Raw genomic sequence first — 57,671 nt, forward strand, 5'->3', positions numbered from 1 at the left:
CCGAGCTCACCGAGTACCTGACCGAGCTGAGCGGCGACGCCGCCGCCTACATGCGGCCCAACTTCTTCGCCAACACCCCGGACATCCTGCCCGGGCACCTGGCCGGGGCCGGTCCCGCCGCCTTCGCCGTCCGGGCCGTGCTGGCCGCCACGCTGGCCCCGAGCTGGGGCGTCTACGCGGGCTTCGAGCTGGCCGAGAACGAGCCGACCCGGCCGGGCTCCGAGGAGTACGCCCACTCGGAGAAGTACGAGCTGCGGCCCCGCGACTGGACCAGCCCCGACACCCTCGCGCCGCTGATCACGGTGCTCAACCGGCTGCGCCGCCGGCACCCCGCGCTGCAGCAGCTGCGCGACCTCACCTTCCACCCCACCGACAACGACCAAATCCTGGCCTACTCGAAGACCGCCACCACCGAGGACGGTCTCACCGACCACGTCATCACCGTGGTCAACCTCGACCCCCAGCACCCGCAGGAGACCACCGTCACCCTGCCCTGGGACGGTCCGCTACAGGTCCACGACGAGCTCACCGGAGCCTCCTGGACCTGGCACCGCCACAACTATGTCCGGCTCGATCCCACCACCGGGCCGGCCCACCTCCTCACCGTTCGGAGGAACCCTCAGTGACAGTCAACGAGCCCGTGCCCGACACCTTCGCCGAGACCTCGCCGGGAAAGCTCGACCCGGAGTGGTTCAAGCGGGCGGTGTTCTACGAGGTGCTGGTGCGATCGTTCCAGGACAGCAACGGGGACGGGGTGGGAGACCTCAAGGGCCTCACCTCGAAGTTGGACTACCTGCAGTGGCTCGGGGTGGACTGCCTCTGGCTGCCGCCGTTCTTCGCCTCGCCGCTGCGGGACGGCGGGTACGACGTGGCGGACTACAAGTCGGTGCTGCCGGAGTTCGGCGACCTGGCGGACTTCATGGAGTTCACCGACGCCGCGCACAAGCGCGGCATGCGGGTGGTGATCGACTTCGTGATGAACCACACCAGCGACCAGCACCCGTGGTTCCAGGAGTCCCGCCGCGACCCGGACGGGCCGTACGGCGACTTCTACATGTGGGCCGACGACGACAAGCAGTACCCGGACGCCCGGATCATCTTCGTCGACACCGAGACCAGCAACTGGACCTACGACCCGGTCCGCAAGCAGTACTACTGGCACCGGTTCTTCTCCCACCAGCCCGACCTGAACTACGACAACCCCCGGGTCCAGGAAGAGATGATCGCGGGGCTGCGGTTCTGGCTGGACCTGGGCATCGACGGGTTCCGGCTGGACGCGGTGCCGTACCTGTTCGCCCGGGAGGGGACGAACTGCGAGAACCTGCCGGAGACCCACGAGTTCCTCCGCCGGGTCCGCAAGGAGATCGACGCGGACTACCCGGACACCGTGCTGCTGGCCGAGGCCAACCAGTGGCCGGAGGACGTGGTCGACTACTTCGGCGACTTCGCCTCCGGCGGCGACGAATGCCACATGGCGTTCCACTTCCCGGTGATGCCGCGGATCTTCATGGCGGTCCGCCGGGAATCCCGCTACCCGGTCTCCGAGATCCTGGCCAAGACGCCGACCATTCCCGGCAATTGCCAGTGGGGTATTTTCCTCCGCAACCACGACGAGCTGACCCTGGAAATGGTCACCGACGAGGAACGCGACTACATGTACGCGGAGTACGCCAAAGATCCGCGGATGCGGGCCAACGTCGGTATCCGCCGCCGGCTGGCACCGCTGCTGGAGAACGACCGGAACCAGATCGAGCTGTTCACCGCCCTGCTGCTCTCGCTGCCGGGCTCGCCGGTCCTCTACTACGGGGACGAGATCGGCATGGGCGACAACATCTGGCTCGGCGACCGGGACGGCGTCCGGACCCCGATGCAGTGGACGCCCGACCGCAACGCGGGTTTCTCCTCCGCCGACCCGGGCAGGCTCAGTCTGCCGCCCATCATGGACCCGGTGTACGGCTATCAGGTGACCAACGTCGAGGCGCAGCAAAGCAGTTCGAGTTCGCTGCTGCACTGGACGCGTCGCATGATCGAGATTCGCAAGCTCAATCCGGCCTTCGGCCTCGGCAGCTACACCGAACTGCCCTCCAGTAACCCCGCGGTGCTGGCCTTCGTGCGCGAACACGAAGGCGACCTGGTCATGTGCGTGAACAACTTCTCCCGCTTCGCACAGCCGACCGAGTTGGATCTGCGACGGTACGGGGGACGCTATCCGGTGGAGCTGATCGGAGGCGTCCGCTTCCCGTCGATCGGCGAGTGGCCCTACCTGCTGACCCTGGCCGGGCACGGTTTCTACTGGTTCCAGCTGCGCAACCCTCACAAGCAGTGAAGTAACGATCAGTCAGTTCACTTCCCTCGGGGGCGCGAAGAGAATTCACGCGCCCCCGAGCGATCTCTGCACCACCGCGTACGGAGAACAGCCCAACGGCCACCCACACTAAGGCGTGACACCCGAGCCCTGCTCGCGTGCCGTCGCCGTCGCGCCGCCGAAATCCGGAAGACTGACGGGCCCGGCCAGACCCGTCGGGCACTCGGCCCGCTTCCGGGGAAAGGGAGTCATGTCCGAAACCTCCCGTTCTCAAGCCCATCTGCGCCAGGATGCCCCGAGACCTCTCGGGGCACGTGACGCGGGGGCTCGGAGGACCACCGCCGGGGTCAGTGAGCTGGTCCAGGCCGCGCTGCCGTTGATCATCGGCTGGCTGCCGAGCCAGCGCTGGTACGCGGGCAAGGGCCGCGCGATCACCAGGATCACCCCGGTGGTCGGCACCCCGCTCCAGGTCGGCGACCCCGCCCTGCTGCACCTGCTGCTCCAGGTCGAGTACGCGGGCGACGGCGGCTCGTCCCAGCGCGACATCTACCAGCTGCTGCTCGGCATCCGCTCCCAGGAGCCGCCCGGGATCGGCCCCGGAGCCGTGCTCGGGCGGCTCAGCGGCGGCCCGTACGACGGCGCGGCGCTCTACGACGCGGTGCACGACCCGGAGCTGACCGGCCGTCTGCTGGAGCACCTGGCCACCGGCGACCGGTTCGGCGCGCTGTCGTTCCGCCGTACGCCGGGCCCCGGGCTGCCGGGCAACCTGCCGGGCCGGGCCTCCACCGCCGAGCAGTCCAACAGCTCGGTGATCTACGGGACGGCCTTCATCCTCAAGCTGTTCCGCCGGATCAGCCCGGGCACCAACCCCGACCTGGAGCTCACGCTGGCGCTCTCCCGGGCCGGTTCGACCCGGATCCCCCGGGTGGCCGCCTGGTTCGAGAGCCGGATGGAGGGTGCCGAACCGGCCACCCTCGGGCTGCTCCAGCGCTACCTGCCGGACGCGGAGGACGGCTGGGAACTGGCGCTCGACCAGGTCGGACGACTGAAGGGCGACCCGTCCCCGGGCAACTTCGCGATCGAGGCGCACCGGCTCGGCCGGGCCACCGCCGAGGTGCACCGGGTGCTCGCCCGGACCATGCCGGTGGCCCGGCTGGACCGGACCCAGACCCACCAGCTGGCCGCCGCGATGACCGAGCGGCTGGACCAGGCGGTCGCCGCCGTCCCCGGGCTGACCAGGTATCGGTCCGCGCTGCGGGCCGCGTTCCAGGCTCTGACGGCCGATCACCTGGACGGTCTGCCGGTCCAGCGGATCCACGGCGACCTGCACCTCGGGCAGGCCATGCGCACCCCGCACGGCTGGGTGCTGCTGGACTTCGAGGGCGAGCCGGCCAAGCCGCTGGCCGAGCGCAGGCTCCCGCAGCCCGCCCTGCGGGACGTCGCGGCGATGCTGCGCTCCTTCGACTACGCCGCCGCCCACCTGCTGGCCGGTACCCCCTCGGACCCGGAGCTGGCCCATCTGGCGGCCTCCTGGGCGGGGCGGAACCGGACGGCGTACTGCGCGGGTTACGCCGCGGGCGGCGGCATGGAGCCGTCCTCGGCGCCCGAACTGATGCGGGCGCTGGAGATCGACAAGGCGGTCTACGAGGTGGTCTACGAAGCCCGGCACCGGCCGAGCTGGCTCCCCATCCCGCTGGCCGCGATCAACCGCCTGGCCCTGACCGTCTGACCACCCACTCCGCAGGAGGACTCCGCCGTGACCCCGCTCGGCCCGAAGCGCGACCGCAGCACGCCCGTGCCCGCCACCTTCCTGCCCGAGCGGCCGGGCAAGCCCGGCCGGCGGCGCGCCGAAGCGGCCCCGGCGGCCCCCCGGCCCGCCCAACCGGAGCGGGCCGCGGCGAAGCGCCGGGTCCGGGAACCCGAGCCGGTGCCGCACGCCGCGCTCCGGCTGCCGGAGGCGACCCTGCCGCCCAGCGAGATCGACCGGCTGCTGTCCGGCGAGCACCACGACCCGCACGGCCTGCTCGGCGCGCACCTGACCTCCGAGGGGGTCTCGATCCGGGTGCTGCGCCCGTTCGCCGAGCGGGTGGTGGTGCACACCGAGCAGGGTCCGGTGGAGCTGACCCACCTTCGGTCCGGCCTGTTCACCGGCCTGCTGCCCGGTGCCGACGAGATCCCGGCGTACCACCTGCGGGTGAGCTACGCCGGGGTGGAGCACGTCCAGCAGGACGGCTACCGGCTGCCGCCCACCCTCGGCGAGCTGGACCTGCACCTGATCGCCGAGGGCCGGCACGAGCAGCTCTGGCAGGCGCTCGGCTCGCACCTGCGCACCGTCGAGGGCATCCCCGGCACCGCCTTCGCGGTCTGGGCGCCGAACGCCGCCGGGGTCCGGCTGATCGGCGACTTCAACCACTGGGACGGCACCGGCCACCCGATGCGCTCGCTCGGCTCCTCCGGCGTCTGGGAGCTCTTCGTCCCCGGCCTCGGGGCGGGCACCCAGTACAAGTACGAGATCCACACCCGGCAGGGCTGGGTGCTCAAGAAGGCCGACCCGCTGGCCCGGGCCACCCAGTGCCCGCCGGAGACCGCCTCGGTGGTCACCGAGTCGGCGTACGAGTGGGGCGACGCCGACTGGCTGGCCCGCCGGGCCCGTACCGTGCACCACCGGGCGCCGATGTCGGTGTACGAGCTGCACCTCGCCTCCTGGCGCCCCGACCTCACCTCGTACCGCCAGATCGCCGCCGAACTCCCGGCCTATCTCCAGGAGTTGAACTTCACCCACGTGGAGTTCATGCCGGTGATGGAGCACCCGTTCGGTGGCTCCTGGGGCTACCAGGTGTCCGGCTTCTACGCCCCGACCGCCCGGCTCGGCACCCCGGACGACTTCCGCTTCCTGGTCGACACCCTGCACCAACACGGCATCGGGGTGATCGTCGACTGGGTGCCCGCGCACTTCCCCAAGGACGACTTCGCGCTGGCCAGGTTCGACGGCGAGCCGCTGTACGAGCCCGCCGACCCGCTGCGCGCCGAGCACCCGGACTGGGGGACGCTGGAGTTCGACTACGGCCGCACCGAGGTCCGCAACTTCCTGGTGGCCAACGCGGTCTACTGGTGCGAGGAGTTCCACATCGACGGCCTGCGGGTGGACGCGGTCGCCTCGATGCTCTACCTCGACTACTCCCGCGAGGGCGGCGACTGGACCCCGAACCAGTTCGGCGGCCGGGAGAACCTGGACGCCGCCGCCTTCCTGCAGGAGATGAACGCCACCGTCTACCGACGCTGCCCCGGCGTGGTCACCATCGCCGAGGAGTCCACCGCCTGGGCGGGCGTCACCCGGCCGACCGACACCGGCGGTCTCGGCTTCGGCCTGAAGTGGAACATGGGCTGGATGCACGACTCGCTGGTCTACATGTCCAAGGAGCCGGTGCACCGCAAGCACCACCACAACGAGATCACCTTCTCGATGGTCTACGCGTACTCCGAGAACTACGTGCTGCCGATCTCGCACGACGAGGTGGTGCACGGCAAGCAGGCGCTGGTCTCCAAGATGCCCGGCGACTGGTGGCAGCAGCGGGCCAACCACCGGGCCTACCTGGGCTTCATGTGGGCCCACCCGGGCAAGCAACTCCTGTTCATGGGGCAGGAGTTCGCCCAGGGCGCGGAGTGGGACCACGAGCAGGGCCCGCAGTGGTGGGTGCTGGCCGAGGACTGGCCGGCCGCCGCCGACCACCGGGGCGTGCAGCGTCTGGTCGGCGACCTGAACGGCCGATACCTGGCCACCCCGGCGCTCTGGGAGCAGGACACCACCCCGGACGGCTTCCGCTGGCTGGACGGCGGCGCGGCCGAGGACAACGTGCTCTCCTTCGTCCGGTTCGCCGCCGACGGCAGCCCGCTGGTCGCGGTCTCGAACTTCTCCCCCGTGGTCCGGCACTGCTTCCGGGTCGGCCTGCCCGCCCTGGGCACCCCCGACCAGCTCTGGGAGGAGGCGCTGAACACCGACGCCACCGAGTACGGCGGCAGCGGCGTCGCCAACTCCCACCCGGTCAAGGCCGAGGCCACCCCCTGGAACGACCAGCCCCGCAGCGCCCAGCTGGTCCTGCCGCCGCTGGCCACGGTCTGGCTCCGCCCGGCGAACTGAGGCACCGTCCGTTCCCGGCGACCGGCCGTAGGGCCCGGCCGCCGGGGACGTTCGTCCCTTGCCCCCTTCGGCCGGTCGCGCATGCGGACAGCCGTTCCCGGTGCGAATGTATGGTCAATATGACCGCTGACTGAGGGACGACCGAAACGGAGCTTCCACGTGGCGCGCAGCGTGTACGTGACCGGGATCGACCGGGGGGACGGCCGGCAGGCCGTCGAACTCGGGGTCATGGAACTGCTCACCCGTCAGGTGGACCGGGTCGGTGTGTTCCGCCCGCTGGTCCACGCCCACGCCCCCGGCGAGCCGGGCTCGGACCACGTGGTGGAGCTGCTCCGCAACCGCTACCGGCTGGACCTGCCGACCACCGAGCTGTACGGCCTCACCTACGAGGAGGCGGCCGCCCTGCAGGCGGCGCAGGGGCAGGACGAGCTGGTCTCCACCCTGGTCGACCGGTTCCGCGCGCTGGAGCGCCGGTGCCAGGCGGTGCTGGTGCTCGGCACCGACTTCGCCGACACCAACATCCCGGACGAGCTGGCCTTCAACGCCCGGCTGGCGAACGAGTTCGGCGCCTGGGTGCTGCCGGTGGTCGGCGGCCACGACGAGGACCCGCTGGCGGTGATCGCCGAGGTCCGCAACGCCCACCGGGCCTACCGCGACCTGGGCTGCTCGATGCTGGCGATGATCGCCAACCGGGTCGCCCCCGGCGCCAAGCAGCAGATCCAGCGCACCCTGGCCGAGAAGCTGGCCATCCCCGCGTACGTCCTGCCGGAGGAGCCCGCGCTGGCCGCGCCGACGGTGGCCCAGCTGGTCGAGGCGACCGGCGCCGAGCTGCTGCTCGGCGACGCGGCGGGCCTGGCCAGGGACGTCCGGGGGTTCGTGTTCGGCGGCGCGATGCTGCCGACCTTCCTGACCGCGCTGACCGAGGGCGCCCTGGTGGTCACCCCCGGGGACCGGGCCGACCTGGTGATCGGCTCGCTGGCCGCGCACGCCGCCGGGGCCCCGCCGATCGCCGGCGTCCTGCTGACGCTCGGTCAGCACCCGGGCCCGAACGTGATGGCGCTGGCCGCCCGGCTGGCCCCCGGCACCCCGGTGGCCGTCGTCCCGGAGGGCAGCTGGCTGACCGCCGCCGCGCTCACCCATCTGGAGGGCAAGCTCACCCAGGCCAGCCCCCGGAAGGCCGAGATCGCCCTCGGCCTGTTCGAACTGCACGTCGACACCGTCGAGTTGACCAGCCGGATCGAGCTGAGCCGGTCCGACCGGGTCACCCCGATGATGTTCGAGCACGAGCTGCTGGAGCGGGCCAGGGGCGACCGTCGGCACGTGGTGCTGCCGGAGGGGGCCGAGGAGCGGGTGCTGCGCGCGGCCGAGATCCTGCTGCGCCGCAACATCTGCGACCTGACCCTGCTGGGCGAGCCGGACGCGATCCGCCGCAAGGCCGCCGCGCTCGGCATCACCCTGCCCGGCGAGGGTGACGGCGGGACCGACGACCGGGCCAGGGCCCGGCTGGTCGACCCGGCCACCAGCCCGCTGCGCCAGCAGTTCGCCGAGCTGTACGCCAAGCTGCGCGCGCACAAGGGCATGACGGTCGAGCTCGCGCTCGACGTGGTCACCGACGTCTCCTACTTCGGCACCCTGATGGTCCAGGAGGGCATCGCCGACGGCATGGTCTCCGGCGCGGTGCACTCCACCGCCGCGACCATCCGCCCCGCCTTCGAGGTGATCAAGACCGCGCCGGGCGCGGCGATCGTCTCCTCGGTCTTCTTCATGTGCCTGGCCGACAAGGTGCTGGTCTACGGCGACTGCGCGGTCAACCCCGACCCGGACGCCCAGCAGCTGGCCGACATCGCCATCCAGTCGGCCGAGACCGCCGCCCAGTTCGGCGTCGAGCCCCGGGTCGCGATGCTCTCCTATTCCACCGGCACCTCCGGCTCCGGCGCGGACGTGGACAAGGTCCGCAAGGCCACCGAGCTGGTCCGCGAGCTGCGCCCGGACCTGCTGGTGGAGGGGCCGATCCAGTACGACGCGGCGGTCGACGCGCACGTCGCGGCCACCAAGCTGCCCGGCTCCGAGGTGGCGGGCCGGGCCACCGTGCTGATCTTCCCGGACCTCAACACCGGCAACAACACCTACAAGGCGGTGCAGCGCTCGGCCGGTGCGGTGGCCGTCGGCCCGGTGCTGCAGGGCCTGCGCAAGCCCGTCAACGACCTGTCCAGGGGCGCGCTGGTCCAGGACATCGTCAACACCGTCGCGATCACCGCCATCCAGGCCCAGAACGAAGGAGCGGCCTCGTGAGCGACGCCACCCGGGTCCTCGTCCTCAACGCCGGCTCCTCCTCGGTCAAGTACCAGCTGATCGACATGGTGGACGGCGCCCGGCTGGCCGCCGGCCTGGTCGAGCGGATCGGCGAGAGCAATGGCCGGCTCGCGCACACCCCGCCCGGCGGCGACCGCCGGGAGACCGTCCAGGTCTTCCCCGACCACGGCGCCGCGCTCAAGGCGGTGGCCGAGGAGCTGGCCGCCGACGGCCTCGGCCTGGACTCCCCCGAGCTGGCCGCGATCGGCCACCGGGTGGTGCACGGCGGCCTGCGGTTCACCGCGCCGACCCTGGTCACCGACGAGGTGCTGACCGAGATCCGCCGCCTCATCCCGGTCGCCCCGCTGCACAACCCGGCCAACATCACCGGCATCGAGGTGGCCCGCGCACTGCGCCCCGACCTGCCGCAGGTGGCCGTCTTCGACACCGCCTTCCACGCCACCATGCCGGAGTACGCGGCCAGGTACGCGATCGACAAGGCGGTGGCGGACGAGCACCGGGTGCGCCGCTACGGCTTCCACGGCACCTCGCACCAGTACGTCTCGCGGGCCACCGCCCGGTTGCTCGGCAAGGACCCGGCCGAGGTGAACGTGATCGTGCTGCACCTGGGCAACGGCGGCTCGGCCTCGGCGGTCGCGGGCGGGGTCTGCGTGGACACCTCGATGGGCCTCACCCCCCTGGAGGGCCTGGTGATGGGCACTCGTTCGGGTGATGTCGACCCGGGCGTGGTCTTCCATCTGCACCGGGTGGGCGGCCTGACGATCGATGAGATCGACGAGCTGCTGAACCGCCGTAGCGGCCTGCTCGGCCTGTGCGGCGACAACGACATGCGCGAGATCATGCGACGCGCGGACCAGGGCGACGCCGATGCGAAGCTGGCCTTCGACACCTACGTCCACCGGCTGCGCAAGTACCTCGGCGGCTACTACGCGGTGCTCGGCCGGGTGGACGCGATCGCGTTCACCGCGGGTGTCGGCGAGAACGCCGCGCCGGTCCGCGCGGCCGCCTGCGCCGGTCTGGAGGAGCTGGGCATCACGGTGGACCCGGAGCTGAACGCGGTCCGCTCCGGCGAGGCCCGGGTGATCTCCCCCGAGTACGGACGGGTGACCGTCGCGGTGGTACCCACGGACGAGGAGCTGGAGATCGCGCAGCAGTCCTTCGCCCTGGTGCACGGCGCCTGACGACCCGTCAGCATCCCACGCTTCGGGACGGTTCGTCGGCGATCTCTCATCATTCGAGCGGAATGCACCCATAACACGAACGGATAGACTGACCGATATGCGCCGAGCGAAAATTGTCTGCACCCTGGGTCCTGCCACGGACTCCTACGAACAGCTGAAGGCCATCGTCGAGGCGGGCATGAACGTCGCCCGACTGAACATGAGCCACGGCTCCCACGCGGAGCACGAGGAGCGGTACCGCAAGGTCCGCCAGGTGTCCCAGGACACCGGCCGCACCATCGGCATCCTGGCCGACCTCCAGGGCCCGAAGATCCGTCTGGCGACCTTCGCCAACGGCCCGGTGACGGTCGACAACGGTGACGAGTTCACCATCACCACCGAGGACGTGCCCGGGGACCAGCACGTCTGCGGTACCACCTACAAGGGCCTGCCCGGCGACGTGAAGCCCGGCGACCCGATCCTGATCAACGATGGGGTCATCGCCCTGGAGGTCGTCAGCGTCGACGGCCCGCGGGTGAAGACCGTGGTGATCGAGGGCGGCGTGCTCTCGAACAACAAGGGCATCAACCTGCCCGGCGCGGCCGTGAACGTGCCCGCGCTGTCCGAGAAGGACAAGGACGACCTGCGGTTCGCGCTGGAGCTGGGCGTCGACATGGTCGCGCTCTCCTTCGTCCGGAACGCGGGCGACATCCACGACGTGCACAAGGTGATGGACGAGGTCGGCATCCGCGTCCCGGTCATCGCCAAGATCGAGAAGCCGCAGGCCGTCGAGGCGATGGAGGAGATCGTCCTCGCCTTCGACGCGATCATGGTGGCCCGTGGTGACCTCGCGGTGGAGTACCCGCTGGAGAAGGTGCCGCTGGTCCAGAAGCAGCTGATCACGCTGGCCCGCCGGAACGCCAAGCCGGTCATCGTCGCCACCCAGATGATGGAGTCGATGATCCACGCCTCGCGGCCGACCCGCGCCGAGGTCTCGGACGTCGCCAACGCGATCCTGGACGGGGCGGACGCGATCATGCTCTCCGCCGAGTCCAGCGTCGGCAAGTACCCGGTCGAGACGGTCAAGACCATGAGCCGGATCGCCGAGACGGCCGAGGAGGAGCTGCTCTCGCAGGGCCTCCAGCCGCTCAACCCGGGCCGCAAGCCGCGCACCCAGAGCGGCTCGATCGCCCGCGCCGCCTGCGAGCTGGGCGACTTCCTGAACGCCGAGGCGCTGGTGGCCTTCACCAAGTCCGGCGACACCGCTCGCCGGCTGTCCCGCTACCGCTCGCCGATCCCGGTGATCGCGTTCACCCCGGACGCCTCCACCCGCGCCCAGCTCTCGCTGAGCTGGGGCGTCGAGGCGTACGTGACCGAGCAGGTCGAGACCACCGACGCGATGGTGGCCCAGGTCGACCAGGAGCTGCTGGCCCTGCGCCGCCTGAACGAGGGCGACACCGTCATCGTGACGGCCGGCTCCCCGCCCGGCATCCCCGGCAACACCAACATGGTCCAGGTCCACCACCTGGGCACCCGCGCGGCTCTCTGAGCCCCGCCCGCCACAACGCCCGTGGGGCGCCCCGGAGTTCGGGGCGCCCCACGGGCGTTTTTCAGCTGCTTCTAGTACGGCGTGGTGTCGTTGAAGAGGTGCATGCCGGGGATCTTCAGGGTGCCGCCGAACTGGCCGGCCTGGACGGCCTTGGCCTGGGTCAGCGTCAGGTCGAGCGGGATCGGGACGGTGCTGAGCATGTCCCAGAGCCACTTCGGCAGGGTGTTCGGGGTGAGCGTGATCTCGCCCAGGTCGATCGGGATCGGCAGGCCGATCACCTCGGCCAGGTGGCCGGAGAGGCTCTCCACGTACATCGTGACCGGGCCCTGACGCATGGTCGAGGTCGACCCGGGGCGGCTCTTCACGTGAAAGGTCTTGCCGGTGATCTGGATCGTCGACATGTCGAGGTTCTCGATGTCCACGCTCGCTGTGGTGAACTTCAGCACCCGCTTGGTGCCGCTCGGCGTCTTCACGTCGTAGACGCCGTTGAAGACCGAGCCGTGCAGGGCCAGCCGGGTGGAACGGAGCGTCCAGTTCTGCTCCGGCACCACGTGCCCGGGGGCGGCCTGACGGGCCTTCACCGAGCGGGTGTCCACCGCGCAGTTCGGGTCGGCCGAGGGCGAGGCGGCGGCGGCGGCCGAACTGCCCAGCTTGGGCTTGGCCGGGACGCCCGACTTGGTGCCGCCGACCGGCCGCGAGGTCGGGGACGGGACGGCGGTCGGCGTCGCGGCCCGGGGGGCCACCGTGGCGGTCGGGACCGGCGCCGGGGTCGCCGGCGTCGCCGGGGCCGAACTGGGGCTCGGGCTCGGGCTCGGCTTCGACGTCGGGGACGGGCTCGGCTTCGGCGGCAGGAAGACGCCCACGATGTCGTCGATGATGCCGTTCGGGGCGACCTCGCCCTGGGCGGTGCGCGGCTGGGCCGCACCGGACGGGCTCGGCGTGCCCAGCGGCGCGGCGGCGCTCGCGGAGCCGCTCGGCGCGGTGCTCGGCGTGCTCGGCACGCTCGGCGCACTCGGCGCGTCCGTCGGTACCAGCGTCGGCACCGAGGTGGGCAGCCCGGGGCTACCCGGCAGCGGGGTCAGCTCGCTCTTCGGGACCGGGATCTCCTCCAGCACCGTGTCCGGGGCGCTGGCGCAGTTCTTCGGGGTCTCGGCGGAGGCCAGCGTCGGGATCGCGCCCATCAGCAGCGCGGTCGGCACCGCGGCCAGCGCGAACGCCCGGCCGCGCAGCCGGGAGCCGCGCCTCGGTGCGGCGTGCCGCGGGCCCGGCAGCGGGGTCCCGGTCGGCTCGTCTCGGTCGGTCACCGTTGCCCCTCCGGATCGGCGGCCTGCGGCTGGGCGGGCAGCAGCTGGGTGTCGGCGGCCTGCTCCGGCTGCTCACCGGTGAACTCGGCGCCCTCGACGGCCGGTTCCTCCTTCAGCGGGGCCCACGAGACCAGCAGACCGCCGGCCACCAGGCCGAGCAGGAAGCCGAGCAGGAAGCCGCCGAAGTTGGAGACCGGGATGGAAATCAGGCTGAGGATGGTGGTGGCCACCCCGCAGAACACCCGGACCACCGGCTGGAACCACGCGGTCAGCCCGAGCGCGATCAGCAGCACGCCGATCACCAGCGAGCCCGCGCCGGCCGTGGTCGACATGGCCATCGTGAGCTGACCGAGCTTCAGGTGGAAGTACGGGAAGTACAGGATCGGCCCGCCCGCCAGGATGGCCAGCAGCCCGCCCCAGAACGGTCGGGTGTGCCGCCAGGTACGGAACCTCTCCCAGGGGGTCGCCTGGCTCTCCTGCTGGGGCCACGGGGGGACGGTAGCGCTGGACACGAGGCAGCTCCTCGGTGGTACTCGCAGGCGGGAAAGTCGGAGAGGGTACGGCCGGGACGGGGCGGTGGCCCCGCCCCGGCCGTGACGAGCGGTCAGTCAGGTCGTCCGGAGACGGACTGTCAGCTCTCGGGCATGTAGCACTCGATGCCCTCGCCCGAGCCCTTCTTGATGTTGAGCTTCAGACCGTTGAGCGAGAAGGTGCCCGCCGTGGTGGCCCACGCGGTCTGCTTGACGTCGGTCAGCACGGCCTTGTCGGCGGCCTGGGCGAAGCCCTGGGCGCCGGTGGGCAGCTTGCCCTGCTTGCGGACGACGTCGATCGCGTCGCCCTCCTTGTGACCGAGGGTGGAGGCGTCCTGGCCGATGTTGATGTTGGTGAACTCGGCGTCCGCCTTGAGCTCGGCCACGTCCAGGATCAGGTTCTTGGCGGTGACCGGCTTCTTCGGGTCGCCACCGGCGTTCAGCACCAGGGTCCAGTTGCCGAGCGGACCGAGGTTGGTCTTCACCGACTGGCACATGTTGCTGATGGTCGCCGTGTCGAAGGTCGAGATGGCGATCGGGTGCGGCGTGCCGTTCACCTCGAAGTCGACCCCGCCGAACTGGGCGAAGTTGGTGCCCTCCAGGCGCGAGGTGGTGACCTTGAAGTCCTGGCCGGAGACGCTGAACGAGGCGGCCAGCGCGTTGCTCGCGAGGCTCACACCGATGGCCGCGGTGGCGGCGAGGCTGGGGACCATCACGAGCGCGAAGCGCTTCCAGCGGGTCTTGCCGAAAGTCTGGGACATGCGAGTCCTCCTTCTGGGACGTACATCTCCGGCCGTCCCCGGCGCGTCCCGCGCCGGCCCCGGCTGGGATGGGAGAGAGCCACGTCCTCAATAGCGGCGACAACCTACGGCCGCGCAGGGGTGCGCGGCCGGAAAGGACAGGAACCGCTTTCTGGGATCTGCGGATACCCCCCTGCCCTCAGCCGCCGACCGGAGTCGGCGGCCACCCGGTGGGGACCTCTGGGGAGAGGACCGGGCGTCGCCGATCGTGCTTGAATCCCAGGCGAAGTACAAGAGGTTCGTTACTGACGGGTAATCCAACATCAGTAACCGTCGATCATGAAATCCGGCCAATTCTCACGGAGCGTGACGATCTGGCGGGGCGTCAGCTCGGAAACGGCTTGGAAACACCAGTGAAACACCCTCCCCCCGTCACCGATGGTGATGAGGAGAGGGTGTGGTCAAGATTTGATAAAGGCCCACGAATCCGTGCGCATTGTCGCCAAATCACCCACGGCACCGCAGGTCACCGGCCGTGCCAGCATTGGCCGTTCAGAACAGCACGCGGGCCAGTGCGGCGCGCGCGGCGCCGACCCTCGGGTCCTCCGCGCCGATCACCTCGAACAGCTCCAGCAGCCGCAGCCGGGCGGTGTCCCGGTCCTCGCCGAACGTCCGGCCGACGGTGTCGACCAGCCGCCCGAAAGCGTCCTCGACATGACCGCCCACCAGATCGAGATCGGCCGCGTCCAGCTGGGCCGCCACGTCCTTCGGATCGCCGGCCGCCGCCGCCCGGACCGCCTGCGGGTCGAACTTCTCCACCCGCTGCAGCAGTTGGGCCTGCGCCAGGCCGAGCTTGGCCTCGGTGTTGCCGGGCTGGTCGGCCAGCACGTTGCGGTACGCCTGGACGGCGCCGCCCAGGTCGCCCCGGTCCAGCGCGTCGTGCGCGGCCGCCAGCGCCGGGTCCTCCGGCGGCAGCGTGGCGGCCGGGGCCTGGCCCTCGGGCGCGCCGGTGCCGCCGACGATGCCGAAGCGCTGCTCGGCCACCGCGATCAACTGGTCAATGATCTTGCGGACGTTGGCCTCGTTTTCGGCCCCCTGGAACAGCGGGACGAGCTGGCCGGCCACCACGGCCATCACGGCCGGGATGCCCTGGATGCCGAACTGCTGGGCGATCAGCTGGTTGGCGTCGACGTCGATCTTGGCGAGCACGATCCGGCCCGCGTACTCCTCGGCGAGACGCTCCAGGATCGGGCTGAGCTGCTTGCACGGCCCGCACCACTCGGCCCAGAAATCGACCACGACCGGGACCTCGGCCGAGCGTTGGACGACCTCGGTCTCGAAGGTGTCCTCGCTGACGTCGATCACCAGCGGGTAGGCGGCGGCGGGCGGGGCGATGCCGTCCGCCTCTGCGGCGGCGGCCTGGCGGGCCCGCTCGGCCCTGGCCTGCTCGGCCTTCTGGGCGGCCTCTCCGGCCGCCTTCACTGCGGCGAGATCGACCGCACCGCGCAGGGCGGAGCTGTTGAGACCTGAATTCCGTGGCTGCATGGCACTATCCTCCCCCGTCCGCGCCAGTGACGTGTGCCAACCGCCGGGAATGTCCTGAAGGCTCTCCGGCCCGGCGTCGGCGGGAGTCGCCTCCCCGGTAGTCGAAGGAGTCCGGCGCGGATCCCCATCCGCGCCCCGCGCCCACCCGATCCCTGGGGCCGGCGCGTGGTTGTCGCTCTATTCGCTACGAGTCGTAGCGTATCTGCATCCGGGGCCGGTGCCGCAAGCCCTTCCGGGCAACCGGGGACGTGAGCTGCCCCACTTTCCGGCACCTCCCGGGTCCCGCTACCGCCGGTATGTCGCTACCGTGTGGAGCTCAAGTTACTCGCAGGTAAACCGCAAGGAGGCTCGGTGGCCCCCACCACCCGGCAGCCCACCGCCCCGGCCGAGGCCCCCACCCCGGCCGCGACCCCGGCCGCGCCCGCGCGCGGCAAGGGACGGCCCCGCAGTGCTGCCGCCGACCTCGCGATCCTGGACGCCACCCGCGCCGCACTGGCCGAACTCGGCTGGGGCGGACTGACCATGGGTCACGTCGCGGCCCGGGCCGGCGTCGCCAAGACCACCCTCTACCGCCGCTGGCCGTCCAAGAACGAGCTGGTGGTGGACGCGGTGGCCAGCCTGTTCGACGACCTCGAGGTCGCCGACCTCGGCAGCCTGCGCGCCGACATCGAGGCCGTGGTGTTCCGCTTCGCCGAACTGCTGGCCCGCCCCGAGACCCAGGCCGCCCTGCTCGCCCTGTTCGCCGAGGGCACCCGGGACCCGCTGCTCCGGCAACGGATCAGGGAACGGATCGTCGACCCGCAGAAGCACCTGGTCCAGCAGGGCCGGGCGAACGCCCAGCGCCGCGGCGAACTCGGCCCCGACCGGGACGAGGCGACCGCCTGCGAGGAGATCTCGATCATCTTCGACACCATCGCCGGCACCGTCGAACACCGCATGCTGGTCAGCGGCGAACCGGTCACCCCGGAGTGGATCCACCGCTTCACCACCCTCCTCCTCAGCCCCCTCCCGGGCCTCTTCCTGTAGCCCAAACCACCAGGGGCTCGGGGAACTGCGACGGTTCGTGGCTGGCGGGTATCACTGCGAAAGTGCCTGACCACCTACGCACGGATCACCTTGCACGAGGTCGGCGTCGCAGTTCCCCGAGCCCCTGGCGTGTGCCACCTGGCGAAACGTCAGACCTGGTAGCGGTCCGGCGCGAACGCGTCCAGGTTCGCCGCGACCCACGCGGAGGTGTGCCGCAGTCCCTCCGCCAGCGTCACCCGGGGCTGCCAGCCGGCCAGTTCGCGGACCCGGCTGTTGTCGGCCAGCAGCCGCTCCACCTCGCTGCCGCTGGGCCGCAGCCGCGACGGGTCGACCACCACCTCGGCGTCCCGCCCGGATGCGGCGATCAACTGCCCGGCCAGCTCGCCGATCGAGATCTCGCTGCCCGTCCCCAGGTTGAGCACCTGGCCGACCGCCCGGTCGGCCACCGCGACGGCCAGGAAGCCCTCGGCGGTGTCGGTGACGTACGTGAAGTCCCGGGTCGGGGTGACCGAGCCGAGCTTGATCTGCCGGGCGCCGGAGTGCAGTTGGGCCAGGATGGCGGGGATCACCGCGCGGGCCGACTGCCGGGGACCGTAGGTGTTGAACGGGCGGACCACCGAGACCGGCAGCTCGAAGGCGTGCCAGTAGGAGAGCGCCGTCATGTCGGCGCCGATCTTCGAGGCCGAGTACGGCGACTGCGGCTGGAGCGGGTGCTCCTCGGTGATCGGTGCGGTGATCGCGGTGCCGTAGACCTCGCTGGTGGAGGTGTGCACCAGCCGGGCGCCGTGCCGCAGGCAGGCTGCGGCGACGTTCTGGGTGCCGACCACGTTGGTCTGCACGTACGCCTCGGGCGACTGGTAGCTGTACGGGATGCCGATCAGCGCGGCCAGGTGGAAGACCGTGTCGCAGCCCGCCACCGCGTCCTGCACCCGGCCCGCGTCCCGGACGTCGCCCGCGAGCATCTCGACCTGACCGCTCCTCAGATGACCGGCGAGATATCCCCGCTCGGCGTACGGCTTGTAGTGCACCAGGGCGCGCACCTCGGCGCCGCGCTCCACCAGCAGGTCGACCAGGGTCGAGCCGATGAAGCCCTCCCCGCCGGTCACCAGTACGCGCTTGCCGGTCCAGTCGTTCATGCGGTCCTCCTCGTTGAGTACTCGTGCTGACGGACCGTCCGCAGCACCTTGGCCGCCAGCAGGTCCGCCGCCTCGGCGTGCGTCCCCGGGTCGGCGGCCTTGCCCATCACGGCGAGCCGTACCGGGTCCGCCAGCAGCGGTCCGACCAGCGCGGCCAGCCGGTCGGCGGTGCACTCGGCGTCGGGCAGCAGCAGCCCGGCCCCGGCGTCGGTGAGCACCCGGGCGTTGTGGGTCTGGTGGTCGTGCGGCGCGTGCGGGTACGGGACCAGCACGGCCGGTACGCCGACGCTGGCCAGCTCCGCCACGGTGGCCGAACCGGCCCGGCAGACCACCAGGTCGGCGGCGGCGTACGCGAGGTCCATCCGGTCCAGGTAGGGGACGGCCTCGGCCACCGGGTTGCCGCCGAGCCGCTCCCGGGCGGCCTCCAGAGCGGCCGGGCCGGTCTTGACGAGCAGTCGGACGTCGGCCCTGCCCCGCCACCGCTCGGCCAGCCCGAGGGCCGCCTCGGTGAGCCGGGCCGCGCCCAGGCTGCCGCCGTTGAAGAGCAGCAGCCTGGCGCCCGGCGGCACCCCGAGCCTGACCCGGGCCTCGGCCCGCAGTGCCGCCCGGTCGAGCCCGGCCACCGCGCCGACCAGCGGCATGCCGACCGTCTCGGTGTCCGCGCCGGACGGCAGGTGGTCCCTGGTCCGGTCGAAGGCCAGCGCCAGGTGCGGGGTGAGCCGGGCGGCGAACCGGTTGGCCCGGCCCGGCACCGCGTTGGACTCGTGTACCACGCTGGGCAGCCCGGCCAGCCGGGCCCCGACGATCACCGGCGCGCTCGGGTAGCCGCCCATCCCGACCGCGACCTGGGCCCGCTGCGCCCGGAGGATCTCCCGGCACTGGGCCCCGGACTTCAGCAGCGCGGCCGGCAGCAGGTAGCGGCGCAGGCCGAGCGAGGCGTCGAACGGGATCATGTCCACGGTGTGCAGCCGGTACCCGGCGGCCGGGATCAGCTCGGTCTCCAGGCCCCGTTCGGTACCGACGAAGGAGATCTCCGCCCCCGGGTCGGCCCGGCGGAGCGCCTCGGCCAGCGCGAGGCCGGGATAGATGTGGCCGCCCGTGCCGCCGGCACCTATCACCACCGACAAGCTGTGTTCTGTCATGACACCGGAGCCTGCCGAGGCGGAGTAAGAGAGTTCTAATAGCCCGGTTTGCGATGCTTGTCCGCATGAGCAGCCCGCAGAAGGTCCTGGTGGTGGACGACGATCCGGAGGTCCGCGCCGCCGTCGAGGACGGCCTCGCGGTGGCCGGGTACGCGGTCCGCGGCGCCGCCGACGGACTGGCGGGGCTGGCCGAACTGACGGCCTGGCAGCCGGACGCCCTGGTGCTGGACGTGATGATGCCCGTCCTGGACGGACTGGCGGTCTGCCGCCGGCTGCGGGCGCTCGGCGACCGCACCCCGATCCTGGTGCTGACCGCCCGGGACTCGGTCAGCGACCGGGTGGACGGCCTGGACGCGGGCGCCGACGACTACCTGGTCAAGCCGTTCGCGCTGGACGAGCTGACCGCCCGACTACGCGCCCTGCTCCGCCGGGCCGCCCCGGCCGAGCCCGAACGGGCCTACACCTTCGCCGACCTGACGGTCGATCCGGTCAGCCGGACCGGCCACCGGGCGGGCCGGGCGGTGGAGTTCAGCCGGACCGAGTTCGCCCTGCTGGAGCTGCTGCTGCTACACCCGGGCCAGGTGCTGCCGCGCGAGCTGATCATGGACCGGGTCTGGGGAGCCGACTTCGGCCCCGACTCCAACTCGCTTGCGGTGTACGTCGGTTACCTGCGCCGGAAGCTGGAGGCCGGCGGCGGATCCCGGCTGGTGCACACCGTACACGGCATCGGCTACCGGCTGGACACCGCATGAGCACCCACGCCCGCTGGCGCCGCCGCCGACCGCTGCGGACCCGGCTGGCGCTGGCCACCTCGGCGGCCGTCGCCCTGGTCACCCTCGGGGTCTGCGCCGCCGCCTTCACCATCATCCGGTACGAGCTGGTGCACCAGCTCGACCTGACCCTCACCCAGCACGCCACCCTGGTCCAGCAGCAGTACCGGGGCCAGGGCCCGCAGACCGTCTACGGCGAGTGCGGCTACCTGGCCGCGCCGCCCTGCACCCAGATCGTCCCGGCCCGGCCCGCCGCCGACCCGGCCACGCCGTACCTGCTGCCGGTCACCCCCGCCACCCGGCAGGTCGCGGCCGGGCAGCGGGCCGCGTACTACGCCGACATCACGGTCAGCGGCCACCCGGCCCGGATGCTCACCACCCGGTTCGGCTCCGCGCAGGCCGTACAGGTCGCGCTGCGCTCCGACACCGTGCAGCAAGGGGTCCGGCAGGTCGGGGAGTTGATGGCGGTGGTGGCCGGCGCGGGCATCCTGCTGGCGGGCGGGCTCGGCTACGCGGTGGCCCGTACCGGCCTGGCCCCGGTGGCCCGGCTGACCGCGACCGCCGAACGGATCGCCACCACCCGGGACGCCACCGTCCGGATCGACCTTCCGGCAGGCCGGGGCGAGGACGAAGTGACCCGGCTGGCCGGGGCGTTCAACACCATGCTCGGCGAACTGGAGCAGTCCGTCACCGCCCGGCGGCGACTGGTCGCCGACGCCTCCCACGAACTGCGGACCCCGCTGACCGCCCTCCGTACCAACGCGGAACTCCTGGGCCGGGTGGACCAGTTGACGCCGGAGCAGCGGGCCCGCGCGACCGCGGGACTGCAACGGCAGCTGCGCGCGGTGACCGGCCTGGTGAACGACCTGATCGAACTGGCCCGGGACGAGGAGCCCCAGGCCCTGGTCGAGACGGTCCGGCTCGGGCCGCTGGTGACCCACTGCGTCGACACCGCACGCGGGCACTGGCCCGGCATCCGCTTCGACCTGACCACCACCGACGTCACCCTGGACGGCGTCCCGGCCCGGCTGGCCCGCCTGGTGGCCAACCTGCTCGACAACGCCGCCAAGTTCAGCCCACCCGGCGGCCCCGTCGAAGTCACCCTCACCGCCCACGAGTTGACCGTCCGCGACCACGGCCCGGGCATCGCCCCCGAAGACCTCCCACACGTCTTCGACCGCTTCTACCGCGCCCCGTCCGCCCGCCCCCTCCCGGGCTCCGGCCTCGGCCTCGCCATGGCCCACCAGATCGCCCAAGCCCACGGCGCAATTCTCACGGCCGAAGCAGCACCCGGCGGCGGAGCACTTTTCCGCCTCACCTTTACTTGCAGGACCTAGGGGCTCGGGGAACTGCGACGCCGACCCCAGAAGCGTTCAACACGCTTATGCGGTCAGGCACTTTCGCAGTGACCCGAGCCCCTGGTGATACCTCTAGAACATCGCAGTTTCCCGGTAGATCCCCCACTCGTCGCGGAGCGCGTTACAGATCTCCCCGAGCGTGGCCTCCGCCCGGACCGCGGTGAGCATCGGCGGGATCATGTTGTCCCCCGACCGCGCAGCGGCCAGCAGCTCCGCGAGAGCGCCCTGCACCGCCGCTTCGTCCCGCGCCGCCTTCCGCGCCGCGAGCACCCGCACCTGCTCCCGCTCGACCTCGTGGCTGACCCGGAGGATCTCCAACTCGGGGGTGACGCTGCGCGGGTGGCAGTTGACGCCGACCACGCGCTTCTCGCCCTTCTCCACACCCTGTTGGTACGCGAAGGCGGCCTCCGCGATCTCCCCGGTGAACCAGCCCTCCTCGATGCCGCGCAGGATGCCCGAGGTCATCGGCCCGATGGGGTGGTCCGCCGAAGCCTTGTCCAAAATCCGCTGGAAGATCGCCTCGGCCTGCTCCTCGATCCGGTCGGTCAGCGCCTCGACATACCAGGAACCGCCCAGCGGGTCGGCCACGTTGGCGACGCCGGTCTCCTCCATCAGCACCTGCTGGGTGCGCAGCGCGATCTCCGCCGCCTGCTCACTCGGCAGCGCGAGCGTCTCGTCCAGCGCGTTGGTGTGCAGCGACTGCGTGCCGCCGAGCACCGCCGACAGCGCCTCGACGGCCGTCCGCACCACGTTGTTGTACGGCTGCTGCGCCGTCAGCGAGACACCCGCGGTCTGGGTGTGGAACCGCAGCCACTGCGCCTTGTCGGTCTTCGCGCCGTACCGCTCCTTCATCCAGCGGGCCCAGATCCGGCGCGCGGCACGGAACTTGGCGATCTCCTCGAAGAAGTCCAGGTGCGCGTCGAAGAAGAACGACAGACCGGGCGCGAAGACGTCCACGTCGAGACCGCGCGACAGCCCCAGCTCGACGTACCCGAAGCCGTCCGCCAGGGTGTAGGCGAGCTCCTGGGCGGCCGTGGCCCCGGCCTCCCGGATGTGGTAGCCGGAGACCGAGAGCGGCTTGTACGCGGGGATGCCCGCCGCGCAGTACTCCATCAGGTCGCCGATCAGGCGCAGGTGCGGCTCGGGAGCGAACAGCCACTCCTTCTGCGCGATGTACTCCTTGAAGATGTCGGTCTGCAGGGTGCCGTTGAGCGCCGCCGGGTCGACGCCCTGGCGCTCGGCGGCCACCAGGTACATGCAGAAGACCGGCACGGCCGGGCCGCTGATGGTCATCGAGGTGGTCACCTCGCCGAGCGGGATGCCCTGGAACAGCACCTCCATGTCGGCGGCGGAGTCGATCGCCACCCCGCAGTGGCCGACCTCGCCGAGCGACTTGGCGTCGTCGGAGTCGTAGCCCATCAGGGTCGGCATGTCGAAGGCGACCGAGAGGCCGCCGCCGCCGGAGTCCAGGATCATCTTGTAGCGCTCGTTGGTCTGCTCGGCGTTGCCGAAGCCGGCGAACTGGCGGATGGTCCACGTCCGCCCCCGGTAGCCGGTGGCGTGCAGGCCGCGGGTGAAGGGGTACTCCCCCGGCCAGCCGATCCGCTCGAAGCCCTCGACGGGCTGACCGGCGGCCGGGCCGTACACCGGCTCCACCTCGTCGCCGCTCAGGGTGGTGAAGTCGGCCTCACGCTTCCGGGCCTTGTCGTACCGCTGCTGCCAGCGGTTACGACCGGCCTCGATCTCCTCGGCGTCCATCAGACTCCGACTCCACTCCGTTGCGGCCGCTGCCTTGTGGGTGCGGGACCAGTTACTTGGATGTCCTAGTAATTTACTCGGACGTCCTAGTATCTGTCGATGGGCCCCCGACGACAGAGAGGCGCCACTCCCGTTTTCGGAAGTGGCGCCTCTCTCGGTGTAACGCGTGACGACGGGTCAGGCCCGGACGGGCTCCGCCTCGACGATCAGCGGGGCCACCTCGCGGGAGACCCGGCGCTCGACGAAGAACGCGGCGGTCGGCACGGTGCCGGCCAGCAGCACCCAGGCCAGCTTGCGCATCGGCCACTTCGCCTTGGTGCCGAGGTCGAAGGCGAACACCAGGTAGAGCACGTAGAGCCAGCCGTGCGCGATACCGACCGCGGTGGTGAACGCGGGCGCGCCCGACAGGTCCAGCACGTACTTGGCGATCATGCCCAGGACCAGCAGGACCAGCAGGACACCCGTCACATACGCCAGGACCCGGTAGCGGGTCAGCACACTCTGCTTCATGCCATCGAGGGTAACCGCCCTTATCGGACGCCCCGACCACAGGGCGGTCACTGCCGGAAGTCGCCCGCCGCCACCCGGAGCGGCCGCAGCACGTCGAAGATCTGCCGGCACTGCTCCGCGTCGTAACCCTCCAGCCCGAAGTCCATCGCCATCAGGTCCTGGGTGGCCTGCTCGACCGCCTCGCGACCCCGGTCGGTGATGGCCGCGAGCACGCCCCGGCCGTCCAGCGGATTGGGACGGCGGGCCACCAGGCCGGAGCGCTCCAGCCGGTCGACGGTGTTGGTGACGCTGGTCGGGTGCACCATCAGCCGCTCGCCGATCTTGGAGAGCGAGAGCTCGCCGGTCCGGCTGAAGGTGAGCAGCACCAGGGCCTCGTACCGGGCGAAGGTCAGCCCGTACGGCTTGACCACGGCGTCCACCCGGCCGAGCAGGATCTGATGGGCGCGCATCACCGAGGTGATGGCCGACATCGAGGGAACGCCGCCCCAGCGGCTGGTCCAGAGTTCATCGGCGCGGGCGATCGGGTCGAATTCGAGAGCGAGGGGCTTGGCCACCCCTCCACCGTACCGGCGGCCCCCTCGGCGGGTAGCAGGTGTCCACGATGACGGACAAGGGGGTGCCCTGGCGAAGTCCCGCCAGGCCACCCCCGGAGTCGCCGAAACTACCCGCGAGTCACCAACATCCCTACCGCGCAAGGCAGTTACCGAATCTCGACCCTGGCCCGTCGAATCCCGTCGAAGCCTGTCGCATCTGCCCGTTTCGCCCGTGATGCCACCCGGCCGATCCAGCCACCGCCGCACCCGGTCCGATTGGCGGGAGCTGGCCAACTCCGGGCCGAGACCTGTCATTTCATCATGTGCATTGTCATGCTTCTGGCCAGTCCCGTCACGGCACCGGCCGCCCCACCCACATCCGGCCGGATGTCGTCAGCCGCACGGGCAGCACGGCAGCACGTCAGCATCCGCTCCGCCCCGCTGGCACTAACCCCTGGTGCCCCGGAGTGAGGTGCGACCGCGCACACGCGGTTGATTCCCGGAAGGAACCCGTACGTGAAGCGAAAGCTGACAGTCGGAGCCGCACTCTCCGCCACGGTGATCCTCGCCAGCGCCGTCCAGTTCGGCGCCGGGACCGCCCAGGCCGCACCGGCCCCGGTGAGCGGCAAGGGCTCCACCTTCCAGCGCGCCGAACTCAAGGCGCTGGCCCAGTCGTACGCCCCCGTGGTGGCCAAGGCCCTCGGCCTCGGCTCCGCAGAGGCGCTGGTCGCCAAGGACGCCGTGATCGACGCGTCCGGCGCCAAGCACCTGCGCTTCGAGCGCACCTACTCCGGCCTCTCCGTGATCGGTGGCGACCTGGTCGCGCACCTGACCCTGAACGGCAAGGTCAGTTCGGTCGACCGGGCCGTCGAGACCACCGTCGCGCTGGCCGACCTGACCCCGGCCGTGCCGGCCGAGAAGGCCGCCAAGCAGGCCACCGGCGCCGTGCAGGCCACCGTCGGCCAGACCATCGACAAGGACGAGTCGCCGCTGAAGGCGATCACCGGCACCGGCAGCCCGACCCTGGTGGTCTGGGCCCAGTCCGGCGCACCGCGCCTGGCCTACCAGACCGTCGTCGAGGGTGTCCGGGAGGACGGCGCCCCCAGTGCCCAGAACCTGGTCACCGACGCGGCCACCGGCGAGGTGCTCGCCAGTCACGAGCAGTACCTCGCGAGCGCGGCCACCGGCAGTGGCAAGGGCGTGCACGTCGGTTCGGTCACCCTGACCACCAACTACACGGGCTCCACCTACGAGTTGAAGGACCCGACCCGGGGCAACACCCGCACCGCCGGCCTGGGCGGCGGCACCTCGGGCAACGGCACGCTGTTCACCGACGCCGACAACGTCTGGGGCAACGGCCTGGCCTCCAACAGCCAGTCGGCCGCCGTGGACGCCCAGTACGGCGCGGTGGCGACCTGGGACTACTACAAGAACAGCTTCAACCGCCTGGGCATCCGCAACGACGGTGTCGGCGCGCTCAGCCGGGTGCACTACGGCAGCAACTACGTCAACGCGTTCTGGAGCGACTCCTGCTTCTGCATGACGTACGGCGACGGCTCGGGCAACAGCAAGCCGCTCACCGCGATCGACGTGTCCGGTCACGAGATGACCCACGGCGTCACCGCCAACACCGCCGGCCTGGTCTACTCCGGCGAGTCCGGCGGTCTCAACGAGGCCACCTCGGACATCTTCGGCACCATGGTCGAGTGGTCCGCCAACCTGGCCGCCGACCCGGGTGACTACCTGATCGGCGAGAAGATCAACATCAACGGGAACGGCACGCCGCTCCGTTACATGGACAAGCCCTCCAAGGACGGCGCGTCCAAGGACTCCTGGTACTCCGGGGTCGGCAACGTGGACGTGCACTACTCCTCGGGCGTGGCGAACCACTTCTTCTACCTGCTCTCCGAGGGCAGTGGTGCCAAGGTCATCAACGGGGTCAGCTACAACAGCCCGACCTCCAACGGCTCGACCGTGGTGGGCATCGGCCGCACCAAGGCCGCGGCGATCTGGTACCGCGCGCTGACCGTGTACTTCACCTCCACCACCAACTACAAGGCCGCGCGCACCGCCACCCTGAAGGCGGCGTCCGACCTGTACGGCGCCACCAGCACCGAGTACAAGACGGTCGCGGCCGCCTGGTCCGCGGTCAACGTCTGATCCACCCGCAGCAGCGCGCCGCAGCCGGGTCTCCCGTTCGGGAGGCCCGGCTGCGGCGTTTTTGCTAGCAGTTGCCCGGACGGGTGATCAAGAGGCCAGGTCTGGCGAGGTCCCGCCACTGTCGTTTCTGGTACATACCAGGACAGCAATCCGCCGAAACATTGCCGCAATCTTCGTATTGGTCTGGACAGTTACCGATTTTCGACGGTTGTTCAGGTTCCGTTCGCGTCGAAACTCCGTTCCAGCGCCGGTATTTGACCCATTTGTCGGGTATGCCGCGCAGTCGATCAGGCCATCACGCAGCGTGCCGAGCTGGCGGGACATGGCCAACTCTGAGCCGAGACCTGTCATTTCACCAGGTGCATTGTCATGCTTCTGGCCAGCCCCGTTACGGCGTCCGTCCGCCCCACCACTCCGGCCGGATGCCGCTTGACCGCACGGAGCAGCACGTCAGCATCCGCTCCGCCCCGACGGCACTAACCCCTGGTGCCCCGGAGCGAGGTGCGACCGCGCACAAGCGGTTGATCTTCGGAAGGAACCCGTCCGTGAAGCGAAAGCTGACTGTCGGAGCCGCACTCTCGGCCACGCTGATCCTCGCCAGCGCCATCCAGGTCAGTGCCGGTACGGCGCAGGCCGCCCCCGTCACCGCGAGCAGCAAGGGCTCCACCTTGCGGAGCGCCGAGCTGAAGTCGCTGGCCCAGTCGTACGCCCCCGCCGTGGCCCAGGCCGCCGGCCTCGGCGCCTCGGAGGCGCTGGTCGCCAAGGACGCCGTACTCGACGCCAACGGCGCCAAGCACCTGCGCTTCGAGCGCACCTTCGCCGGTCTGCCGGTGGTCGGTGGCGACCTGGTCGCGCACCTGAACCCGGCCGGCAAGGTCAAGTCGGTGGACAAGGCCGCCGAGGCCACCATCGCACTGCCCACCCTCACCCCCGCCGTGCCCGCCGAGAAGGCCGCCAAGCAGGCCACCGGCGCCGTGCAGGCCACCGTCGGTGTGACCATCGACGAGGACGAGAGCCCGATGAAGGAGGTCACCGGCTCCTCCGAGCCGAAGCTGGTGATCTGGGCCACCACCGGCACCCCCCGCCTGGCCTACGAGACCGTGGTCGAGGGCGTCCGCGAGAGCGGCATACCCAGCGCCCAGAAGCTGGTCACCGACGCCGCCACCGGCGAGGTGCTCTCCACCCACGAGCAGTACCTCGCGGCCGCCGCCTCCGGCACCGGCAAGGGCGTGTTCGTCGGTTCGGTCCCGCTGACCACCAACTCCGCCAGCGGCACGTTCCAGCTGAAGGACCCCAGCCGGGGCAACATGTACACCACCACGCTCGCCAACAAGACCTCGGGCAACGGCACCCTGCTGACCGACACCGACAACGTCTGGGGCACCGGCCTGGTCTCCAGCAGCCAGTCGGCCGCCGTGGACGCCCAGTTCGGCGCCGCGGCCACCTGGGACTTCTACAAGAACTCGTTCGGCCGCCTCGGCATCCGCAACGACGGTGTCGGCGCCTACAGCCGGGTGCACTACGGCCGCAACTACGTCAACGCGTTCTGGAGCGACACCTGCTTCTGCATGACGTACGGCGACGGTGCCTCCAACACCCACCCGCTCACCGAGCTGGACGTCGCGGGCCACGAGATGACCCACGGCGTCACCGCCAACACGGCCGGCCTGAACTACTCGGGCGAGTCCGGCGGCCTCAACGAGGCCACCTCGGACATCTTCGGCACCATGGTCGAGTTCTCGGCGAACCTGGCGGCCGACAAGGGCGACTACCTGATCGGCGAGCTGATCAACATCAACGGTGACGGCACGCCGCTCCGTTACATGGACAAGCCCTCCAAGGACGGTGGCTCGGCGGACGCCTGGTCCTCCGGCGTCGGCTCGCTCGACGTGCACTACTCCTCGGGCCCGGCGAACCACTTCTTCTACCTGCTCTCCGAGGGCAGCGGCGCCAAGACCGTCAACGGCGTCAGCTACAACAGCCCGACCAGCAACGGCTCGACCCTGACCGGCATCGGCCGGGACAAGGCCGCGGCGATCTGGTACCGCGCGCTGACCGTGTACTGGACCTCCACCACCAACTACGCGGGCGCCCGTACCGGCACCCTCAAGGCGGCGGCGGACCTGTACGGCACCGGCAGCGCCGAGTACAACGCGGTCGCGGCCACCTGGTCCGGGGTCAACGTCAACTGACGCCCCGTCACTGAACGCGCGACAGCCCGGGCCCCTCGGAGGGGAGGCCCGGGCTGTCGTGTCGGTGCGTCAGGCGGTGGCGGGCTCCCCGGCGGCCGGGTACTCGCCGCGCTCCTCCTTGGCGAGCATCCGCTCGGCCACGAAGCCGCCGAACGGCAGCACCGAGAGCACGAACAGGATCGCGCCGCGCTTGGCGTCCCAGCGCTGCTTCTGCCAGGCCAGCGCGAGGAAGACCACGTACAGCACGAAGAGCGCACCGTGCACCGAGCCCATCACCGGCACGGCGTTGAAGTCCGTCGTGCGCTTGAGCACCGAGCAGACCAGCAGCAGCAGGAAGGACAGGCCCTCGGGGGCGGAGACAAGGCGCAGACGGTGGACGGCGCTGCTCTTCACGGCGGGTACCTCGCTACAGGGGATCGACCGGTTTGTGAACCAGTGCACAAACCGCCACCCATTATGACCGGTCCTTTACCTGTCACCGGCGGCCGGGGCCGTGTACCGGATCTGTACCAGTGAGCGCCGCCCTCTCCCGGTGGCCCGGCGGGGGCCGCTATGGTCACCGCGTGGCACAGTTTCGACTCCAGGGATCAAAGGTGCTCGCCGTCGACATGACGGGCGACGCGGTCAAGGCCCGCAACGGATGCATGGTTGCGTACACGGGCCAGATGAACTTCAAGAAGCTCAGCGGCGGTGGCAACGGCCTTCGAGGCATGGTCACCCGCCGGCTGACGGGTGAGCAGATGGAGGTCATGGAGGTCCAGGGGCAGGGCACCTGCTTCTTCGCCGACCGGGCCACCGAGGTCAACCTCGTGCGGCTGAACGGCGAGACGCTGTTCGTCGAGGCGGACAACCTGCTCTGCACCGAGGGCAGCCTGCACACCGGCACCAGCTTCACCGGCCTGAACGGGATGGCCTCCGGCACCGGCCTGTTCACCACCAAGGTGGACGGGCACGGCTGGGCCGCGCTCACCTCCAAGGGTCCGGCGATCATCCTCCGGGTCTCCCAGGGGCAGCCGCTGCGGGTGGACCCGGGCGCGTACGTCGCGCACACCGGCAACCTCAACCGCGCGCTGAAGTCCGGCGGCGGCTGGACCACGCTGATCGGCGAGGGCGGTGGCGAGGCGATGCAGGTGGAGTTCACCGGCGAGGGCCTGGTCTACGTCCAGCCGTCCGAGCGGCTCACCTTCGGGGGCGACGTCTGATGCCGTTCACCAAGATCAACAGCAAGCTGATCGAGGCCAAGGTCTTCCCCGGCCAGCGGATCTTCAGCCAGCGCGGTTCGATGATCGCGTACACCGGCGAGGTCGGCTTCACCCCCAACCTGACCGGTGGTCAGGGCGGCGTGATGGGCATGATCGGCCGCCGGGTGGCCAACGAGGACGTCCCGCTGATGACCGTCGAGGGCCAGGGCAGCGTGCTGTTCGGCCACGGCGGCCACCACATCCAGATCATCGAGCTCAACGGCGACACCCTGAACGTCGAGGCGGACCGACTGCTCGCCTTCGACGGCACGCTCCGGCAGACCACCGTCTTCCTCGGCTCGCAGGGCGGCGTGATGGGCATGGTGCGCGGCCAGGTCAGCGGGCAGGGCCTGTTCACCACCCAGCTGAGCGGCCAGGGTTCGGTCGCGGTGATGGCGCACGGCGGCTTCGTCGAGCTGCCGATCACCCCGAACCAGCCGGTGCACGTCGACCCGCAGGCGTACGTCGCCCACCGCGGCCAGGTCCAGAACAAGCTGTCCACCTCGGTGGGCTGGCGTGACATGGTCGGCCGCGGCTCCGGCGAGGCCTTCCAGCTGGAGCTGTCCGGCAACGGTGTGGTGTACGTCCAGGCGAGCGAGGAGAAGCTCTGATGTCCTACCCGCCCCAGTACCCGCCGCAGCAGCCCGGCTATCCGCAGCAGCAGCCGGGGTACCCGCAGCAGCAGCAGCCCGGCTACCCCCCGCCGCCGCAGCCCGGGTACGGCGCCCCCGAGGCCCCGCCGGTGCACGACGCGAACAGCCTGCCGGTCAACGACAACGTCAACCCGTACGCCTTCTCGGTGGACCTGAACGGCCCGTACTACCTGCAGAAGGGGAAGATGATCGCCTACTACGGCGACGTCCGCTTCTCCGGGATCGGCCGCGGCTCGATCGACCGCGCGCTCGGCCGCAACTTCAACTCCCCGCTGCACGCGACCGACTGGGTGGTGGCCGAGGGCCGGGGCAAGCTGCTGCTCGCCGACCGGGCCTTCGACCTCAACTCGTACGACCTGGAGAACGGCAACCTGACGGTCCGTTCGGGCAACCTGCTGGCCTTCGAACCGACCCTGGCGCTCAAGCAGTCGATCATCCCGGGCTTCCTCACCCTGATCGGCACCGGCAAGTTCGTGGCCGCCTCGAACGGCCCGGTGCACTTCGTCGAGCCGCCGATCCGGGTCGACCCGCAGGCCCTGGTCGGCTGGGCCGACTGCCCCGCACCCTGCCACCACTACGACCACGGCTACATGCACGGCGTGCTCGGCGGGCTCCGCCAGCTGACCGGTCTCGGCGGGGCCTCCGGCGAGGAGCACCAGTTCGAGTTCATCGGGGCCGGTACGGTGCTGATCCAGTCCAGCGAGACCCTGATGGCCGAGCGCTCGGTCGGCGTCGTGCACCAGGAGGCCGGCGTCCCCGGCGGCGGCTACGGCGTACCGCCGCAGCAGGGCCACGGCCAGAGCCAGTTGCCGAACGTGAACGTCCCCGGTCTGGGGAATCTCGGCGACCTCGGACGGCGCTTCGGTCTGTAGGTTCTGCAGTTGGTCTAATTGTATAACTTTTAACAACCTCGGCTATAGTGTTTGCCATGGACACCCCCGCCGACACCCCCGCAGCGGTCTCCTCCCCGTCGTCCTCGGCGGAGGAGGAGACCCCCTGGCTCTCCGCCAAGGAGCAGCAGTTCTGGCGTGCCCACCTGGAGGTCAGCCACCTGCTGGACTACCAGCTCGGCCGGGAGCTCCAGCCGCACGGTCTCGCCAACAACGACTACGAGATCCTGGTCGTGCTCTCCGAATCCCCCGACCGCCGGATGCGGATGACCGACCTGGCCACCGCCACCCTGCAGTCCAAGAGCCGGCTCTCGCACCAGATCACCCGGATGGAGAACGCCGGCCTGGTACTCCGTCAGGAGTGTCCGGGCGACCGCCGCGGCCTCTACGCCCACCTCACCGAACACGGCTGGGACATCCTGCAGAAGGTCGCCCCCGACCACGTCCGCTCGGTGCGCCACCACTTCATCGACCGCTTCACCCCCGAGCAGATCGACAAGCTCTACGCCGCCCTCGCCCCGGTCGCCGACCACCTGCGCAGCCTGCGGGGAAGAAGCTAGCGAAGCATCTACGGTCAGGGGCTCGGGGAACTGCGAGGAGATCTGGCGTTCGGGTCACTGCGAAAGTACCTGACCACACACGCACGTTGAACGCTCCTGAGGTCGGCGCCGCCGTTCCCCGGGCCCCTGGTGGCTCAGGCGCGTGTCAGGCCCGCGACCAGCGTGTCCGCCGCCCCGTACGGATCCAACGTCCCGTCAGCGACGCGTTCCGCCAGGGCGGACAGCCGCCGGTCGCCGTGCAGGTCGCCGATCCGGGCCCGGAGCGTGGAGAGGGCGATCGCCTCGATCTCGTCCGCCGCCCGCCGCCGCCTGCGGACCGCGAGTTCGCCGGTCTCGGCCAGCCAGGCCCGGTGCTTCTCCAGGGCCTCGACCACCTCGTCGATGCCCTCGCCCCGGGCGGCCACGGTCTTCACGATCGGCGGCCGCCAGTCCCCCGCACCGCGCGACTCCCCCAGCCCGAGCATGTGGTTGAGCTCGCGCGCGGTGGCGTCGGCACCGTCCCGGTCGGCCTTGTTGACCACGAAGACGTCGCCGATCTCCAGGATGCCGGCCTTGGCCGCCTGGATCCCGTCGCCCATGCCGGGGGCGAGCAGCACCACGGTGGTGTCGGCCTGGGCGGCCACCTCCACCTCGGACTGGCCGACCCCGACGGTCTCCACCAGGATCACCTCACAGCCCGCCCCGTCCAGCACCCGCAGGGCCTGCGGCGCCGTCCAGGACAGCCCGCCGAGGTGCCCACGGGTGGCCATCGAGCGGATGAACACCTCCGGATCGGTGGCGTGCTCCTGCATCCGGACCCGGTCACCGAGCAGCGCCCCGCCGGAGAACGGCGAGGAGGGGTCGACCGCCAGCACGCCGACCCGCTTGCCGAGCCGCCGGTACGCGGAGACCAGCGCGGAGGTCGAGGTCGACTTGCCGACCCCGGGCGAACCGGTCAGCCCGACCGTGTAGGCCTGCCCGGTGTACGGCGCCAGCGCGGCCATCGCCTCCCGCAGTTGCGGGGCGGCGTTCTCCACCAGCGAGATCAGCCGTGCCACGGCGCGCGGGCGCCCCTCCCGGGCCTGCTCGACCAGCGTGGGGACGTCGATCATGCGCGAGCTCCTCGGTCATTGACAAAGCTAAGGAAGGGGCCGCCGGACGGCATCGTCCGGCGGCCCCGACAGTACGTCAGCCGGTCAGGCCTTGGGCACCCGGACGATCAGTGCGTCGCCCTGGCCGCCACCGCCGCAGAGCGCGGCCGCGCCGACCCCGCCGCCGCGGCGCTGGAGCTCCAGCGCCAGGTGCAGCACCACGCGGGCGCCGGACATCCCGATCGGGTGGCCGAGCGCGATCGCGCCGCCGTTCACGTTGACCTTGTCCTCGGTGACGCCGAGGTCCTTCATCGACTGGTGCGAGACGGCCGCGAAGGCCTCGTTGATCTCGATCAGGTCGAGGTCCTCGACGCCGATGCCCTCCTTGGAGAGCGCGTGCTTGATGGCGTTGGACGGCTGCGACTGGAGCGAGTTGTCCGGGCCCGCGACGTTGCCGTGCGCGCCGATCTCGGCGATCCAGGTCAGGCCCAGCTCCTCGGCCTTGGCCTTGCTCATCACGATCACCGCGGCGGCGCCGTCGGAGATCTGCGAGGCGGTGCCGGCCGTGATGGTGCCGTCCTTGGTGAACGCGGGGCGCAGCTTGGCCAGCGTCTCCACGGTGGTCTCGGCGCGGATGCCCTCGTCCTGGCTGAAGACGACCGGGTCGCCCTTCCGCTGCGGGATCTCGACCGGCACGATCTCGGCGTCGAAGACGCCGTTCTTCTGCGCGGCGGCGGCGCGCTGGTGCGAGAGCGCGGCCAGCTGGTCCTGGATCTCGCGGCCGATGCCGAGCCGGGCGTTGTGCTTCTCGGTCGACTCGCCCATCGGGATGGACTCGTAGGCGTCGGTCAGACCGTCGTGGGCCATCGAGTCGAGCATCTCGATCGCGCCGTACTTGAAGCCCTCGCGGGACTTCGGCAGCAGGTGCGGGGCGTTGGTCATCGACTCCTGGCCGCCCGCGACCACGATGTCGAACTCGCCCGCGCGGATCAGCTGGTCGGCCAGCGCGATCGCGTCCAGACCGGAGAGGCAGACCTTGTTGATGGTCAGCGCCGGGACGTTCAGCGGGATGCCGGCCTTGACCGCGGCCTGGCGGGCGGGGATCTGGCCGGCGCCGGCCTGCAGCACCTGACCCATGATCACGTACTGGATCTGATCGGGGGTCAGACCGGCCCGCTCGACCGCGGCCTTGATCGCGAAGCCGCCGAGCTCGGCGCCGGAGAAGCCCTTGAGCGAGCCGAGCAGCCGGCCCATCGGGGTTCGGGCACCTGCGACGATCACTGAAGTAGTCATGAGACGAGCCCCTTCGCGCGTCAAGGCCATGAGGGTGTGGGGACGCGGCTCAATGTACTGACCCGTAACCCGTGCGTCACCGGAGCCGAGGTGTGATCAGCGGCACGTGTCACTGCCCGGTCAACACCGTGTCAGCACAGCTTGGGTGAATTGTGAGCAGGCTCGCACGCGGCATGCTGGCGCTGCCTCAACTCCGTGCGCTGCACTGGTACCCACCCTTCAAACCCCTCACTCCTCCCGGAGGCCAGCCGTGCTGACCCGCATCGACCACATCGGGATCGCCTGCTTCGACCTGGACAAGACCGTCGAGTTCTACCGCGCCACGTACGGCTTCGAGGTCTTCCACAGCGAGGTGAACGAGGAGCAGGGCGTCCGCGAGGCGATGCTGAAGATCAACGACACCGGCGACGGCGGCGCCTCCTACCTCCAGCTGCTGGAGCCGACCCGGGAGGACTCCACGGTCGCCAAGTGGCTGGCGAAGAACGGCGAGGGCGTGCACCACATCGCCTTCGGCACCGCCGACGTGGACGGCGACGCGGCCGACATCAAGGCCAAGGGCGTCCGGGTGCTGTACGACGAGCCCCGGATCGGCTCGATGGGCTCCCGGATCACCTTCCTGCACCCGAAGGACTGCGGCGGCGTGCTGACCGAGCTGGTCACCTCGGCGGGCACCGGGCACTGACGGTTCGGAAGGCGCAGAGCGGGGTCGTACACCTGCGACCCCGCTCACGACCCGTCGGTAACCTTGGAAAACCCCCACTCGCCCATTCCCCTGCGGGCCGCGCACACTACAATGCCGAAGTGCGCAAAGCTCCGGGGAGGACCGGTCCGGCGGGCACGGCCGGTGGCGGGGGCAGCGAGGCTGATCCCGGCACAAGGGGAGTCCACCAACCGGGCGCGGCGACGAGGCCGCCGTTCGGATCTGTCACCATTCTCCAGAGGCAAGAGTTCGCTCAGGAGTCCACCCGGACGGCGGAGCGCGACATCGTCGCGCGCCGGTGACCGACGGCTCCGACCGTGGCACCCGTCACGGCTGCAAGGACCAGCTGATCCGGCCCCACGGTGGGGATACCGGCCGGCCGGGTCGAGGACGCGACCAGGAGATGGATGGGACCGCGGAGTGCGGGGCTACGACCGCTACGAGGCTGACGATCACCTCTCCAAGTTCGAGGCCGAGATGGATCGGACTCGCAAGGAGCGGGACAAGACCGTCCAGCATGCCGAGGACCTCGCCTACCAGGTGGAGGTGCTCCGGGCCAAGCTGCACGAATCCCGTCGGCAGCTCTCCCAGCCGCGCGCCTTCGACTCCGTCTCCGGGCAGGCCGAGCAGCTCCTGCACAACGCCGAGATGCAGGCCCAGCAGCTGCGTGCCGAGGCCGAACGGCAGCTCCGCGACTCCCAGGCGGCCACCCAGCGGCTGATGGCCGAGGCCGCCGAGCGCACCGCCCGGCTCGAGGCCGAGCTGGCCGCCCGCCGCCGCCAGCTGGACGAGGAGCTCAGCGAGCTGCGCCGCAGCGCCGAGCGCCACGTCAACGAGAACGTCTCCTGGGCCGAGCAGACCAGGGCCGGCACCGAGCAGGAGTCCCAGCGGGTGCTCCAGGAAGCCCAGGCCGAGGCCGAGCGGATGATCGCCGCAGCCAGGGCCGAGGCCGCCGCGCTGGCCGACCACGCCCGCGCGCAGACCGCCGCCGACGTGGACGCCGCCCGCGGTGAGGCGCAGGCCGCCGTGGAAGCCGCGCTGGTCCGCGCCCAGAACGACGCCGAGCGACTGCTCAGGGCCGCCTCCGAGCAGGCCCAGCAGGCCAACGCGCAGGCCGAGGCGGTCACCGGCGAGGCCCAGCAGCAGCTGGCCGGGGCGCAGGCCGCCGCCGAGCAGCAGCTCGCGGTGGCTCAGGCCGAGATCGGCCGGCTCAAGCAGCAGGCCGCCGAGGACCAGCAGCGCGCCACCGAGGCGCTGGACCAGGCCCAGGCGGAGATAGAGCGGCTGCGTACCGAGGCGCTGGCCGAGGCCGAGCGGGCCCGGCAGGAGGCCGCCGAGCTGCGCGCCCGCGCCGAGGCCGCCGCCGAACAGCTGCAGATCGAGGCGGAGGCCGCGGTGCAGCGGCTGGTCGCCGACGGCGAGGCCGCCAGCGACCAGCGTTCGCAGACCGCCAAGGCCGAGATCGCCCGGATGGTGGCCACCGCCACCAAGGAGACCGACCGGATCAAGGCCGAGGCCGCCAACGCCAAGGCCGAGGCGGAGGCCGCCCGGGCCGCCGCCGCCGAGGAGAGCGAGCGGCTGCGCGGCGCGGCCGAGAGCGTCGCGACCCAACTGCGGACCGAGGCCGAGACGGCCATCGCCGCCCTGCGCGCCGAGGCCGAGCAGGAGGCCGCCGCGCTGCGGGCCGAGGCACGGGCCGCCGCCGAGCAGCTGGCCGCCGAGGCGCGGGAGACCGGCCGGGCCGAGGGGGCCAAGGACGCCACCGTGCACCTGGCCAAGGCGGCCAAGCAGGCCGACGAGGCGGTGTCCCGGGCCAGGGCCGAGGCCGAGGCCACCGTGGCGGCGGCCGGCACCGAGGCCGAGCGGCTGCTGGCCGAGGCGGGCGCCGAGGCCGAGCAGCTCCGCGACGAGGCCAGGGCCGCGATGGAGCAGGCCCAGAACGCCGCCCTGGAGGACGCCGCCGCGCTCCGCGAGCAGATCCGCCAGGCGCACGACGAGGCTGCCCAACTCCGGGCCGAGGCCGAGGAGTTGCGCAGCCAGGCGGCCGCCGAGGCGGAGCGTCTGGAGAGCGAGGCCCGGCGGCAGGCGGTGCTCCGGATGGAGGAGTCCGCGAAGACCGCCGAGGAGCTGCTCACCAAGGCCAAGGCCGACGCGGACGAGCTGCGCGCGGGCGCGGGCGCCGAGGTCGAGCGGCTGCGCGAGCAGACCGAGGCGCAGGCGGTGGAGACCCAGGGCCGGGCCGAGCAGACGCTCGCGCGGGCCAGGGCCGAGGCCGAGAAGCTGGTCGCCGCGGCCGAGCAGCAGGGCCAGGACGCGATCACCGCGGCCAAGGCCGCCGCCGCCGAGAACCGGGGCGCCGCCGAGCGGGAGACCGCCGAACTCCGGCGCGAGGCAACCGAGTTCGACCAGCGGGTACGGGCCGAGGCGCAGGCCGCCGCCGAGCAGCTGGCCGCCGAGAGCCGCGCCGCCGCCGAGGCGGCCCGGGCCGAGGCCGCCGAGTGGGCCGACAACCACCGTGCGGCAACCGAGAGTTGGGCCCTCCAGCAGCGCGGTGAGGCGGAGGCCGACGCCAACGCACTGCGCGAGGAGAGCCGCCGCGAGCGGGCCGAGGCGAGCGCCGCGCTGGAGCGGGAGCAGCGCGAGACCGCCGAACTGCTGGCCGCCGCCCAGGCCGAGCGCACCGAGGCCGGCACCGCCGCCGCCGAACTGCGCGCCACCGCCGAGCGGGAGACCGCCGAGCTGCGCGCGCAGGTCACCGCGGAAACCACCGAGCTGACGGAGCGTACGGCGGCCGAGACCGCCGAACTCCGCGCCGCCGCCGAGGCCGAGGCCGCCGCGCTGCGCGCGCGGGTCACCGCCGAGACCACCGAGCTGGCCGAGCGTACGGCGGCCGAGACCGCCGAACTCCGCGCCGCCGCCGAGGCGGAGGCCGCCGAGCTGCGGGCCGAGGGTGCCCGGGAGCTGGCCGAGGCGCAGGAGCGGGCCGCCACCGCCGTCGCCGAGGTCGGCGAGCTGCGTGCCGAGGCCACCGCCGAGATCGCCGAGCTGCGGGCCGCAGCCGAGCGCAAGGCGGCCGAGCTGGTCTCGGTCGCCGAGGACGAGGCCGCCGAGACCCGGCAGTCGGTGGCCGGTCTGTACGAGACCGCCTCCCAGCAGATCGCCGAGCTGCGCGCCACCGCCGAGCGGGAGACCACCGAGACCCGCGAGCTGGCCGAGCTGGAAGCGGCCGAGCTGCGCGAGATCGCCGAGCGGGAGACCGCCGAACTCCGGGCCGCCGCCGAGGCGGAGGCCGCCGCGCTGCACGAGCGGACGGCCGCCGAGCTGACCGCCGACCGGGAGCACGCCGCCGCCGAGATCGGGCAGCAGCGGGCCGAGGCGCAGGCGTACGACGAGCGGCTGCGGGCCGAGGCGGAGGCCGAGCGGGCGGACGCCCTGGCGTTCGCCGGGCAGTGCCGGGCCGAGGCCGAGGCGCAGGCCAGGCAGACCACCCACGAGGCGGAGGAGCGGGCCGCGGCCGCCGTGGCCGAGGCGGAGGACTTCGCCGCCGCGCTGCGGGCCGAGGCCGAGGAGTACGCGCTGGCCACCCGCACCCTGGCGGAGGACTACGAGAACGCCGCCCGGAACCGGGCCGACGCGTACGACCGGGAGACCCGGGAGGCGGCCGAGCAGTTCGACCTGGCCACCCGGGAGCAGGCCAAGTCGGTGCTGGAGAAGGCGTTCGCGGACGCCGAGTCGCTGGGCGAGGACGCCCAGGCCACCGCGCTGGCCACCACCGCCGCCGCCGAGGAGCAGGCCGACGCGATGGTGGCGGCCGCCCGCAAGGAGGCCGAGCGGCTCACCGCCGCCGGCGAGGCGGCCGGGCAGACCGAGGTGGAGCGCGCCAGGGCGGACGCCGACGCGCTGCTCTCCGAGGCCCGCCGGGACGCCACCGCGGTCCGCGAACGGGCGGAGGAGCTGCGCGAGCGCACCGACGCCGAGATCGAGGCGCTGCACGAGCGGGCCCGCAAGGAGAACGCGCAGGCCATGAAGTCGGCCGGCGAGCGGGTGGACACCCTGGTGACGGCGGCTCAGGAACAGCTCACCGAGGCGGAGGAGCAGGCCGCCAAGGCGGTCGCCGACGCCGAGGAGAAAGCAGCGAAGCTGGTCGCCGAGGCCGAGGAGAAGGCTTCCGAGCTCACCTCCGAGGCATCCGCGGAGGCCGGCAAGGTCCGGATCTCCGCGGTCCGCAAGGCCGAGGGCCTGCTCAAGGAGGCGGACCAGAAGCTCGCCGACTCCACGGCGCGCGCCGACAAGCTGCGCACCGAGGCGGAGGAGCGGCTGAAGTCCGCCCAGGAGGAGGCCGAGCAGCAGCTCGAAACCGCCTCCGAGCAGGCCGAGAAGCGACTGCGGCGGGCCGACGAGAGCGCGGAGGAACAGCTCTCGCTGGCGGCCGAGGAGGCCGAGCGGCTGCTCGCCGAGGCGAAGGCCGAGGCGCAGCGCGTGACCGACGAGGGCCGCCGGGAGTTGGACGAGCTGGTACGCCGGCGCAAGGACATCAACACCGAGATCTCTCGGGTTCAGGATGTGCTCTCCGCGCTGGAGGCCTTTGAGGCACCGTCACCGGTCGCGCAGGGCAACGGGGGAAGCAGTGGCAAGAAGGACGGGGCGCCGAAGGCCGGTGCCGGAGTGGGTGCGCCCCGTTCGGGTGGCAATCGCTCCGGCGGCGCACCACCCGATTGAGCGGACATTGTCCGTGAAGCAACGGCGTTTCGCCTTCGACACTCCGATAACGTGTCAGGATTCCCTCAACCACCTCAGCGGTTAACGACAGGAAGCCCAGAACCCCATGAGCGACAGTCACTCCCCTCACGGCTTCGACCTGGTGCGCCGTGGGTACGAGCGCGCCCAGGTCGACGAGCGGATCACCAAGCTGGTGGCCGACCGCGACTCCGCGCTGACCAGGATCGGCGCGCTGGAGAAGCGCATCGAGGAGCTCCACCTGGAGACCCAGAGCGCCCAGGCCGCGGTCACCGACGCCGAGCCTTCGTACGCCGGGCTCGGTGCCCGGGTCGAGAAGATCCTCCGCCTCGCCGAGGAGGAGGCGAAGGACCTGCGCGACGAGGCGCACCGCGCCGCCGAGCAGCACCGCGAGCTGGCCGAGGCCGCCGCGCAGCAGGTCCGGACCGAGGCGGAGAACTACGCCAAGGACCGCAAGGCCAAGGCCGAGGACGAGGGTCTGCGGATCGTCGACAAGGCCAAGAGCGACAGCGCCCAGCTGCGCGCCGAGGCCAACAAGGACGCGCAGAACAAGCGTGAGGAGGCGGACGCCCTCTTCGAGGAGACCCGCACCAAGGCCGCCCAGGCCGCGCTGGAGTTCGAGACCAACCTGGCCAAGCGCCGCGAGCAGTCCGAGCGTGACCTGGCGGCCCGTCAGGCCAAGGCCGAGAAGCGCCTCGCGGAGATCGAGCACCGCGCCGAGCAGCTCCGCCTGGAGGCCGAGAAGCTCCGCACCGACGCCGAGCGCCGCGCCCGCCAGACGGTGGAGACGGCCCAGCGCCAGTCCGAGGACATCGTGGCCGACGCGAACGCCAAGGCCGACCGGATCCGCAGCGAGTCCGAGCGCGAGCTGGCGGCGCTCACCAACCGCCGCGACTCGATCAACGCCCAGCTCACCAACGTGCGCGAGATGCTCGCCACGCTGACCGGCGCGGCCGTGGCCGCCGCCACCCTGCCGACGGACGACGCCCTCGGCGTCCCCGCCCAGCAGTCCCGCTGACGCCTGATCAGCCGGGCCCGTACCCCTCCGGGGGTGCGGGCCCTTCTGCGTGCGAGGGCCGTTCATCCGACGGTCGTACGGGGTTCAGTCCGAATCCGCACCCCGCTGGGGTACCGGCCCGAGGCTGTCCAGTCATGCGACTCTCCCGTCTGACCCCGCTCGCCGCGGCCACCGCCGCGCTGGCCCTGTTCGCCCCGACCGCGCAGGCCGCCACCGCCCCGCAGCACGACGGCAGTTGGACCTACCGCGACCCGGCCCCGCTTGGCGGCGGCTTCGACCTCGGCGGGTTCAGCGACCTGTTCCCGGCCGACGACTCCGGCGAGGTGTTCTGGACCCTCACCGACCGCGGCCCGAACGCGGACGCGCCGGCCGACACCGACAAGATCTTCCTCAAGCCCGACTACACCCCGCAGATCCTCAAGATCCGCCTCGGCCGGGGCGGCGAGGTCCGGGTGCTCAAGCGCATCCCGCTCCAGGTCCCGAAGGGCCAGTCCGACCCGGTCACCGGCACCCGCTTCCTGACCGGCCTGCCGCCCGCCGCACTCACCGCCGAGCGGCCGGTCGACAGCACGGGCAAGGTGCTCCCGAACGACCCGTACGGCGTGGACAGCGAGGGCCTGGTGCTGGCGCACGACGGCTCGTTCTGGGTGAGCAGCGAGTACGGCTCCTCGATCCTGCACTTCTCCCGCCAGGGCGTGCTGGACACCGTGCTGGTGCCGGCCGGTTCGTCCTACCAGGCGCCGGGCGTGCGGGTGTTGAAGATCCTGCCCGCGATCGAGGCCAAGCAGAAGAACAACAAGGGCCTGGAGGGCCTGACCGTCTCCGCCGACGGCCGCACGCTGTACGCGGCGCAGCAGGAGAAGCTCGCCAACCCGGACCCCAAGACCAGCAAGAAGTCCCGGGTCCAGCGGATCTTCCGGATCGACATCGGCGGCCGCACCCCGTCCGTCACCGGCGAGTTCGCCTTCCTCCGCGAGGCCGACAGCACCACCGACGGCAACTGGACCACCTCCGCGGTGACCTGGCTCGGCACCGACCGGCTCGCGGTCGAGGAGCGCGACGGGGCCCGCCCGACCGCCCACACCCAGATCTTCGAGGTGGACTTCCGCAAGGCCACCAACCTCCTCGGCACCAAGTGGGACGACCCGGCCACCACCCCGACCCTGGAGCAGGACCCCTCCGGCGTGGTGACCGGTACCAAGAAGCCGCTCTTCGACGCGGTCACCGCCGGAGTGGCGAACGGCAAGATCGAGGGCATGGTCCTGCGCCCCACCCACCACGGCCGGGCCGAGCTCTACCTGGTCAACGACAACGACTTCGGCGTCGACGCCTTCAAGGACGGCGCGGTGGTCTGGAACAAGGCCGTCACCAAGGTCGACCGCTACATCCTCCCGGCAGGGACGGTCACCTTCTCCCGCTGACGCAAGGTTGCACCCTCAGGGGCTCGGGGAACTGCGACGCCAACCTCGTAAAAGGTGATCCGTACGTAGGCGGTCAGGCACTTTCGCAGTGATACCCGCCAGCCACGAACCGTCGCCGTTCCCCGAGCCCCTGTCTGCCGAAGCATGTGCCCTAGCAGCGCCGCAAAAGCGCCCTGACCACCGCATTGAAGCTCTCCGGAGCCTCCAGTGAACTCAAGTGCCCCACCCCCGGAATGACGGTCAGTTCGGCATCGGGAAGCGTCTCCGCCATCACCCGAGCCTCCGCCAGCGGCGTCAGTGCGTCGTGCTCGCCGACCACCACCGCCGCCGGAACCGCCAGCGTGGCCAGCGTCGGCAGCGAGTCCGGCCGCGCGGCCATAGCGCGCTGCGCCCAGGCGACCGCCTGCGGAGACGCTTCGGCGATCATCGCCCGGACCCGGTCGGCCAGTTCGGGGTCGACGGCCGGGCCGAGCAGGCCGTCCTCGATCTTCTCCTCCGCCAGGATCCGGACGCTGTTCCGGGCCAGCACCGCTGCGGCGATCCGCTCCCGGTTGGCCCGGGCGGCGTCGCCGTCCACGACCGCCTTGGTGTCGGCGAGCAGCAGTCCGGCGACCCGTTCGGCGTGCCGGCGGGCGAAGGCCATCGCCACGTACCCGCCCATCGACAGGCCGCCGATCACCGCCCGCTCGATTCCCAGCTCGTCCAGCACCGTCGCGATGTCGTCCGCGACCAGTTCGAGCAAGGGCGCCCCCTCGGCCGGGGCCGAGCCGCCGAAGCCGCGCTGGTCCGGTGTGATCACCAGGGCGACGTCCGCGAGCGATTCGGTCTGGGCCTGCCACATCCGGGCGGCCAGCGGGAAGGCGTGCAGCAGCACCAGTGGGGTACCTGTGCCGTGCGCGGTGAAGGCGGGGAGAGTCATGACTCCACCGTAGAGCGGCTCGCCGATCGGCCGAGGCAGCGCGCTGGCCTGTCCGAATTGTCATAGCCTGACGGAGAGTAAGGAGCGCAGATGATCGAGCTGCACGAACTGACGAAACGTTACGGCGACACTCTCGCGGTGGACGGCCTGAACTTCCAGGTGCCGCAGGGCGTGGTCACCGGGTTCCTCGGCCCGAACGGCGCCGGCAAGTCCACCACCATGCGGATGATCCTCGACCTGGACCGGCCGACCAGCGGCAAGGTCACCATCGACGGCAAGCGGTACGGGCAGCTGAACGAACCGCTGAAGTACATCGGCGCCCTGCTGGAGGCGAAGGCCGTGCACCCCGGCCGGACCGCCTACGACCATCTGCTCTGGCTCGCCCAGAGCAACCGCATCCCGCGCAAGCGGGTGGACGAGGTGCTCGCCCTGGTCGGGCTGAGCTCGGTGGCGAGGAAGCGCTCCCGGGGCTTCTCGCTCGGCATGGGCCAGCGGCTCGGCATCGCCTCCGCGCTGCTCGGCGACCCGGAGATCCTGATGTTCGACGAGCCGGTGAACGGGCTCGACCCCGAGGGCATCCTGTGGATCCGCAACCTGATGAAGGGTCTGGCCACCGAGGGCCGCACGGTCTTCGTCTCCTCGCACCTGATGAGCGAGATGGCGCTGACCGCCGACCACCTGGTGGTGATCGGCCGGGGCAAGCTGCTGGCCAACCTCTCGATGGCGGACTTCATCAAGCAGAACTCCCGCTCGGCGGTCCGGGTCCGCACCCCGCACGTGGAGCAGCTGCTGACCGCCCTGCACGGCGCCGGTCTGAACGCCGAGGCCGGCCCCGACGGCTCGTACGAGATCGAGGACGGCGACCTCGCGCACATCGGCGAGCTGGCCGCCTCGCACGGCGTGACCCTGCACGAGCTGAGCCCGCAGCAGGCGTCCCTGGAGGAGGCGTTCATGCAGATGACGGCGGACTCCGTGGAGTACCACGCGGGCGACGGCGAGGGCCGGGACGCCGCAGGCGCCTGGGGCGCCGCCTGGCAGCCCCGGGACGCGGCCGCACCGGCCACGGGCAAGGAGAACTGAGATGGCGTCATTCCCCGCGGTCCTGCAGTCCGAGTGGACCAAGATCCGCAGTGTCCGCTCCACCGTCTGGACGCTCCTCCTCACCTTCGTGATCACGCTGCTCGTCGGGGGGCTGGCCTCGCTGATCACCAAGCTCAACTTCAACGAGTTCAACGAGAAGGCCACCAGCACCTTCGACGCCACCGGGACGGCCTTCTCCGGCATCCTGCTGGGCGAGTTGGCCATCATCGTGTTCGGGGTACTGGCGATCGGCAACGAGTACAGCAGCGGCATGATCCGGGTCAGCCTTGCCGCGGTGCCCCAGCGAGGCACGCTGCTAGTCGGCAAAGCCGCCGTTCTCGGCGCGCTGGCGCTGGTCGTGTCGGTGGCCACCGCCTTCGTCACGTTCTTCGTCGGCCAGGCACTACTCGGCGACCACTCCACCACGATCGGCTCGCCGGGCGTCCTGCGGGCGGTCTGCGGGGCGGCCCTGTACCTGACCATGCTCTGCCTGTTCTCGGCGGGCGTGACGACGATGCTGCACAACCAGACCCTCGCACTCGGCGTGCTGGTGCCGTTCTTCTTCCTGCTCTCACCGATCCTCTCGATCGTGCCGTGGGTGAGGACAGGCGCCCACTACTTCCCCGACTACGCGGGCTCCCGGATGCTGCTCGTCTACGAGCAGCACGACCAGCCGTACGGGCCCTGGACCGGCTTCTTCATCTGCCTCGCCTGGACGGCGGCCGCCATCCTCGGCGGCATCCTGGTCCTGAAGAAGCGCGACGCCTGACCCCCCGTTCTCGCGAGGCCGGGTCTTGCCCGGTCACCGACACCCCTGCCAGGGTGACCCGGTGACCGAGCAACCCCGGCCTCGCGTGCTGATCGCCGCCGCCGCGCCCGACGACCTGCTGCCCCTGGAGCTGGACCGCTACCTGGCCGCCGGTCTCGACCTCACCGTGAACCTCTGGCGGCTGACCGACCCGGCCGCGGTCCGGCGGGACTGGGGCGGCCGGGTCACCCTCACCGACTTCGACGGCTTCGACCCGGCCGCCCTGCTGGGTGCCCAGCTGGCCGACGGTCTCGGGTACGACGCGGTGAAGACCCGGGCGGCGGTGCCGATCCGGGCCGAGTTCTTCGCCGCCGCCACCGACCCGGCACTGCCCCACCCGCTCCGGGTGGTCGGCCAGTCCGGGGCCGGGGTGAACCACATCGACGGCGAGGCGGCGGCCCGGCACGGCGTACGGGTCGTCAACACCCCGGGCACCACCTCGGTGGCGGTGGCCGAGTTCGCGCTGGCCCAACTGCTGGCGCTGCTGCGCGGCCTGACGGAGCACAACACCGCCGCGCACCGGGGCGCCTGGCCGAAGACCGTGCAGCGCCCACGACAGCTCTCCGAACTCCGGCTCGGCATCCTGGGCTTCGGACTGATCGGGCGGGCGCTGGCGGCCCGCGCAACGGCCCTGGGGATGCCGGTGAGCGCGCACAGCCGGTCGCTGACCGCCGAGGACGCGGAGCGGCTGGGCGTCCGCCGGGCCGGTTCGCTGCCGGCGCTGCTGGCCGAGGCGGACGTGCTCTCGCTGCACCTGCCGCTCACCCCGGCCAGCCGGGGCCTGCTCGGCGCCCGGGAGCTGGCCGCGATGCGGCCGGGGTCGCTGCTGCTCAACACCGCCCGGGGCGGCATCGTGGACGAGGCCGCGCTGGCCGCCGCGCTGCGTGATCCGGCCCACCCGCTGGCCGGGGCCGCCGTGGACACCTTCGAGTACGAGCACACGGCGTTCACCTCACCGCTGTTCGGCCTGCCCAACGCGCTGCTGACCCCGCACGTGGCGGGCATGACCCGGACCGCGATGGCCGACTCCGCCGTGCTCTGCGCGGACCGGATCGCCGCCGTACTGACCTAGTACCGCGGTGCGCCCCGCCCGCGCTGCAGGTTGGAGGTGCGGCGCTCGCGGGCCGTCCAGCAGGCCCGGTGCCAGTGCCGGCGGTCGTCCACGCCGCCGCCGTGGGCGGGCCAGGCGACCACGTGGCCGACACCCGGCGGGATCTCCTGGTCGCAGCCCGGGCACCGGTAGTGCCGCCCGGCGGTGCCCGCCACGGTCTGCACCACCCAGTCCTCGCCGCGGTAGTCCTCGGTCCGGCGGAGCGAGCCGCCGAGCGGGGTACCGGTGGGCTCGTCGGCGGCAGTGGCGGTGATCCACTTCCGCTGCTGATTACGACGGGGCGACACGTCTGCACCTCTCGGTGGGCTCTGACTGGTCGTTCCAGGGTAAGGGTGCCCGGCAGCGGAATCCGGTACTACCACGGGAGCCGGTGGACCTTCACGGTTTCCCCGGAGATCCACCCGATCTTCGGTCAATTGGGCCGATCCGCGTGCCATTGGCACATGACATCGGTTAGTCAACGAGGTGACAAGGCGGGGCTCGCAGACCCTGCGGCACCCGAGGAGGCCACCCGATGACCAAGACCAGTCCGCTGACCGGTAGTCAGGTCCACAGCTCACCCACCGCTGCCCCGGCCCGCAGAACCGTACCGCTGCCGAGCGTCCGGCAGCCCCCGGCCACCGACTCGATCCGGGTCGGCGCGTTCCTGCTGTCCGCCCAGTTCCCCGGCCAGAGCCACGCCGACGCGCTCGAACGGACCGTCAGCGCCGCGGTCGTGGCGGAACGTTCCGGCCTGGACTCGGTGTGGCTCGCCGAGCACCACTTCGTCCCGTACGGAGTCTGCCCGAACGCGGCCACCCTGGCCGCCCTGCTGCTCGGCCGGACCCGGCGGATCGGCGTGGGCACCGCCGTCAGCGTGCTCTCCACCGCCCACCCGGTCTCGCTCGGCGAGCAGGCCGCGCTGCTGCACCTGACCTCGGGCGGGCGGTTCACCCTCGGGGTGGGGCGCGGCGGCCCGTGGATCGACCTGGACGTCTTCGGCACCGGGGTGGCCGCCTACGAGGAGGGCTTCAGCGAGCGGCTCGACCTGCTGCTGCGCTGGCTGCGCGGCTCCCGGGTGGGCGCGGACGGACCGCAGTTCAACTTCCCCGAGGTCGCGGTGGTGCCCCGGGCCGACAGCCGGCGGGAGGCGCCCAGGCCCGAGCTGGCGGGCTGGCTGGACGGCCGATCCGGCACGCTGCACCGGTTCCCCCGACAGCGACTGGACGGCGCGCCCAGGCCCGAGTCGGCCGGGCCACCGGTGGTGATGGCCTGCACCTCCCCCGGCGGGGTCCGCACGGCCGCCGAGCGCGGACTGCCGATGCTGCTCGGCATGCACTCCGGCGACGAGGACAAGGTCCAGATGCTGGCCGCCTACCGGACCGCCTGGCGGGCCTGCGGCCGCGGCGAGGAGCAGCTCGCCCGGATCGAGCGCGAGCACCTGGCGGCGGGGGTGGTGCAGGTCGCCGACCGGACCTCGGAGGCCAGGTCCAGGCTGCTCGGCGCGATGCCGGGCTGGTTCGAGTACGGGCTCGGCGCGCACCGCACGGTGGACGGCCGGGAGCGCCGGATGCGCGACCCGCGCGAGTACACCGAACTGCTCTGCGACCTGCACGCGGTGGGCACGCCCCGGCAGTGCGCGGACCGGCTGCTGGCCACCGCCGAACGGACCGGACTGCGCCGCTTCGCCCTGCTCGCGGAGGGGTCGGGCGAGCACACCGCGACCATGGACAACATCGCCCGGCTCGGCTCCGAAGTGCTCCCGCAGCTGGGCTGAGCGGCCCGAAGGGCCGCCCCCGGACCAGCCGGGGGCGGCCCTTCGACCTGCTCAGCAGTCGCGCAGCTCGTCCGACTGGTTGAGCAACTGGGCCCGGACCGAGGTGAACCGGGCGTACCGCTCCTCGGTCGAGTCGGCGGGTGCGAAGACCGCGACCCGGTGACAGTTCTGGAACGCCAACCGGACCCCGAAGTGCCGCTGCAGCGCACCCCGGATCGCGTCGCTGGCCATCGCGCGCAGCAGCTGGCCACGGGCCTGCTCGCTGGGCGGCGGTACCTGGTTGTCGGCGAAGTCGGTGCCGTCGACCTTGACCTGGGCGACCAGCGAACTGATCAGCTCCCAGGCGTACGGGAGGGAAGTGCGGACGCAGTCGACGAACTCCCTCTCGTCGACCTCTCCTCTCTCGGCCTTCTCCAGCAGGGCCGGTGAGACGTCGAGCGACATGGGTTCTCCTCTCGCGGTCCACCCGGCTCGGCCGCCGGGTGGTCTTGCCGTGGTCCTTGGTGCGGGTGGTGCCGTGTCGTAGGTGGTGCCGTGAGTGGTGCCGGTCCGGTCGTGCCGGTGTTCCGGTGCGTTGCCTGTCGTGAGGGTGGCGTACGGTGCAGTGGTGACCATGGGTTCGGCCTGGCTGACGCCGGCTCAGGGCATGCCTGATGCCCTCGCACCCGGCTCTGGGCAGCACGAAGCGCGGCACGCCGGTGCCGTGGCAGTGACGCGGGTGGAGCGACGACCGCTCACCACAGCGTGACAGCCCGGGTTCAGCGCGGCTGGCGAATCCGCCGAATTGTGTGGCAATCACCACGTGGTCGGCCAGATTGGCCGGATACCGCCGGATCGTTCATCGAAGTTCTCCGTCCCCGTTGAGTGGAACCCGACGCCCGGACAGTCAACTGCCGTACTGGGAAAGGCGCGGGCTGCCGACTCCATGGTTCGCCGTCTCCGCGAGTTCTTCACCCGGCTGTCGCGGTTTCGCATCAACTGGCCCCGCTGGGCTAGCGTGGTCGACCATGCGTCTTGTCATTGCCCGTTGCTCGGTCGACTATGCCGGTCGGCTCTCCGCCCACCTGCCGTCCGCCACCCGTCTGATCCTGGTGAAGGCCGACGGCAGCGTCAGCGTTCACGCCGACGACCGCGCCTACAAGCCCTTGAACTGGATGTCGCCGCCCTGCTCGCTGAAGCAGGCCGACGGCACCTGGACGGTGACCAACAAGGCCGGCGAGAAGCTGATCATCACGCTGGAGGAGGTGCTGCACGACTCCTCGCACGAGCTCGGGGTCGACCCCGGGCTGGTCAAGGACGGCGTGGAGGCCCACCTCCAGGAGCTGCTGGCGGACCGGATGGAGGTGCTCGGCGCCGGCTGGACGCTGATCCGCCGTGAGTACCCCACCGCGATCGGCCCGGTGGACATCCTGTGCCGCGACTCGGACGGCGCCACCGTGGCGATCGAGATCAAGCGGCGCGGCGAGATCGACGGCGTCGAGCAGCTCACCCGCTACCTTGAGCTGCTCAACCGCGACCCGCTGCTGGCGCCGGTGAAGGGCGTCTTCGCCGCGCAGGAGATCAAGCCGCAGGCCCGCGTCCTGGCCACCGACCGCGGCATCGGCTGCGTGGTGCTCGACTACGACGAGCTGCGCGGCATCGACGACGACAAGCTCAAGCTCTTCTGAGGCGACTGCGAGACCGTCGCGCTGCTCTCCGACGGTGACGGGCTGGCCGGCGGGGTCGTCGGCGGGCTGGGCGTCACCGGCGGCGCGGTGGTGGTGGGCGGCGCCGGCGGCGTGACCGGCTGGCTGGCCGGCGGCTGGACCGGCGGCCGCGAGGTGGTCGGCGCGGTCGGCGTCGGGGTGGCCGAGGGCTTGCGCGAGGTGCGTGAGCCGCTCGGCGACGGGCTGGCCGACTCCGAGGCCGTGCTGGTGGACGGGCTCGGAGTGGCGGACGGGCTCGGCGAGCCGCTGGCGGTCCCGAGGTTGAGGTCCCCGGCGTAGCCGCCCTCGTTCACCGGGCCGCTGTGGCCCGGGGTACTGGCGTCGGTCCTGACCAGGCTGTAGCCGACCGCGGTGCCGAGCACCCCGAGCGCCAGCACGGCGGCCGAGGCCGCCAGCACCGTCCTGCGGGTGCCACCGGTGGCACCCGGCGTGGTCCGGAACCGGAACGGCACCTGGGCCGCGATCGCCCGGATGACGGGCCGTCGGCCGGCCGGGGCCGCCTCGACCGCCGCCGTGGGCCGACCGGCCTCGGCGCGCAGCAGCTCCAGCATCCGGCGGGCGGCCGCGGTACCGCGCGGCTGGCCGAGCGCGGCCCGCAGCGCGACCGCCGCCTCCAGCTCCCCGGCGGCCTGCCGGCCCGAACCGGTGCAGAACGCCAGCACGCCCAACTCGTGGTGGAACCAGGCCTCCTCGGCCGTCGCCCCGAGCGCCCTGGCGGCCTCCAGACCGATCCGCAGCACCTGCTCCCAGGCGCCCCAGCGCAGCGACAGCGCCAGCGCGGGCGCGGCGGCCGTGGCCAGCTGGAGCACCTGCTCGGGCCGGTCCGCGGCCCGGTCGGCCCACAGCGCGCCGAGCACCACCTCGGCCTCGGCGGCGATCTGCGCCGGGCTGACCGAGCTGTGCCCGACCCACCAGGAGAAGTGCTGGGCGGCGCCGTACGCGATCTCGCCGGGCGGCCAGTGCTCGCCGAGCGCCTCCAGCACGCCCTCGGTGAGCCGGTGGTGGCCGCCGATCGAGACCGCGAGTCCACAGTCCGTCAGTTCGTGCAGGGCGCTCTCGCCCAGGCCGACGTCGATCAGGGCGGGCAGGTGCGGGGCGGTCGGGCACTCGCCGCCGAGCGCCAGCGCGAGCCGCAGCACCGCCCGGGCCGGTTCGGAGAGTCCGGCGGCCAGCCGGGCCGCCGGGGCGGCGGTCTCGGCCACCGAGGGCAGCGGCACCGAGCGGCGCAGCTCGGCCTCCAGCTCGGCCGGGTCCTCCGGCTCGCTGATCTCCTTGACCAGTCCGAAGACCCGGCCGCGGTCCTCGTGCGCGGCCACCAGGGTGTCCACCTGCGCGTCGCGCTGCCGGAGCAGCGCGGCCGCCTGGACGAAGCGCAGCGGCAGCCCCTCCGACTCGAACCAGAGGTCGACCGCCCAGGCCCGTTCGGTCTCGTCCAGCTGACGCCCCGCCAGCCGGCCGATCAGCGCCAGACAGGCGGGCCGGGACAGCCCGGCCACCGGGTGGTCCTCCAGCCGCGATCCCGGCTCCAGCAGCGGGCTGCCGGGGGCCACCGAGATCAGGAAGGCGCAGTCCGGCGCGGCGGACAGCAGCTGCTCCAGCTCGGGGCCGTGCAGCTCGACGTCGTCGATCGCCACCACGGCGCCCAACGGCGCCAGCAGGGCCCGCAGTTGGTGCTGGTCGGGGTGGAACGGCGGCGACCGGTGGGTGGCCGCGTAGAGGTCCTGCAGGAGGTCGGCGGCGGTCCTGCGGTGGCCGCTGAGGCGCACCACGCCGTCCGGCGCGAGCTCGCCCGCCGCGTCGGCCACCGCGGCCAGCAGCGCGCTGCGGCCGGCCCCGGCCTGGCCGACCAGCCGGATCGACCGGCCTTCGGCGAGCAGGCCGAGCAGTTGGGCGACGTCCGCCTCGCGGTCGAGCAGCGGCAGGTCGGCCGCCGCGCTGCCCAGCGCCAGCGGGCCGACGGCCGGGCTGGGGCCGAGCGCGGCCACCGTACGGCCGCCCTGGGCCACCGAGGTCCGGCGCGGCTCCGGCCGCCAGTCGTCCGGGCACGGCACCGCCTCGGATCCGTCCGGGCTGCCGACGGAGAGCAGCAGTTCACCGCTGACCAGGTCCCCGGTCCGGAGCCGCAGCGGCTCCTGCCCGAGCTCACCGGGTGGCTGTCCCACGATCTCGCTCCGCCCTCATTCGGCCGATTGTCTGACCGGAGACTAGAGCAGCGCGGCCCCGTTGCACTATCCAGGGCCCCGGCAGAGACGACTCAGCCGGTCACGCCGAGCGGGAGGGTGCTGCCGTACGGGTCGGGTACGGCGCCCTCGACCGCCAGGATGCGGTGCAGGCGGGTGGCCACCAGCAGGCGCTGGAGCTGGGCCGGGACGGAGCGCAGCACCAGCCGCCGCCCGAGCCGGCCCGCCCGGCGGTGGGTGCCCATGATGACGCCGAGCCCGGTGGCGTCCCAGAACTCGAGACCGGCGAGGTCGAGCACCAGGTCGCCCCGGCCGCCGTCCACCGCCTGGTGCAGCAGGGCCCGGGCGTCGGCGGCACTGCGCACGTCGAGGCGGCCCTGAATGGCCATGCCGCGATGGTCGCCGATGATGCGCACGCTCTCCTCCTTCGCCCTTCGCCGGTCGTGTCGATACGGCCGGAGCCGGTCTGCTCTCCATCATCTGACGGTGGATCAGCCGGTCAGGTTGCTGGCCGCCACCAGATCCGAGGCAACTTCACTCGTCCGATGGAATAGAGGGAATATACGCAGTCGGACTCCACACGCACGCTCGATTCCCACCCAAATCACCCGTCTGGAGCGGAGTCGTGAGCAAGCTCACCCACGACCCCGCTCCGACGACTACTTCTCGTACGGGTAGAAACCCTGGCCGCTCTTCCGGCCCAGGTCGCCGGCCGTGACCATGCGGGCCATGATCTCGGGCGCCGCGAACTTCTCGTCCTGGGTCTCGGCGTAGATGTTGCGCGCCGCGTGCAGCAGGATGTCCACGCCGGTCAGGTCGGCGGTCTGCAGCGGGCCCATCGGGTGCCCGAAGCCGAGCCGGCAGGCGGTGTCGATGTCCTCGGCGCTGGCCACGCCCGTCTCGTACAGCTTGGCCGCCTCGACCACCAGCGCGGTGATCAGACGGGTGGTCACGAAGCCGGCCACGTCGCGGTTGACCACCACGACCTCCTTGCCGACGCCCTCGGCGAAGGCCCGGGCGGTGGCCAGCGTGGCGTCACTGGTCTTGTAGCCGCGGACCAGCTCGACCAGCTTCATCAGCGGCACCGGCGAGAAGAAGTGCACGCCGACCACGGACTCCGGCCGCGCGGTGGCGGCGGCGATCCGGGTGATCGGGATGGCCGAGGTGTTGGAGGCCAGCACCGCGCCGTCCTTGGCCAGCTTGTCCAGCTCGCGGAAGACCGCTTCCTTGACGTCGAGCTGCTCGAAGACCGCCTCGACCACGATGTCCGCCTCCGCCACCGCACCCAGGTCGGTGGTGGTGGTGATCCGGCCGAGCGCCGCCTCGGCCTGGTCGGCCGTCAGCTTGCCCTTGGACACGAACTTCTCGTACGAGGCCCGGATGCCGTCCACCCCGCGCTGGAGCGCGGCGTCGGTGACGTCCCGCAGCACCACCTGGTGCCCGGCCTGCGCGGAGACCTGCGCGATGCCCGCGCCCATCAGCCCGGCACCGATCACGGCGATCCGCTGGCTGGCTACGTTGCTCATGGCTACCCCTAAGCTCCTGAAGGCGGCTCAGGGCAGGGATCACCCACCGGAGCCGCGCCGCTCACGCGCCGGACTCTAGTGCCAGCGGGCCGCCCGTGGTGCGATTGGCGGGTGTGACGCTGCTGACGTGCGCACACCCGCCCCCGCCGTCAGTGCGCCACCAGCCCCAAGTCCTGTGCCAGGATCGCCGCCTGGACCCGGCTGCGCAGCTCCAGCTTGGCCAGGATCCGGCTGACGTGGGTCTTGGTGGTCGCCTCCGCCATCGCCAGCCGCTCGGCGATCTCCCCGTTCGACAGCCCCGCGCCGAGGCAGGCCAGCACCTCCCGCTCGCGCGGGGTGAGCGCTTCCACCGCCTCCCTGGCCTGCGGCTGGTCGGGGCGGCCCGGCCGGGCGAAGGTGCCGATCAGACGGCGCGTCACCGACGGCGCCAGTATCCCGTCGCCCCGGGCCACCGTCTTGATGCCCTCGATCAGGGCGTCCGCGTCCACGTCCTTGAGCAGGAAGCCCGCCGCCCCGGCCCGCAGCGCCCCGTAGACGTAGTCGTCCAGGTCGAAGGTGGTCAGCACCAGCACCTGCCCGGCGTCCGCCTCGACCACCTGCCGGGTCGCCGACACCCCGTCCAGCCGGGGCATCTGAATGTCCATCAGCACCACGTCGGGCCGCAGCTCCAGCGCCAGCCGGACGGCCTGCGCACCGTCGGCCGCCTCGCCGACCACCTCCAGCTCCGGGTCGGAGCGCAGGATCAGCACCAGCGCGGCGCGTACCGCCGCCTGGTCCTCGGCCACCAGTACCCGGATCACGACGTCTCCTTCGTCCTCGGCTCGCGCGGCAGGACCGCCCGCACCCGCCAGCAGTCTTCCTCGGGCCCGGCCGTGAAGCTCCCGCCGAGCAACCCGGCCCGCTCCGCCATCCCGATCAGCCCGGCCCTGGCCCCGGGCAGCGACCGGCCCTCCCCCGGCCGGTACGGGCTGTCCACGGCGATCGCCAACTCCTGCTCCCCGTACGTCAGCGCGACCCGTACGCCGCCCGGGGCGGCGTGCTTGAGCGCGTTGGTGAGCGACTCCTGCACGATCCGGTAGGCGGCCAGTTCGACCGGCGCCGGCAGCTCGCCCGGCGGGCCGTCCTGGGTCAGCTCGAAGACCAGCCCGGTGCTCCGGCCACTGGTCGCCGCCTTGGCCAGCAGGCTGTCCAGCGCCTCCAGCCGGGGTGCCTCGAAGGGCTCCTGGTCACCGGCCCTGAGCAGCCCGATCATCCGCCGCATCTCGGTCAGCCCCTGCACGCTGTTCTCCCGGATCACCGCCATCGCGGCCAGCAGCGGGTCGTCCTGGTCCCGCTGCTGCCGACGCGCCAGCGACTGCGCGCCGGTGGCGTGGATGGCGATCGCGGACAGGTGGTTGGCCACCACGTCGTGCAGCTCCCGGGCCATCCTGGCCCGTTCGGCGACCACCGCGCCGCGCCGGTCGAACTCGGCCAGCAGCGCGGTCTGCTCGGCCCGCAGCCGCTCGGTCTCCGCCTGGTCCCGGTGCTTGCGGACCAGGTCGGCGGTCCACACCGGGCCGAGGAAGATCAGGCCGCACAGCACCGCCACCAACAGCCCGCCGGCCACCGAGCCGTAGAGCACCGCCAGGCTGCTCAGCACCACCGTGCAGCCGATCCCGGTCAGGTGCAGCACCTTGGACATCCGGGGCAGGCCGTAGAGCACCGCCGCGTACAGCAGATCGGTGTACATCAGCATCGAGGCGACCAGCGAGCCGGCGAGGACCGTGCCGATGAAGACCAGCCCGCCGAGCGACGCGGTCCACACCGGGTGGGTCCGGCGGAACAGCTCCAGCACCGCCGTGGCCAGTAGGGGCAGCGCCACCAGCCAGCCGGGCAGGTGGTCGGAGCGGTCGTAGGCGCCGAAGGCGATCAGCACCAGCCCACCGAGCAGACCGCAGACGGCGATCGCCCGGTCCTCCTGGCGCGGACTGAGATCGAAGGGGAGCACGCCCCATCTCACCACCCCGCCGGCGTTCCCGGCGCGGGCCGTGCGGAGGAGGGCCCTACATCGAAAGATGCACGGCCGGGTCGGCCGCCACGACGACGCCCCGGCCGGCCGGTTGCGGAAGCCTGGAGACCGTCACCGAGCCGGAGGGAATCCCATGATCGTCACACTCATCGTCGCCGGTGAGGTCGGCTTCTGGGTCGTCCTCGCCCTCGCCCTGGCCGCCCGCTACCTGCTCGGGTGGCGCACCGTCAGCACCGTCCTGCTGCTCGGCCTGCCACTGATCGACCTGGTCATCCTCGTCCTCACCGTCCTCGACCTCCGGCACGGCACGGTGGCGAGCTGGACGCACGGCCTGGCCGCTTCGTACGTCGGCTTCTCCGTCGCGTACGGGCACTACCTGGTCGGCTGGGCCGACGCGCACGTCCAGCACCGCTTCGCGGGCGGCCCGAAGCCGGCCGGCGCGCCGAAGTACGGCTCCGCCCGGGCCGTGCACGAGTGGAAGATCTTCGCCCGCACCACCCTCGCGGCGGCGATCACCGTGACCCTGATCGCCGCCATGACCTGGCTGGTCGACGACCCGGCGCAGACCGCGGCGCTCGGTGTCTGGTACCAGCGGATGGGCTTGGTGCTGGCGATCAGCCTGGTGATCGCCGGCAGCTACACCGTCTTCCCGAAGAAGGCCCGGGTGGACCGCTGACCTTCCGTCAGCGGTTCTCGCCCGGGACCCAGAGGACATCGCCGCGCTCCTTGTTGGCCGCCCTGGCCAGGATGAAGAGCAGGTCGGAGAGCCGGTTGAGGTACTTCGCGGTGAGCGGGTTGACGCTGTCGCCGTGCTCCTCGATCGCCGCCCAGGTGGCCCGCTCGGCGCGGCGGACCACGGTGCAGGCCAGGTGCAGGTAGGCGGCGCCGGGGGTGCCGCCGGGGAGGATGAAGCTGCGCAGCTTCTCCAGCTGCTCCAGGTAGTGGTCGCAGTCGGCCTCCAGCCGGTCCACGTAGGACTGCAGCACCCGCAGCGGCGGGTACTTCGGGTCCTCCACCACGGGGGTGGCCAGGTCGGCGCCGACGTCGAACAGGTCGTTCTGGATCCGCACCAGCACCGTGGCGACGTCCTCGTCCAGGGCACCGGCGGCCAGCGCCACGCCGATCGCGGCGTTGGCCTCGTTGGTGTCGGCGTAGGCGACCAGCCGGGGATCGGTCTTGGTCGTGCGGCTCATGTCACCGAGCGCGGTGGTGCCGTCATCGCCGGTACGGGTGTAGATGCGCGTGAGGTTGACCATGCGCCGCAGCCTAACGGCTGGGGTTAGCGGGCGTTAATGGTCCTGGTGCATGATGCAGAGCACGTTGCCCTCGCAGTCCTTGAACCACGCGGCGGCACCGTTCGGCCACTCGGCCACGCCGTCGGTGGTCTTGATGCCGGGCAGGTCGTACTCCTCGAACACCACGCCGTGCGAGCGGAGCTCCGCCATCTCGGCCTTGAGGTCACCGACCTCGAAGTCCATCTGGGTGTGCCCGGCCCGCCCGCTGACCGCGGTCTCGAACAGGCCGAACTTGCCGCCGGCCGTCTCGTACATGACGCCGCCCTCGAACTCGTTGACCGGGTCCATGCCGAGCTTGTCGTGGTACCAGCGCTTGGCCCGGTCCATGTCGGCGACCGGCAGGGTGGTGTGGGTTGTCGCTTCGGCCAACATCGGTGGCCTCCTTCTCGGAGCGATCCCCCCTAAAGGAGCGGTCCCCCTGGAACCAGTGTGGCGCGCTCAGGCGACGTTCACTCGCTGGCCGGGCGGGGCCGCCTCGAGCCAGGCCAGGAAGCCGGTCAACGCGTCGTCGCTCATGGCCAGTTCGAGCGGGACACCGTTGTGCAGGCAGCGCAGCACCACCGAGCCGGAGAGCAGGGCGAGCTCCTCCTGGCCCTCGGGGTAGCGGCGGCCGAGCACCTCGATCTCCCGGCGCGGCAGCACCTTGCGCGGGCGCGGGGCGTAGGAGAAGACCCGGAACCACTCGATCGAGTCACCGCTGTAGCGGCCGATACCAAAAACCCACCCCTTGCCGTCGGTCACCGGGACCGGGGCGGAGGTGGGCTCGCCGTTGCTGTCGAGATCGGGCTGCGTGGAGGCGTCGGCCGGCATTTTGAGCCGGTAGCTGCAGTCGAACGTGCCGCCTACTCGCTGGATCACCCGGCGGCGTACCGCGAAGGCCACCAGACCCAGTACACAGAGCGCCACGACCGCCGCGCACACCACAAGGGCGAGGACCATGCTCACCGACCTCCTCGCTACCCGCATCCCCGTTGCCGGTCGTATCAACGACGGCGGCACTGTCCTACCAACTGATACGACAGTCCCGGGGTCACGCTCTCGCGTCCCCGGGACCGTCGCTGTTACTGACGTACGTTCAGGCGGCCTTGCGGCGGCCGGCCGCGAACAGCCGGACCTCGGCACGACGCTCGGCGTGCACGTCGAGCTCGCTCTTGGCGACCTCGAGCGCGCGCTCTGCGCGGGCGATGTCGATCTCGTCGGCCAGCTCGGCGATCTCCGCGAGCAGAGACAGCTTGTTGTCGGCGAACGAGATGAAGCCACCGTGCACGGCGGCCACGACGGTGCCACCGTCGGTGGTGCGGATGGTGACCGGACCGGTCTCCAGCACGCTCAGCACCGGGGTGTGACCCGGCATGATGCCGGTGTCACCGGAGGCCGTACGGGCGACAACGATGGTGGCCGCACCGGACCACACCTTGCGGTCGGCTGCGACCAGCTCGACGTGCAGCTCAGCCAACGTGGGCTCCTAGGCTCTTGCGACCGCCGAATGCCTCGGCGATTGCGGTAAGAATAACGGGCCCGCGCCCCCGG

The 57,671-nt window shown here is 71.8% G+C and carries 50 protein-coding genes (1 of these 50 cut by a window edge); 26 read left to right on the plus strand and 24 right to left on the minus strand.

Annotated elements, in window-relative coordinates:
* The 7 genes from F4556_RS12025 to pyk form a co-directional block, all read left to right on the plus strand.
* Nucleotides 1–626: the end of an alpha-1,4-glucan--maltose-1-phosphate maltosyltransferase gene (locus F4556_RS12025; RefSeq protein ID WP_184924529.1), read on the plus strand. Its footprint begins 1,330 nt before the window's first position; 626 of the gene's 1,956 nt are visible here — the last part of the coding sequence; its start codon lies beyond the left edge, outside the window; the stop codon is at nucleotides 624–626.
* Entirely contained in the window at nucleotides 623–2,326 is a 1,704-nt protein-coding gene (treS, locus tag F4556_RS12030; RefSeq protein WP_184914163.1) for a maltose alpha-D-glucosyltransferase, read from the plus strand. Before F4556_RS12025 ends, treS begins: the two co-directional genes overlap by 4 nt.
* Before the next feature lie 229 nt (nucleotides 2,327–2,555).
* Nucleotides 2,556–4,034, plus strand: coding sequence for a maltokinase N-terminal cap-like domain-containing protein (locus F4556_RS12035; RefSeq protein ID WP_184914164.1), 1,479 nt, complete (start codon nucleotides 2,556–2,558; stop codon nucleotides 4,032–4,034).
* A gap of 27 nt (nucleotides 4,035–4,061) precedes the next feature.
* Nucleotides 4,062–6,443: a 1,4-alpha-glucan branching protein GlgB gene (gene glgB / locus F4556_RS12040; protein WP_376775684.1), complete on the plus strand. Its 2,382-nt coding sequence runs from the start codon at nucleotides 4,062–4,064 to the stop codon at nucleotides 6,441–6,443.
* A gap of 159 nt (nucleotides 6,444–6,602) precedes the next feature.
* Nucleotides 6,603–8,735: a phosphate acetyltransferase gene (pta, locus tag F4556_RS12045; protein WP_184914166.1), complete on the plus strand. Its 2,133-nt coding sequence runs from the start codon at nucleotides 6,603–6,605 to the stop codon at nucleotides 8,733–8,735.
* Complete coding sequence (locus F4556_RS12050) at nucleotides 8,732–9,937, plus strand: acetate kinase (RefSeq protein ID WP_184914168.1); 1,206 nt, start codon at nucleotides 8,732–8,734, stop codon at nucleotides 9,935–9,937. The genes pta and F4556_RS12050 overlap by 4 nt, the downstream gene beginning before the upstream one ends.
* Before the next feature lie 97 nt (nucleotides 9,938–10,034).
* Nucleotides 10,035–11,465: a pyruvate kinase gene (gene pyk, locus F4556_RS12055; protein WP_184914169.1), complete on the plus strand. Its 1,431-nt coding sequence runs from the start codon at nucleotides 10,035–10,037 to the stop codon at nucleotides 11,463–11,465.
* A gap of 71 nt (nucleotides 11,466–11,536) precedes the next feature.
* On the opposite strand, the gene F4556_RS12060 is transcribed toward pyk, so the two are convergent.
* The 4 genes from F4556_RS12060 to trxA all read right to left on the minus strand — a co-directional run bounded on the left by F4556_RS12060 (nucleotide 11,537) and on the right by trxA (nucleotide 15,584).
* The gene (locus F4556_RS12060; protein ID WP_184914182.1) at nucleotides 11,537–12,769 is read right to left on the minus strand and encodes a hypothetical protein; all 1,233 of its coding nucleotides are present in this window, start codon (nucleotides 12,767–12,769) and stop codon (nucleotides 11,537–11,539) included.
* Complete coding sequence (locus F4556_RS12065; protein ID WP_184914183.1) at nucleotides 12,766–13,281, minus strand: DUF6114 domain-containing protein; 516 nt, start codon at nucleotides 13,279–13,281, stop codon at nucleotides 12,766–12,768. The genes F4556_RS12060 and F4556_RS12065 overlap by 4 nt, the downstream gene beginning before the upstream one ends.
* A gap of 119 nt (nucleotides 13,282–13,400) precedes the next feature.
* Entirely contained in the window at nucleotides 13,401–14,060 is a 660-nt protein-coding gene (locus F4556_RS12070; RefSeq protein ID WP_184914184.1) for a DUF6230 family protein, read from the minus strand.
* Nucleotides 14,061–14,591: 531 nt separating this feature from the next.
* Nucleotides 14,592–15,584: a thioredoxin gene (gene trxA / locus F4556_RS12075; RefSeq protein ID WP_184914185.1), complete on the minus strand. Its 993-nt coding sequence runs from the start codon at nucleotides 15,582–15,584 to the stop codon at nucleotides 14,592–14,594.
* 351 nt (nucleotides 15,585–15,935) lie between these two features.
* Between trxA and F4556_RS12080 the strand changes: the two genes are divergently transcribed.
* On the plus strand, nucleotides 15,936–16,610 hold the full coding sequence (locus tag F4556_RS12080; RefSeq protein WP_184914187.1) for a TetR/AcrR family transcriptional regulator: 675 nt from the start codon (nucleotides 15,936–15,938) through the stop codon (nucleotides 16,608–16,610).
* Between the two features lie 149 nt (nucleotides 16,611–16,759).
* On the opposite strand, the gene F4556_RS12085 is transcribed toward F4556_RS12080, so the two are convergent.
* Nucleotides 16,760–17,746, minus strand: coding sequence for an SDR family NAD(P)-dependent oxidoreductase (locus F4556_RS12085; protein ID WP_184914189.1), 987 nt, complete (start codon nucleotides 17,744–17,746; stop codon nucleotides 16,760–16,762).
* Nucleotides 17,743–18,888: a UDP-N-acetylglucosamine--N-acetylmuramyl-(pentapeptide) pyrophosphoryl-undecaprenol N-acetylglucosamine transferase gene (locus tag F4556_RS12090; RefSeq protein WP_184914191.1), complete on the minus strand. Its 1,146-nt coding sequence runs from the start codon at nucleotides 18,886–18,888 to the stop codon at nucleotides 17,743–17,745. The genes F4556_RS12085 and F4556_RS12090 overlap by 4 nt, the downstream gene beginning before the upstream one ends.
* 65 nt (nucleotides 18,889–18,953) lie before the next feature.
* On the opposite strand from F4556_RS12090, the gene F4556_RS12095 reads away from it, so the two are divergent.
* Nucleotides 18,954–19,640, plus strand: coding sequence for a response regulator transcription factor (locus F4556_RS12095; protein ID WP_281403646.1), 687 nt, complete (start codon nucleotides 18,954–18,956; stop codon nucleotides 19,638–19,640).
* The gene (locus tag F4556_RS12100; RefSeq protein WP_184914195.1) at nucleotides 19,637–20,995 is read left to right on the plus strand and encodes a sensor histidine kinase; all 1,359 of its coding nucleotides are present in this window, start codon (nucleotides 19,637–19,639) and stop codon (nucleotides 20,993–20,995) included. Before F4556_RS12095 ends, F4556_RS12100 begins: the two co-directional genes overlap by 4 nt.
* Before the next feature lie 93 nt (nucleotides 20,996–21,088).
* Here F4556_RS12100 and icmA read toward each other — a convergent pair whose 3' ends face one another.
* The 3 genes from icmA to F4556_RS12115 form a co-directional block, all read right to left on the minus strand.
* Entirely contained in the window at nucleotides 21,089–22,774 is a 1,686-nt protein-coding gene (gene icmA / locus F4556_RS12105; protein WP_184914197.1) for a coenzyme B12-dependent isobutyryl-CoA mutase large subunit, read from the minus strand.
* Nucleotides 22,775–22,951: 177 nt separating this feature from the next.
* Nucleotides 22,952–23,284, minus strand: a complete 333-nt coding sequence (locus F4556_RS12110) for a DUF3817 domain-containing protein (RefSeq protein ID WP_184914198.1) — start codon at nucleotides 23,282–23,284, stop codon at nucleotides 22,952–22,954.
* A gap of 47 nt (nucleotides 23,285–23,331) precedes the next feature.
* Nucleotides 23,332–23,838, minus strand: coding sequence for a MarR family winged helix-turn-helix transcriptional regulator (locus F4556_RS12115; RefSeq protein ID WP_184914200.1), 507 nt, complete (start codon nucleotides 23,836–23,838; stop codon nucleotides 23,332–23,334).
* Between the two features lie 495 nt (nucleotides 23,839–24,333).
* Between F4556_RS12115 and F4556_RS12120 the strand changes: the two genes are divergently transcribed.
* Nucleotides 24,334–25,977: a M4 family metallopeptidase gene (locus F4556_RS12120; RefSeq protein ID WP_184914202.1), complete on the plus strand. Its 1,644-nt coding sequence runs from the start codon at nucleotides 24,334–24,336 to the stop codon at nucleotides 25,975–25,977.
* 545 nt (nucleotides 25,978–26,522) lie between these two features.
* Nucleotides 26,523–28,169 (plus strand): M4 family metallopeptidase, encoded by a 1,647-nt coding sequence (locus F4556_RS12125; RefSeq protein WP_313068278.1) that lies wholly within the window; start codon nucleotides 26,523–26,525, stop codon nucleotides 28,167–28,169.
* A 69-nt stretch (nucleotides 28,170–28,238) separates the two neighbouring features.
* Here F4556_RS12125 and F4556_RS12130 read toward each other — a convergent pair whose 3' ends face one another.
* On the minus strand, nucleotides 28,239–28,562 hold the full coding sequence (locus tag F4556_RS12130) for a DUF3817 domain-containing protein (protein WP_184914205.1): 324 nt from the start codon (nucleotides 28,560–28,562) through the stop codon (nucleotides 28,239–28,241).
* Between the two features lie 170 nt (nucleotides 28,563–28,732).
* Here F4556_RS12130 and F4556_RS12135 point away from each other — a divergent pair, with 170 nt between their 5' ends.
* The 4 genes from F4556_RS12135 to F4556_RS12150 are packed head-to-tail and all read left to right on the plus strand — an operon-like array spanning nucleotide 28,733 to nucleotide 31,513.
* A complete protein-coding gene (locus F4556_RS12135) occupies nucleotides 28,733–29,371 on the plus strand; it encodes an AIM24 family protein (protein WP_184914207.1) in 639 nt (212 codons plus the stop codon).
* On the plus strand, nucleotides 29,371–30,021 hold the full coding sequence (locus tag F4556_RS12140) for an AIM24 family protein (protein WP_184914209.1): 651 nt from the start codon (nucleotides 29,371–29,373) through the stop codon (nucleotides 30,019–30,021). The genes F4556_RS12135 and F4556_RS12140 overlap by 1 nt, the downstream gene beginning before the upstream one ends.
* Nucleotides 30,021–30,935: an AIM24 family protein gene (locus F4556_RS12145; RefSeq protein WP_184914211.1), complete on the plus strand. Its 915-nt coding sequence runs from the start codon at nucleotides 30,021–30,023 to the stop codon at nucleotides 30,933–30,935. The genes F4556_RS12140 and F4556_RS12145 overlap by 1 nt, the downstream gene beginning before the upstream one ends.
* A gap of 56 nt (nucleotides 30,936–30,991) precedes the next feature.
* Nucleotides 30,992–31,513, plus strand: a complete 522-nt coding sequence (locus tag F4556_RS12150; protein ID WP_184914213.1) for a MarR family winged helix-turn-helix transcriptional regulator — start codon at nucleotides 30,992–30,994, stop codon at nucleotides 31,511–31,513.
* A gap of 134 nt (nucleotides 31,514–31,647) precedes the next feature.
* Here F4556_RS12150 and meaB read toward each other — a convergent pair whose 3' ends face one another.
* Nucleotides 31,648–32,604, minus strand: coding sequence for a methylmalonyl Co-A mutase-associated GTPase MeaB (gene meaB, locus F4556_RS12155; RefSeq protein ID WP_184914215.1), 957 nt, complete (start codon nucleotides 32,602–32,604; stop codon nucleotides 31,648–31,650).
* A gap of 84 nt (nucleotides 32,605–32,688) precedes the next feature.
* Nucleotides 32,689–33,876, minus strand: coding sequence for an acetyl-CoA C-acetyltransferase (locus F4556_RS12160; RefSeq protein WP_184914217.1), 1,188 nt, complete (start codon nucleotides 33,874–33,876; stop codon nucleotides 32,689–32,691).
* 250 nt (nucleotides 33,877–34,126) lie between these two features.
* Between F4556_RS12160 and mce the strand changes: the two genes are divergently transcribed.
* The 4 genes from mce (at nucleotide 34,127) to F4556_RS12180 (ending at nucleotide 41,752) form a co-directional block, all read left to right on the plus strand.
* Nucleotides 34,127–34,558 carry a methylmalonyl-CoA epimerase gene (gene mce, locus F4556_RS12165; protein ID WP_184914218.1) on the plus strand — a complete coding sequence of 144 codons (432 nt, stop codon included), beginning with the start codon at nucleotides 34,127–34,129 and terminating at the stop codon, nucleotides 34,556–34,558.
* Between the two features lie 438 nt (nucleotides 34,559–34,996).
* Nucleotides 34,997–39,295, plus strand: a complete 4,299-nt coding sequence (locus F4556_RS12170) for a polarized growth protein Scy-related protein (protein WP_184914220.1) — start codon at nucleotides 34,997–34,999, stop codon at nucleotides 39,293–39,295.
* A gap of 106 nt (nucleotides 39,296–39,401) precedes the next feature.
* Nucleotides 39,402–40,331, plus strand: coding sequence for a coiled-coil domain-containing protein (locus tag F4556_RS12175; RefSeq protein ID WP_184914222.1), 930 nt, complete (start codon nucleotides 39,402–39,404; stop codon nucleotides 40,329–40,331).
* Between the two features lie 134 nt (nucleotides 40,332–40,465).
* Nucleotides 40,466–41,752, plus strand: a complete 1,287-nt coding sequence (locus F4556_RS12180) for an esterase-like activity of phytase family protein (RefSeq protein ID WP_184914224.1) — start codon at nucleotides 40,466–40,468, stop codon at nucleotides 41,750–41,752.
* A gap of 151 nt (nucleotides 41,753–41,903) precedes the next feature.
* Here F4556_RS12180 and F4556_RS12185 read toward each other — a convergent pair whose 3' ends face one another.
* Nucleotides 41,904–42,671, minus strand: coding sequence for an alpha/beta fold hydrolase (locus F4556_RS12185; RefSeq protein ID WP_184914226.1), 768 nt, complete (start codon nucleotides 42,669–42,671; stop codon nucleotides 41,904–41,906).
* Between the two features lie 90 nt (nucleotides 42,672–42,761).
* Here F4556_RS12185 and F4556_RS12190 point away from each other — a divergent pair, with 90 nt between their 5' ends.
* From F4556_RS12190 to F4556_RS12200, 3 genes are all read left to right on the plus strand, one after another.
* Nucleotides 42,762–43,751 carry an ABC transporter ATP-binding protein gene (locus F4556_RS12190; RefSeq protein ID WP_184914228.1) on the plus strand — a complete coding sequence of 330 codons (990 nt, stop codon included), beginning with the start codon at nucleotides 42,762–42,764 and terminating at the stop codon, nucleotides 43,749–43,751.
* 1 nt (nucleotide 43,752) lies between these two features.
* The gene (locus F4556_RS12195) at nucleotides 43,753–44,520 is read left to right on the plus strand and encodes an ABC transporter permease (protein ID WP_184914230.1); all 768 of its coding nucleotides are present in this window, start codon (nucleotides 43,753–43,755) and stop codon (nucleotides 44,518–44,520) included.
* A 61-nt stretch (nucleotides 44,521–44,581) separates the two neighbouring features.
* Complete coding sequence (locus F4556_RS12200; protein ID WP_184914232.1) at nucleotides 44,582–45,631, plus strand: NAD(P)-dependent oxidoreductase; 1,050 nt, start codon at nucleotides 44,582–44,584, stop codon at nucleotides 45,629–45,631.
* On the opposite strand, the gene F4556_RS12205 is transcribed toward F4556_RS12200, so the two are convergent.
* The gene (locus F4556_RS12205; RefSeq protein ID WP_184914234.1) at nucleotides 45,628–45,957 is read right to left on the minus strand and encodes an Rv1322 family protein; all 330 of its coding nucleotides are present in this window, start codon (nucleotides 45,955–45,957) and stop codon (nucleotides 45,628–45,630) included. The genes F4556_RS12200 and F4556_RS12205 overlap by 4 nt on opposite strands.
* Nucleotides 45,958–46,298: 341 nt before the next feature.
* Between F4556_RS12205 and F4556_RS12210 the strand changes: the two genes are divergently transcribed.
* On the plus strand, nucleotides 46,299–47,426 hold the full coding sequence (locus F4556_RS12210) for an LLM class flavin-dependent oxidoreductase (RefSeq protein ID WP_184924531.1): 1,128 nt from the start codon (nucleotides 46,299–46,301) through the stop codon (nucleotides 47,424–47,426).
* 51 nt (nucleotides 47,427–47,477) lie between these two features.
* Here the strand turns inward: F4556_RS12210 and F4556_RS12215 are convergent, their stop codons facing one another.
* A complete protein-coding gene (locus tag F4556_RS12215; RefSeq protein ID WP_184914235.1) occupies nucleotides 47,478–47,870 on the minus strand; it encodes an SCO5389 family protein in 393 nt (130 codons plus the stop codon).
* Nucleotides 47,871–48,433: 563 nt separating this feature from the next.
* Between F4556_RS12215 and nucS the strand changes: the two genes are divergently transcribed.
* Nucleotides 48,434–49,093, plus strand: a complete 660-nt coding sequence (nucS, locus tag F4556_RS12220) for an endonuclease NucS (RefSeq protein ID WP_184914237.1) — start codon at nucleotides 48,434–48,436, stop codon at nucleotides 49,091–49,093.
* On the opposite strand, the gene F4556_RS12225 is transcribed toward nucS, so the two are convergent.
* The 5 genes from F4556_RS12225 to F4556_RS12245 form a co-directional block, all read right to left on the minus strand.
* Nucleotides 49,045–51,294 carry an ATP-binding protein gene (locus F4556_RS12225; protein ID WP_184914239.1) on the minus strand — a complete coding sequence of 750 codons (2,250 nt, stop codon included), beginning with the start codon at nucleotides 51,292–51,294 and terminating at the stop codon, nucleotides 49,045–49,047. The two genes, nucS and F4556_RS12225, sit on opposite strands and share 49 nt — an antisense overlap.
* Before the next feature lie 92 nt (nucleotides 51,295–51,386).
* Nucleotides 51,387–51,728 carry an STAS domain-containing protein gene (locus F4556_RS12230; RefSeq protein WP_184914241.1) on the minus strand — a complete coding sequence of 114 codons (342 nt, stop codon included), beginning with the start codon at nucleotides 51,726–51,728 and terminating at the stop codon, nucleotides 51,387–51,389.
* A 243-nt stretch (nucleotides 51,729–51,971) separates the two neighbouring features.
* Nucleotides 51,972–52,838 carry a 3-hydroxyacyl-CoA dehydrogenase family protein gene (locus tag F4556_RS12235; protein ID WP_184914243.1) on the minus strand — a complete coding sequence of 289 codons (867 nt, stop codon included), beginning with the start codon at nucleotides 52,836–52,838 and terminating at the stop codon, nucleotides 51,972–51,974.
* Nucleotides 52,839–52,987: 149 nt separating this feature from the next.
* Nucleotides 52,988–53,638, minus strand: coding sequence for a response regulator (locus tag F4556_RS12240; protein ID WP_184914245.1), 651 nt, complete (start codon nucleotides 53,636–53,638; stop codon nucleotides 52,988–52,990).
* Complete coding sequence (locus F4556_RS12245; protein ID WP_184914247.1) at nucleotides 53,635–54,825, minus strand: sensor histidine kinase; 1,191 nt, start codon at nucleotides 54,823–54,825, stop codon at nucleotides 53,635–53,637. Before F4556_RS12245 ends, F4556_RS12240 begins: the two co-directional genes overlap by 4 nt.
* Nucleotides 54,826–54,979: 154 nt before the next feature.
* Between F4556_RS12245 and F4556_RS12250 the strand changes: the two genes are divergently transcribed.
* Nucleotides 54,980–55,522 carry a hypothetical protein gene (locus F4556_RS12250; RefSeq protein WP_184914249.1) on the plus strand — a complete coding sequence of 181 codons (543 nt, stop codon included), beginning with the start codon at nucleotides 54,980–54,982 and terminating at the stop codon, nucleotides 55,520–55,522.
* 7 nt (nucleotides 55,523–55,529) lie between these two features.
* Here F4556_RS12250 and F4556_RS12255 read toward each other — a convergent pair whose 3' ends face one another.
* The 4 genes from F4556_RS12255 to F4556_RS12270 form a co-directional block, all read right to left on the minus strand.
* On the minus strand, nucleotides 55,530–56,102 hold the full coding sequence (locus F4556_RS12255; RefSeq protein ID WP_184914251.1) for a cob(I)yrinic acid a,c-diamide adenosyltransferase: 573 nt from the start codon (nucleotides 56,100–56,102) through the stop codon (nucleotides 55,530–55,532).
* A gap of 33 nt (nucleotides 56,103–56,135) precedes the next feature.
* Nucleotides 56,136–56,513 carry a VOC family protein gene (locus F4556_RS12260; RefSeq protein WP_184914253.1) on the minus strand — a complete coding sequence of 126 codons (378 nt, stop codon included), beginning with the start codon at nucleotides 56,511–56,513 and terminating at the stop codon, nucleotides 56,136–56,138.
* Between the two features lie 66 nt (nucleotides 56,514–56,579).
* Nucleotides 56,580–57,080 carry a DUF2550 domain-containing protein gene (locus tag F4556_RS12265; protein ID WP_184914255.1) on the minus strand — a complete coding sequence of 167 codons (501 nt, stop codon included), beginning with the start codon at nucleotides 57,078–57,080 and terminating at the stop codon, nucleotides 56,580–56,582.
* Between the two features lie 136 nt (nucleotides 57,081–57,216).
* Entirely contained in the window at nucleotides 57,217–57,597 is a 381-nt protein-coding gene (locus F4556_RS12270; RefSeq protein WP_184914257.1) for a F0F1 ATP synthase subunit epsilon, read from the minus strand.
* Nucleotides 57,598–57,671 lie beyond the last annotated feature (74 nt).

Source organism: Kitasatospora gansuensis, assembly GCF_014203705.1.
Classification (GTDB): domain Bacteria; phylum Actinomycetota; class Actinomycetes; order Streptomycetales; family Streptomycetaceae; genus Kitasatospora; species Kitasatospora gansuensis.

Coding starts and splice junctions, on each gene's coding strand:
- F4556_RS12035 (WP_184914164.1), top strand. CDS start 2,556: ATGTCCGAAACCTCCCGTTCTCAAGCCCATCTGCGCCAGGATGCCCCG.
- pyk (WP_184914169.1), top strand. CDS start 10,035: ATGCGCCGAGCGAAAATTGTCTGCACCCTGGGTCCTGCCACGGACTCC.
- F4556_RS12070 (WP_184914184.1), bottom strand. CDS start 14,060: ATGTCCCAGACTTTCGGCAAGACCCGCTGGAAGCGCTTCGCGCTCGTG.
- trxA (WP_184914185.1), bottom strand. CDS start 15,584: ATGCAGCCACGGAATTCAGGTCTCAACAGCTCCGCCCTGCGCGGTGCG.
- F4556_RS12085 (WP_184914189.1), bottom strand. CDS start 17,746: ATGAACGACTGGACCGGCAAGCGCGTACTGGTGACCGGCGGGGAGGGC.
- F4556_RS12090 (WP_184914191.1), bottom strand. CDS start 18,888: ATGACAGAACACAGCTTGTCGGTGGTGATAGGTGCCGGCGGCACGGGC.
- F4556_RS12095 (WP_281403646.1), top strand. CDS start 18,954: ATGAGCAGCCCGCAGAAGGTCCTGGTGGTGGACGACGATCCGGAGGTC.
- F4556_RS12100 (WP_184914195.1), top strand. CDS start 19,637: ATGAGCACCCACGCCCGCTGGCGCCGCCGCCGACCGCTGCGGACCCGG.
- icmA (WP_184914197.1), bottom strand. CDS start 22,774: ATGGACGCCGAGGAGATCGAGGCCGGTCGTAACCGCTGGCAGCAGCGG.
- F4556_RS12110 (WP_184914198.1), bottom strand. CDS start 23,284: ATGAAGCAGAGTGTGCTGACCCGCTACCGGGTCCTGGCGTATGTGACG.
- F4556_RS12140 (WP_184914209.1), top strand. CDS start 29,371: ATGCCGTTCACCAAGATCAACAGCAAGCTGATCGAGGCCAAGGTCTTC.
- F4556_RS12145 (WP_184914211.1), top strand. CDS start 30,021: ATGTCCTACCCGCCCCAGTACCCGCCGCAGCAGCCCGGCTATCCGCAG.
- F4556_RS12150 (WP_184914213.1), top strand. CDS start 30,992: ATGGACACCCCCGCCGACACCCCCGCAGCGGTCTCCTCCCCGTCGTCC.
- meaB (WP_184914215.1), bottom strand. CDS start 32,604: ATGATCGACGTCCCCACGCTGGTCGAGCAGGCCCGGGAGGGGCGCCCG.
- F4556_RS12160 (WP_184914217.1), bottom strand. CDS start 33,876: ATGACTACTTCAGTGATCGTCGCAGGTGCCCGAACCCCGATGGGCCGG.
- F4556_RS12175 (WP_184914222.1), top strand. CDS start 39,402: ATGAGCGACAGTCACTCCCCTCACGGCTTCGACCTGGTGCGCCGTGGG.
- F4556_RS12180 (WP_184914224.1), top strand. CDS start 40,466: ATGCGACTCTCCCGTCTGACCCCGCTCGCCGCGGCCACCGCCGCGCTG.
- F4556_RS12185 (WP_184914226.1), bottom strand. CDS start 42,671: ATGACTCTCCCCGCCTTCACCGCGCACGGCACAGGTACCCCACTGGTG.
- F4556_RS12190 (WP_184914228.1), top strand. CDS start 42,762: ATGATCGAGCTGCACGAACTGACGAAACGTTACGGCGACACTCTCGCG.
- F4556_RS12195 (WP_184914230.1), top strand. CDS start 43,753: ATGGCGTCATTCCCCGCGGTCCTGCAGTCCGAGTGGACCAAGATCCGC.
- F4556_RS12215 (WP_184914235.1), bottom strand. CDS start 47,870: ATGTCGCTCGACGTCTCACCGGCCCTGCTGGAGAAGGCCGAGAGAGGA.
- nucS (WP_184914237.1), top strand. CDS start 48,434: ATGCGTCTTGTCATTGCCCGTTGCTCGGTCGACTATGCCGGTCGGCTC.
- F4556_RS12235 (WP_184914243.1), bottom strand. CDS start 52,838: ATGAGCAACGTAGCCAGCCAGCGGATCGCCGTGATCGGTGCCGGGCTG.
- F4556_RS12250 (WP_184914249.1), top strand. CDS start 54,980: ATGATCGTCACACTCATCGTCGCCGGTGAGGTCGGCTTCTGGGTCGTC.
- F4556_RS12255 (WP_184914251.1), bottom strand. CDS start 56,102: ATGGTCAACCTCACGCGCATCTACACCCGTACCGGCGATGACGGCACC.
- F4556_RS12260 (WP_184914253.1), bottom strand. CDS start 56,513: ATGTTGGCCGAAGCGACAACCCACACCACCCTGCCGGTCGCCGACATG.
- F4556_RS12265 (WP_184914255.1), bottom strand. CDS start 57,080: ATGGTCCTCGCCCTTGTGGTGTGCGCGGCGGTCGTGGCGCTCTGTGTA.